Origin of the sequence: Shinella kummerowiae, assembly GCF_009827055.1 — a bacterium.
Taxonomy (GTDB): domain Bacteria; phylum Pseudomonadota; class Alphaproteobacteria; order Rhizobiales; family Rhizobiaceae; genus Shinella; species Shinella kummerowiae.
This window is the reverse complement of sequence record NZ_WUMK01000011.1, coordinates 165,498-221,688: the sequence shown is the minus strand read 5'-3', so window position 1 is coordinate 221,688 and position 56,191 is coordinate 165,498. Positions and strand designations below refer to the sequence as shown.

The window sequence follows — 56,191 nt, the reverse complement described above, 5'->3', positions numbered from 1 at the left end:
TCCGGAGGCAATCAATTGATACGAAAGAGCATCTTCGTTACGGCGCTCCTCGCTGGAGCCACCTCGACGGCCTTTGCGCTCGACATGCCGCGCGGCGCCTCGCAGGACAGCCGTGTCCGGTTCGTGAACTATCAGCCGTACAATATCACCAGGATCGTCGGCACTCTGCGCTCCTCCGTGCAGGTCGAATTCGCGGCCGACGAAGAAATCGCCCATGTGGCGCTTGGCAACAGCGTTGCCTGGGAGGTGGCGCCGGCCGGCAACATCCTGTTTCTGAAGCCGCGCGAGAACCAGCCGATCACGAACATCTCCGTCGTGACGACGCGCCGGGATGGATCGACGCGCAGCTACCAGATGGAACTGACCGTTCGCGACGGCTCCGTCGAGGTCGGGCAGAACACCTATTTCTATGTGAAATTCCGCTATCCCGGCGATGAGGCGGAGCTCCGCCGCCGTCAGGCCGCAGCTCGCGCGCTCGCCAGCCAGGCGAAGGAAGCCGACAACGTGCTTGCACTCCACGAAGCCTATGGGCCGCGCAACTGGCGCTATTCGGCCCAGGGCTCGCAGGCGCCGGAGCCGCAGAGCGTCTATGACAACGGCAAGATCACGACCTTTGCCTTCGTCGGCAATCAGGAGATGCCCGCCATCTACATGGAGAACTCCGACGGCTCCGAAAGCTTGGTGCCGAAGACGGTCGATGGCAATCTGGTCATGGTTCACGCGATCAGCCGCAAGTTCATCCTGCGCCGCGGCAAGGATGTCCTGTGCGTCTTCAATGAGGCCTACGATCGTGTCGGCATTAACCCGGAGACGAACACAACATCACCGTCGGTCGAGCGTGTCGTGAAAAACGACGGCGCGGATCAGTAGGGGAGGGAGGCAGTGGCTCAGGAAGACGAAACCCGCATTCCCGGCGAGCGCGCCGAAACAGTCTCCGGCCGGCGCATCGACAATAGCCCCGTTCTGAAGCGCGGCGCGGTGGTGTTCGCCGTCGTGGCGTTCATCGGGTTCGCCCTCTGGTCGACGACAGGCAGAAAGGCGAAAGATGAGAACGCGCAGCCCGAGCGCATCGTCATTAGCCAGACAAACGACTTTGAGGCGGCCAAGGAGAAGGTCGAGCCGCTCCGGGCGGTCCCGGAAGTGAAGCTGCCAACCCCGGTCGTGGAACCTGTCGCCGAGGAGAAGGACGAACTTCTTGATTCCGCCCGCCGCGCGCCGGTCATGGCATACAGCGCCGGGCAGAAAAATACGACGCAGCGTCGAGAGGCCGATAATTCTGAAACGGCTGCAACCAGCAATTTCCTGCCACTCGATAGCAATATGATGAGCCAGAACCAGCAAAACAGCGACGAGCAGCGGTTCGATGGCCTTCTGCGGCCCACCAAGCTCGAAGGCTCGCGTGCGGGTACCCTCGGCAATCGCGATTTCATCGTTGCCATTGGAACATCGATCCCCTGCGTGCTGGAAACAGCCTTGGCGTCCGACCTGCCCGGTTTTGCCAGCTGCGTGATCAACCGCGATGTCCTCTCGGACAATGGCAGGGTCGTCCTAATGGAGAAGGGAACCCAGGTCGTCGGCGAGTATCGTGGCGGGCTTCAACGGGGGCAAAAAAGACTGTTCGTTCTCTGGAATCGCGCCAAGACGCCGAAGGGGGTGATCGTCACGCTCGCATCTCCCGCGACCGACGCGCTTGGCGGCGCCGGCGTCGATGGCTACGTCGACACGCACTGGTGGGAGCGGTTTGGCAGCGCCCTGCTTCTCTCCATCGTTGGGGACGCGACCAGCTACGCCAACAGCCGTCTGCAGGACAGCGACGTCGATGCGCAAAACACCACGAGCGCCGGCCAGCGGGCCGCGGCGATCGCTGTGGAGCAATCGATCAACATCCCGCCGACGTTGAACAAGCACCAGGGCGAACTCGTCTCAATCTTCGTCGCGCGCGATCTGGATTTTTCCGGGATCTATCGCTTGCGCGTGACAGAACCGAGGATCCGAATTCTTGATCGTGCGGTGCTGGGAGATTTCGCGCCGCATTCGACGATCGTCACGAAATAGGGTAGGGGTATGACGGACGCACAGGATGCTGCAGTCGTTCGTGAACTGCTAAAGCCGTTTTCGACCTACTTGCAGGACGCATCGCTCTATGAAGTGATCGTCAATCGGCCCGAGCAAGTGCTGACGGAAGGACCCGGCGGGTGGCGGACCCATGATCTTCCGGGACTCACCTTCGATAAACTCATGCGCCTTGCCCGGGCCGTCGCCAGCTTCTCGCATCAATCCATCGATGAGACACGGCCGATCCTGTCGGCGACGCTCCCTGGGGACGAGCGCATCCAGATCGTCATCCCCCCTGCCACTTTGAAAGGGACGGTGAGCATCACGATCCGCAAACCGTCCTCAGTGGATTTTACGCTCGACGACCTGGAAGGGCGGGACTTTTTCGCGGATACGCGAGCGGCTGAAGCCGGACAGCCGAACGACGATGGGGGATTGCATGCCCTCTATCGCGCTGGGCGGTTCAAGGACTTCCTACGAAAGGCCGTGATTGCGCGGAAGAACATCATCATTTCGGGGGCAACCGGATCGGCCAAGACCACGCTTTCGAAAGCCCTCATCAAGCACATTCCCGAAGACGAACGAATTATTTCGATCGAAGACACTTCCGAACTCGTGATCCCGCAGCCGAACAACGTACGTCTTTTCTATTCGAAAGACCGACAAGGACTCTCCCATGCAGGACCCAAAGAGCTGCTGGAGTCCAGTCTCCGAATGCGACCCGATCGCATTCTGCTGCAGGAGCTACGCGATGGCACCGCCTTCTACTATGTCCGGAACGTCAACTCCGGTCATCCCGGTTCGATTACGACGGTCCATGCTGATTCCGTCGCTCTTGCATTCGAGCAGCTCGCTCTCTTGATCAAAGAATCCGAGGCTGGAGGAGATTTGGAGCGCACCGAAATTCTAAACCTGCTGAGAGCCTCAGTTGACGTCGTTGTTCAGTGCAAGCGGCTCGGAGGGACGTTTCGAGCCGTCGAGATCTATTTTAGTAACCTCGGTCACAAACTATAATGCAAACTTACTAGTCATGAGGGGCGCCGCAATAAGTATCAGCTCCGGCCGGGCAGGCCACATCCTGCAGTTTAGTTCATGAGGGTTGTCGCCAGCATCTGCCGGTAACGCGATGGTTTCGTCGCCAACCCTGAACGTCCGCTCGGAAACGTTTTGCGCAGTGGGGTAAGCTTGCCTGATGATGTCGGCGCCTCGAGTGCTACGCTCACTGCCCGCCGCTTGAACCATCGGTACGGTGGAGAGGATAATTCCCGCTGCAACAGCAAGTGCACGAAAGTGTCGGAGCTGACAAATGAAACGTGGCGGCATGCTGCTCCCCCTCAATGATCGGTTCTGCAGTCATAGTGGTCCAACGGGTTGAAAGAGGCCAGCGTGGCTCGTTGGCTGCGAGTTTCGAGCCGTTTTGCTCCGCTAACAAAAGATAGCTCAGGATCGAGTGCTTGCCGGTCAAAATCCGATCTCTTGCGTTGACACTTACCTCTTCAAATGAGAACGATTAGCGAACATTATGGAGGCATGCTGCCGATGATTCGCTATTTCCGCTATGTCGAGCCCGAAGTCCCGCAGGAGCGTGTAGCTCCAAAATCTCCGAGCAACGAGACATTGTTGGCGGGCGTTGGGCACCTCGAGCTGACAGCGCCCGACGGCCCGCTACGAAAAGCGAAGAAAGGTAAGGCCGCCCTGCGTAAACCGAAGGTGCCGACAACCGATGGCAGCACAGCGCCGGCATTGCCTTTGCTCACCGGGTTCGAAGTCTAGGGTAGACGCGCTAAGCGGCGTCTAAAGCACTGCCCGCTGTAGTAGAGCGGATCGTTTGCACGTACGCTCAGAATCCGCTGAATGCTGACGACGCCTTGTAATCGGGCTTTTTTGACACGACTTATTGTTATAGTGACCGCACGTCTTTAGGGCGCAGTCGCCGAGGGTGGCAACCTTGCCCCAACAAAGGAGGACACTATGTCTTCCACTTCAGAAACAACTGCACAACTCGATATTTTTGGTTTCAAGATGGTGAGGGAGGTCTTGAAGGCAGCGGGCCTTCGAGGGGTCGAGTCTGAGGCGAGTTCAGACACAAAACGTTCAGCATCAAACTTCCTCTCCGCTGCATACCGCGACGGCATAAGGACGAAGAGCGGCCTTACGGAGGCGCTCTTTCGGCACAAGCCGACCTCTCCTGCCAGCTCTCGCCTTGGTCCGTATTAGGTGGGTTACGCGTCCGCTGAGAGCTTTGAAAGCAGATGCATCTACCACTGAAAGGCCAGCACCAATGTCCATCTCATGGAAATTAACGACGTCCGCCTAGCGGGACGCCTCGTTGAAAGGATACGACTATGACGCATCCAGAAGTTCCGAAACCCGTTTCTAATGCTGCTGAAAAAACGGTTCTCGTCAGCGAGTTTGCAAGGCGGTATCGGCTCGATCAGGCTGAGGAGCAGAGATTGAAGCAACTCCTCGGCCCTTTTGCGAAGGAAAAAGATTTGCTCAGAAACGCCGGGAGATAAGCCTGGGAACAACGAAAGGGACTGGTTGTAAATCAAATGCCGCAATCCGCGGCAAGGAGTAAGAAAATGCCCAACACTACCCAAAATGGTCGCGACAACGACAAGAAAGACGACAAGCGGACGCCGCGCGACAGCGCAAACGACAAGTCTGCAAAAACTGCTAAGTCGGGCTCGGACGAACGCAAGGGTTCCGACCGTAGCTAGTTTATCTTTCGGCTGGGTAAGGCCCCAGCCGGCTGCCGTGGTCGTCAGGATTTCCGGGCTGGATTCGACATCCGCTGGGATCGGAGTAAGATAATTGCATGGACGGCATTTTCTAAGGGCGCCGTCTTTGAGAGCTAACCCGCTTCCGCCCCAACAAGAGAGGGGTCGGCTATGAATAGTCACTCCACCAAAGACGCCTACCAACCCCATGAACTCGGTTCGTTGCAGGCTATTTTCAACGAAATCACCATTCAGGACTGGTTCCCGCGCTCTAGCGAGATCCGCGAAAGCTTTGCGAGATACCTCTTTGTTTCGTTTCCGGACGGAAATTTTGATCCGACCGTGCACCGCACGGTCGTGGAGGAAGCTGCGCGCAGCATTTGCCAAGCGCGTAATGGTCTGGTGCGGATCGTTTCGGAGCATCCCTGCGAGGATACGTTCGACTGAGGTCTGCATTCATCTACCGCCCGAGATAAATCTCCAGCGCCAAACAAAAGCCCCGCCGAAGCGGGGCAAGGCATGCGGATCCAGAGACGCGCCCGTCTCCCGGCGGGCTGCACTGATTTTACCACGAGACGCGAACGCGTAAAGATGGATAACGAAAGGCCGCCCAGTGACAAGCGGCCTTCCGCGCGGCAGACAATAGAGATCCGCAACAATCCTCCCAGGACCGCACTTTCAAACCGAGCACGCCGAGATATGTTCCCGTGAGATGCCAGCCGGCTAGACCGAATAGATGGCGGCCGATCTCCGCGTGTTCCCTAGTGTAGACGGAGCACTGATTGGAAGGGCACAGTCGCGAGAACATCTCCTCCGGTATCGGCAATCTCGAACTGTTGCCCATCGACGACTTCACCGGCCATCAACAGTTCCGCGATCATTTCCCTCGCGGCTAGTTTTGCGTCGCCCACCGCGAGTTCGAGGCTCGCGAAATCCGTGCCAATGTCATCAACTTCAAGCTCGTCCCCATTGCGAATGTGAAAGTAGTATTTCGGCATTATGCACCTCCACGGAGCGGAATGTGATCCGTTTGTCATTGTTCCGGATACTGGCGCGCAAAGATAAGGCGGGACACCACTAAGGGGGCTCAGCAGCCTCCCTAATCCCGAACGTGACTTGAGGCGTCCGTGGATGCGATCCATGACAGCGCCGCTTCTGGGGACGGAAAGCGACTCCGGTGCGGTCTTTGGTTGGGGGGCCAATGCTCAGTCGAGACCGCGCAACCGCGCATCAACGACCGTGATCGCAGCCGCTTGTTCCCTTGGCCAGATTTTATTCCACCTGCGGTATCACGACGGCGTCAGCCGGCGCTGCTACCCCGCCACCCGGGCTTGGTGCGGCGTCAACGTGTTCCTTCTGCACGCTTTGTGTCCAACACGATCTTGATGGTCCTGATCATCTCTGCGGCATCAAGAAGCAATTCCTTAACTTCCTGATCCGATAGCCTCCCTACAAAACCTGTTGCGCTAATTAGGCTTAGACTGGACTGCCGATATTTTTCGACCTCTTCACCAATTTCCTCGCGGGCTTCGAGAATGGTGACGTAGGCACGACCAAGTAGGCGAACCCGCTCGGCGTCAGCCACATCCCCGACCTTATTGGCCGCACGAATTAATTCTGCAATAAATGCTGATAGGGGTGCCATGACCAGAGTATCAATTTCCGACCAAGCCAAGCACCGACAGCGTCACGTAGCCGATCGCGCATAACCACGCGATCTGTGTTGCGGCTACCGCCCCCAAAATTAGCTTCATCAAATTTGCGCCTCAACAAACTATCCCTCCTATCAAGCGTCAAGGACGGCTACTTGGCAAGACGTTGGCAATGACCTCGCGCACCACGCGCTCAGCCTCATTAACCAGGTGCGGTTCGAAGGCCCGAAATGCTGTGAAATCATGACCTCCACCAGAGGTGGAGATTTGAAACGCTGCGCTTGAACCGCTAGAAGCGGTTTTGCTATAGGTTAGTAGCTACGATTAAACAGGTCGGCAAAGTCGGAAGCTTTGTCGGCCTTTTCCTGATTACGGATGTAACGTCTGACGACGTGCTCATCATAGCCAGCCGTAGAAACGAAGTATCCACGCGCCCAAAAGTGATAGCCCTTGTAGCGCCACTTGCGGGCATATTTGTTGGCCACGTCTTGCCTTTCAAAAAACCTACAATCGAGGACACCGAGTATTTCAGCGGGACAGATATCAGCATGTGCACATGGTCGGGCATCAAGTGTCCTTCCCTGATCTCGCATCACTTTTGTCAAGCAAGATTATGTAGCAGATCACCCAACTCACGCCTTACGTCCCCGTAAAGCCGCTTCGTTCGGTACTTACTCGCGAAGACCACATGATATTTGCAGTCCCACGTCGCGTGTGATTGCGAGTGTTCTTCCATAAAACCTCCGTTCTATGTCTCGGCCAATCTAACGGTCCAAGCGCGGAGGTCTCTCAACTACGATGTAGAACACGTCCAGTCCTCCACCGAAGGTGGAGGTTTATTTATTCCATAAAAAAGCCCCGCGCGATGGCGGGGCGAGAAGGCGACACACATTGGCAGATGTGCCGCTGGGAAGTCTAGAGAGGCCTCGGCGGCAAAGTAGGGGTTTCGCCAACTGGCGGGAAGGTCTGATTCCGCCAATCCGGTACGCTCGACGACAAAAAGAAGGTCGCTCGGAGGGGACCCAAGCGACCTTCTATTGCGGCGGGTTGGGAACAACGTGAGCATGGGCGCACATTAGTAGCCGCCGAGATCAAACGGCGTTGCTTGCCGCTTGTTCCGCTCGTCCCGTGTTATTCCATCACCGGGATTTCGCCGGCCTGAAATAGGATCGTCGGCGGGCCGTAATCTCCTAGCGCCGGGTCGGCATCGCGGCTCCAGGCCAACACGCCGGCATACTAGCTCGCCATGAGCCTCGCCTCGCGAATCGCTCGCTCTTCCGTGTCGACCAGACGCGGCTCGAACGCCGGCACCAACTGCCCCTCATCCGTCTTTGAGAATGCTGCGAGCACTACCAGCTTGCCGGTTGCCATCTAAGATTTCTCCCGTGTTTGCCGCGCTTGGCACACGCGAAAGCATATATTTTTTGATCGCTTTGCCTAGTTGTATCTGCCATGTTCCCAAGGCGATCTCGGTTCGTTCATTGTGTCGGCTGTCCTGACCAGAACGGACCTCCGCTACCAACACAACAGCCCCCGGCCCCTCGGCTGTGATTCAGGCCGGTGTATATTGGCTGACGGACGAGAAAATGGCTCGTCTTCAGCCCCATTTCCCCAAGAGCCAGGGTCGCCAGCGCGTTGATGATCGACGCGTTCTGAGCGGCATCATCTTCGTTAACCGCAACGGGCTCAGGTGGTGCGATGCGCCGAAGGAGTAGGCCCGGCGAAGACGCTTTATAACCGCTGGAAACGCTGGGGCGAAAAGGGCATCTTTATCCAGATGATGGACGGCCGGGCTGCACCTGAAGCTGCAGAGCACAAGACCATCATGATCGTGCGACCTATCTCAAGGCTCACCGCACGGCTTCCAGCCTGCGGGTAAAAAGGGGTGCAGGCCGCCTGATTGGGCGCACGAAAGGCGGCATGAACACCAAACTTGATGCCGTAACGGATGCGAGTGGTCGCCCGATCAGTTTATTCATAACGGCCGATCAGGTCAGCGATTAAACCGGTGCTGCCGCCTTGCTGGATGAGCTTCCTAGCGCCAAATGGCTGCTGGCCGACCGTGGCTATGATGCCGACTGGTATCGTGACGCTTTACCGGCGAAGGGGATCACGCCCTGCATTCCGGGTCGGGAATCCCGCAACAGGACCATCAAATACGACAAACGCCGCTACAAACGACGCAACCGGATCGAGATCATGTTCGGGCGTCTCAAAGACTGGCGGCGTGTCGCGACGCGCTACGACAGATGCCCAATGGCCTTCCTCTCCGCCATCGCTCTCGCCGCAACCGTCATCTTCTGGCTCTGATCAACGGTTCTGAGCCTAGGTACGACTTGTCAGGACCCGTAGGCGGCTTTGTTTGGATGCTTCGGCGCTTGTGAATTTACCGCCGTCTGTCCCTCTTTCAGGTCGGGTTTGCTCGCGGTGCCCGAGACACGCTCGACGTCCCCGCTTCTCTTGGTGGGTTGCGGTTGCTTGTGCTCCCTCGCTGCGGGATGCGTCCCGTCAGAGATACTACCGGGGTGAGGATCTTCAACGACCGGAGTGGGCGTCACGGTTTTGCTGGTATCGGGCTTTGTCATGGCGTTTCTCCAATTTCGGGAAGAACGTCATACGGGGCGAGCAGTTCCTCGTCGGATGGCACTTAGGTCAAAACCACTGCCACGCCGCCCAAAAGCAGGCATAAGAAATCGCGGCGATCAGGATGATCGAGGCGATCTTTCTGGCCACGACGGCACCTCCTTTGGTTCGATCCTGCCAGGATGCAATGTCTGATCGAGGAAGTCTATCGAGTTCATCGCGAGGCAGTTGATAAAAGGCGGCGGAAATGCACGTATCGTGACGAAGGTCAAATTGGCCGTACCCGGAATGTTCAAATACCGATCGCAAAGGCGAGCACCACATAGGCGACCGCTGCCCCACCCACGATGAGGAACACAAGGATTTCCTCCCGGGCAAAGTGAATTCGGCGGCGACGGCGTTGATCCGGAGGGGTTGCGCTGTTTCTCATGAGATCCACCCTTGTGGTTGACCACGATGCGATGCAATGCGCGATTGCAGACGTTGTTAAAAGAGCATTTTCCTACCGATGCCGGTGAGGTTCAAGGGGTGTTGTCACTGAATAGCCCCGAGTTTCGTAGACACCTTCGGGTTAGATTTTCTGCTGCTTCTCGAACTCGACGGGCGACAGCATCCCGTTCCTGACGTGTTTGCGTTTCGGGTTGTAAAACATTTCGATGTAGTCAAACACGTCCTGGCGTGCTTCATCACGTGAACGGTAAACCCTGCGACATATCCGTTCTCGCTTCAGAAGATTGAAGAAGCTCTCGGCCACCGCATTGTCATGGCAGTTGCCGCGACGGCTCATCGAGTGAACCAGATTGTGGTGCTTGAGGAACGAGGCCCAGTCCATGCTGGTGAACTGCGAGCCCTGGTCCGAGTGTATCAGTACCTTTTCCTTCGGCTTGCGTCGCCACACGGCCATAAGCAGAGCCTGGAGAACGACATCAGTGGTTTGGCGGTTCTGCAGTGCCCAACCGATCACACGACGCGAATAGAGGTCGATGACAACGGCGAGATAGGCGAAGCCCTCGCAGGTTCGAATGTAGGTGATGTCCGTCACCCAGGCAGTGTCTGGAGCGGTCACGTCGAATTGCCGGTCGAGCGTATTATCAACGACGACAGACGGTCTGCCCCCATAGATGCCGGGACGGCGTTTGTAGCCGATCTGCGCCTTGATCCCGGCGAGACGGGCCAGGCGCGCAACCCGGTTCGGGCAGCACATCTCGCCCTGATCGAGAAGATCGTCGTGCAACTTGCGATAACCGTAGACCTTGCCGCTTTCTTCCCATGCCTTCAGAAGCAGCTCGGTCTGTCGCTTGTCCTCGTTGGCTCGCCTGCTCAGCGGGTTCTTCAGCCAGGTGTAAAATCCACTCGGGTGAACCCGCAGGAGACGGCACATCGTCCGCACCGAAAACTGCAAGCGATGCAAGGCAATGAACGCGTACTTCACTTTGCATCCCTGGCGAAATACGCGGCCGCTTTTTTTAGGATGTCTCGCTCCTCGGTGACGCGAGCCAATTCCTTCTTCAGCCGCCTGATCTCCTCGGCCTCGTCGTTGCCTTTGGCGTTCGACGCAGAAAACTTCTTCTTCCATTCATATAGAGAATGCTGGCTGACCCCGAGCCGCTGCGAGACCTCCGCAACCGGATAGCCTCGCTCCGTGATCTGACGCACAGCGTCACGCTTAAACTCTTCGCTGAAATTCGATTTGCCCATGATGCTCTTCCTGCCTCAAAATTAGGAAAGAAGGCGTCTACAAATCTAGGGGCTATTCACACATTGTTGGGCTGAGGACGCATGAAGCGCTCTCGTGAGGGCTCTTATGCCGCTGTGCCGGTCACGGCCTTCAAGTGTGCCATGGCTTGGATGCGATGAATGTGGTTTGCCATGGCTGAGCGTTTCTGATGCGGTGGTACGAAAAGATTTCTGACCGCTGAAAATACGGAAATGAATCGTTGTAGGCCGCCGACGGATCTGAAGCCGTGCATTATCCGTTCTCGCTTTCGCAGCGGCAGGTGCGAGTTTTCCGCGCGATTGTTCAGGCCTTTATGCGATCGATGTTCGACAGCAGGCATCACATCGCGCCTGGCCGCCCCGTATGAGCGCAGTAAAGCGATGGTTCTTGTAGCTGATCGTCGGGGTGTTCATGGCGCTCGATTAGACGCCAACCGTTAAGCCATCAACAACGTGACGACGCCGGTGAGGCACCTCGTCCCAGACCGGCACAAGCGTGATCTTATCGACGGACATTGTCTTGCGCAGATCGCGACTATGCATGTCGATGCAATGGGCGCAGCCGTTGATCTGCGACACGCGCAGGAAGACGAGATGAACCAGCTCTTCAGGCAGGTTCGTTTTCTTGGTGACGTAGTGATGGACGCCGAAGAGCGCTTTCGCACCCTCGGGGGCGACTTCGGACCAGTTCATGCGGGACATATTGTTTTCCTTTCTCGTGGACACGGTTCTCCGTTCGCCGGAGAAACCGTCGTTGCTTGTGCTGGGTGAGGGGGTCGGTCTGGTAGGTAGCGCTACAGCTTGCGCGGCGTCGTCAGGGCGGTGTCATCGGTATCGACGACGAAGACGGCGAGCAGCTTCGCCGGCTGGGTCTTGCTGGCGTTGGCGCTGACGTCGTGGCGGTCGCCCGGCAGCTCTGTGAAGTTCTGGCCGGCAGTGAAGGTCTTCGTCTCGCCACCGTTCACGGCGCTTAGGATCGCTCCTTCGAGAACCGTCGCATAGATCAAGGCGGATTTTGCATGCGTATGAGCGGAACTGTAGCCGCCGGGGCCGTACTCGACGAGAACGCCCTTCACGCTCTTACCGGGAACGTCCGGGAGGGGATGGTCGTAAACCAGCCTCACCTTCGCGTCCTTCGTGTCATATGCAAGTCCAGGATTGGCCACGTCATGAGCGGACGCTGTGGTCAGAGAGACCGCAAGTGCTGTAGCGGCATAGAGTATGGCTTTCATCATTCTTTCCCTCCTATGCTCTGAGCCACTCGGCGATCGTGATCGCGCCCTTGATGGAGTCTCCGCCGGGAACCAGTGAGCCGGTGACAACGGGAGCGCCGAAGTAGTCTACGGCCGCGTCGGCCTCGACCGGACGAGTGTCGCCCTTGGCATTGAGATAGGTCCGGATCCTCCAGGCGGAGGCCGAAGCCATCCTTCGCAAGTCGAACTGGGTTGATCCCGCTCAGCGGCGCGCGGTCTGCCAACGAGGGCTGGACCCGGTTCGATGACACCCTCGACCCCTACGGGCCGGCGGAAGTCGAACAGGAGCGCCTGCGCTACAAACGTTGAACCATCTCCAGAGTCGGAAAGGCCGGCATTCGCCGGCCTCATTTGCGTTCGGGAGGCGGAGACGTGCCGGTGAATTGTGACGGGTGGATCATCGATACTCGAAGAACGTAGCGCCCTCATCGAGCATTCCCGATTGTCAATCAATCTTGCGATCAGGAAAAGTCGCGCGGGGCATCATCCTGGCCAGTTCCATCGCTTTCCAACGCCGCGTCGATCTCTTGCTGGGAAACCTGAAGAAATTGGCGCCTATTGATCGCGACCGAGATCGCGGGAATCTCAAGATGGGTCGCCACCCTCCGATACGCCGTGAAGCTCAGGCCTTCTATCAACTCTTCGTCTACGACCAGGCGATATGTACCCGCTTCCAGAGGCTCCGAAAGGGACTCCAGATGAAATGGATGCGTGAATGTGATTTCGGTTTCTGTGGTTCTTTCGGTCATCTTGAGCACCACCTTTCCGCCGTCATTGCGCTGAAAACCATCAAAGCCATCCCTCGATCAGGATGTAGACGATTAATGCAAAGCTAGCCGCGGATAAGGCGTAACCGGCTAACGTCGCGAAATCGTGTTTCTTCGGTAGATGAAGTAGGGAAGACATGATGTCCTCCTCGCTTAGGGCCAGGGTAACAAACCCTCAAACAGCAGCGCCCGTAAAATGGCTGCTGGAATAATTACAGTGAACCCATTTCCCTTCTTTAGCAACAAATGGTTTCTGTGTTTTAGAGATTCAGCTCATTGTCCTTTTGTAATATTTAATAAGATATGCCGATTGCACTTGTTTTCGACATAATTATTATCTACACCTTGATCGTCAGCATTGCTTATGAGCGCTAGAAAAGCTCTGCCGCTCGCAATTGCTGCCATCGCTTCATGCTTTTGACCACGGATGTACTGGCACTGGTAGACAAGCGATGATGAGGAAGGTCGGTGCGGTTTCGCCCCGGCCTTTTTTGTTGGTTGCTTCTGCAAGTGCCAGGAGGATGGGAGGTTCAAATTGTTCCTGAGGGCCAACAGGTTCTGAATATTTAGAGGAGCGACGTGATCGTCTCAGTACGGCGCATTTTCAATTGCCGACAAGTCGTTTTGGAGCTGAAGTTTCGCGAGCGGTAACACGGCAAGGAGGACGAACCCTTCTTGCCGGTAGGAAACGGATGCCTCCCCAAAGGCTTGCAGGCTAGAAACGATGAGGCGCGAACCAAAACCCTTGCGGTCCGGTTCGAAATTGACAATGCGCGGGCCATTTATCTCCCGCCAGCACACGACGAGAGTCTCCATTCCATCGCGGTGCTCTAGGTCCCAAGAGATCTCGACATGCCCCTCTTCGTTTGACAGGGCTCCATACTTTGAAGCGTTCGTCAGAAGCTCGTGAAAAACCATTGCAAACGATAGAGCGGCCTGGGGGCCGAGCCGAACATCAGGCCCGTCCGCCCCGATACGGGCGCTCCCCTCCATCCCGATATTCATGCTGGCGGCAGTCACGAGATCTGCAAGCGTTGCGCTTACCCAGTCCCTCTGCAACAGGATTTCATGGGCTTTAGCATAGGCCGCAATGCGCAACTGAAGTTTGTCGCTCGCATCGTCGAGCGAAACGGCATTCCGCAGCGACTGCGTCACGATCGCCTGGACGACGGACAGCGTATTCTTCATACGGTGAGCAAGTTCATACATGAGGAGGCGTTCACGCTCCGCCCGTTCACGTTCCCCGGTCCTGTCGCGAAGGATCTTGATGAAGCCGATGATCTTGTCATCGGGCGCTCGCAACGCCATCATCTCGCCCGAGGCCCAGAACATCGTGCCATCGGCGCGCAGATGCCATCGCTCGTCATTGCCCCGGCCCCGATTGAGGGCAGCGGTCATCTCTTTCTGCGGAACACTGTTTTCCCTATCTTCCTGCGTGAAGAAGACCGTAGCCGGTTTCCCGATCATGTCCTCGGCTTCCCAGCCCAGTATCTTTACCGCGCCTTCGTTCCAGCTCGTTACGAGGCCGTCGAGATCCATGGATATGATGGCGTAATCGATCGCGCTTTGCACGATCGCCTCAAGGAAGCGCTCTCGTGATGAAATCGTTCCGGTATCGCTTGCGATCGTCATGAATGTATCTCGAACTCAGGCCAGCACGTTATGCCACGGACCATATCGCGTGCGCAGTCATATTTGTGCATTTTGAATGCGGCTGAAATCTAGGGGCGATTCATCCCTTTGAAGCACGCGATGATCTCGTCGAAGCCGAATGGTTTTGAAAAGAACTTTGCCGCAGGCGGTAAATCCGTGCTCATCGGCTGTATCCGGCCCGACGCCACAATAATCCCGGCATCGGGAAAACGCTCGAAAACTCTATGGGCGAGATCAAGGCCCGTTAGCTTGCCTGGCAACTGGATGTCTGTGAAAAGCAGATGGATCGTCTGCGCGTTTATGATCTCTATAGCGTGCTCTGCCGAGCCGGTATCTAGAACATCGAAGCCCGCCTCATGCAGTGCGTCAACCAATGTCAAGCGGATCAGCACTTCGTCTTCGACGACCAGAACTTTGCGCACGATATTCTCCTGCCAATGCTCACCAACCCCTGGAACCGCGCAACGTTCCGTCTTTGATTAAGCTCACCATGATTGGTGCCCTTGCCGAAAGTCATCGATGGAGAACAGTACTTCGCCTTCTCACCCGCAGACCGCCTACCTTGGCGCGCTACGGGCACGAAACGACCGCAATTGAAGACTTGCCAATGTGAGGTATCGGGCGCAAGGTTCGTATTCCAGCAGCCATTGACAAGGGCGCTGCTGTTTGAGGGGTGGTTACCCTGGCCCTGAAAATGAAGGAGGACTCGATGTCTTCCGCTTTCTTCCACAAACAGCAGCAATACGTATCGGACGCCGCGAGCGGCTATTTGTTTTTTGCAGTCAGCCTGGTGATAATCCTTGTCTTCCTCATGGAGGGTTGGCTGTGGTGATCCTCATCTTCAAAGGCCCCGATATTCCGGGAGCGCATCGCCGAACCGTCCTCCGACAGATTCTCAAAAACGCCGACTACGAGACACGTAGCCTTGCGCAAGAGCAGCGCGCCAGCGTCGAGATTTGGGAAAACGAAGGCGGTTCCACCGCTGGGTGGCCACGATGCCCGATCGCCTGACAGCGATGCTCGTCGTCTTGGTTTTGGCGATCGGCTTTGTTTGGGGCTACCGCCCTGACCAAAGCCGATATGATCGGCTTCACCCCTCTCAATCGCGTCAACCGGCATCGGTGCAGTAATATCCTTCATCAGGACAGATGCTCATGGAAGACGCAAGAGCTGATATAGCCGAGCGTGTAAGGAACATTATCACTGGGCAGTTGGCCGTCGAGATAACGAGGGTTGTCGATGATGCTTCGATTATCGATGACTTGGGGGCTGATTCCCTGGAAATGGTCCAGATCGTAATGCTCATCGAGGACGAGTTTGGAATCGCCATTCCCGACCAGCCAGCCGAAGAATTCCTGACGGTTAAGGATGCCATCGACTTCGTCGTTGCAGCACAGTCGTGACAGATAAGCGGACGCCCGGATGACGATCAGTCGTTGCGGGATGAAGGAGTTGACGGATGACAGCGAACAGCGAACGGTTTTTCAAGCCGACAAAGACTACTGCAGATAAAAAGGCGTCGGAGACCAACTCGGTCGCCTGGAGGATCATCGACCAGGAGGCAGCAACGCGGGAAAAGAAGACCGAGAAGTTGCGCGCGCTCCGCCTGGCGAAAGAGGTCATCAATCCTGCGCCCTTGCCGAAGTTGAAGCGAAAGTAGCAACGGAGGCAGGTGTGGTTGGAAGATGCATGACAGGAACGGCTGTCTGCTTGAAATTCACGAATTACTCCAACCGAAAGCCGAAGGCGAAAACGCCTTCGGCTTCGCATCTTGTGAATTCAGTGCTCGTCAGGACAATGTGCGCCCGCAATCGAAGGTGACCTTGCTGAGAAGATCTGCCGGCACCTGGATATCGGCCATGGCGGCGGCGACGAGTTCGTCCCGCTTTGCACGGTTTTCGTATCCCTTGACGGTTGCCAGATCGGTGCTCGCGGCCGTGGCTATGCGGCCGGCCGTCGCGGAGCATATGCCCGCAAGGGTCTCTACCCGCGCGGTTCTCACCGCCTCGGCGCGTGCGCTGGTGGTCGAAACCCATCCCGCATTGAAGGCGATGAGCGGCGCAGCCACGAGGCCGAGAACGAAACCCACCATGTAGGGTTTTGCTTTTTCCATGTTCAGACTGAATGACATGACTCTACTCCCTATAATCGATGATTATCGGGATCGATAAGGGCCCGCGCTCGGACCTGGAGCCAATGGCAATCCGGACAGTTTCAGTGTGCGCTTTAACGGGCACAAAGCAAATGAAATTAAAGGTTTTTCTTTGGTGCTTCGTGATGTTTTCTCTTCGTAAAATAAAAAATCAGGATTTCGATTTTTGTGATATGGTGAATTCGATCGAAAAACGCATGAACTCATGGGTTTTCGATGGGTATTTACAGTCATAAGTTTCATTTTTTATTTGAGTGGCCGGGATTTGATGCGGTCTGCATCAGGTTTTTTGATGACATTCTTTCTTTAAAGAGCGCCGGCGCGACTGTTTCCGGTGCTCATGGCAGCTTTTCGTAGCGAAGAGGCAGCCGTCCACCGCGAGGAACGTTCCATGAGTCTCAGTTTCCCAAACCAAAGCCGCAGCTATGAAGAGGCCGGCAAGCGTATCCGCTTCATTGGTCATGACGGCATGTTCGAGATCCCGTTCTTTGCGGGGTCGGACCTGTTCCCGGGAGTGACATCCGAAGCCGGTTATCTCAGGGCTTTCGACGATGCCCGCGTCTCTGTCTACAAGGCGGCGCGGCGCGCCTATTCCGCTGGCCGAAAGCCGGTTTACGTCCTGACGCGTGTCGATTTCGGCTGAGAGCGCCACTCCTGAGCGTAGCTTCGGCGCCCCACATCCCCAACACGATTGCCGGGTTTCGCCCGGCCGGCTGCCTGGCCGCATCTGGGCAAAGGAATGATTATGGCCAGAGGCCAAGAGCGTGGCGTGCAAGACATCGGCAATTCGAAAACCGCCGTTGCCGAAAGGACCCACCATCCTGAGATGGGCTCCAAGTCGGCGCCGGAGCCGCAAGTAGTTACGGACGGGAAAGGCGAGGGCAACAGTCCGTCGTCCGGATTCGGTTTCCGCTGGGCACCGGGCATGCCATGGAACGATCCCATGCCCGTGCGGGAGGAACTGTTCGGCATCGAACGGCTCGAGCAGCACGCCGCGACCCTTGCGCTTGCCCAACCGGTAACGAAGCGGCCGCCATCCGTCCAGTCGCTGCACAAGCGCCTGAAGAGCAACGCGGCGGTCCTGCTCGCCGCCTACCGCGCCAGCGCCCTGGAGGTGGAGAACGAGCGCGGCGTCGTGCCGGCGGCCGAATGGCTGCTGGACAACTATCATCTGGTCGAGGAGCAGATCCGCGAGATTCATGATGATCTGCCGCCCAACTATTACAGGCAGCTGCCAAAACTCGCCGAGGGGCCTTTCGCCGGATATCCGCGCGTCTTCGGCATTGCCTGGGCCTTCGTCGCGCACACCGACAGCCATTTCGATCCAGAGACGCTCGTCCGCTTCATCGCTGCCTATCAAAAGGTTCAGCCGCTGACGATCGGCGAGTTGTGGGCCGTGGCGATCACCTTACGCATCGTGCTCGTCGAGAACCTGCGGAGGCTTGCCGACCAGATCACCGCCGGGCGCCGCATGCGTGCCGAGGCGGATGCGCTGGCGGACCGGCTGTTGGCGGACGAGGGTCGCGGCAGCGCGCTTGAAAAGGTCTCCGCCGACCCCCTACCCGAGCTCTTCGCGGCCCAGCTTGCCAAACGGCTGCGCGACCAGGACCCTAGCACGACGCCGGCGCATGGCTGGCTGGAGGCGCGGCTGGCAAGGCAGGACAGTTCGGTTGACGCTGTGGTCGGGCATGCCCAGCAGCGCCAGGGCGCGTCGAATGTCACGATCAGGAATATCATCACCAGCATGCGGCTGATCAGCGATGTCGACTGGGCCGATCTCTTTGAGAAGGTCAGCCTCGTCGATGCGCGCCTTTCGGCCGACGACAGCTTCGCGCGCATGGATTTCGCCACGCGCAACCTCTATCGCAGCGCCATCGAAGACCTCGCCCGCGGCTCGGACCTGTCGGAACTCGACATTGCTGGGCAGGCGGTGAAAGCGGCAAAGGCCGCAGCGGTCACAGACGATACCGCCTCGCAGGCCGAACGTGTCGGGGATCCGGGCTACCATCTGATCGCGGAAGGGCGGCCGGCCTTCGAGCGCACGATCGGGTTCCGCCCGCCCCGGCATCTGATCGCCGGGCGGCTGGCGGCGCGCACGGGCATTGCCGGCTATGCCGGGGCGATCGGGCTCGTGATGGCGATTCTTCTGGCGCTTGCGCTATGGCTGCTGTCCATCGCCGGTCTCTCGGCGCCCGGCTTGATCGTCTTTGCGGTGCTGGCGCTGCTGCCGACAAGCGATATCGCGACGGCGCTCGTCAACCGCTTCGTGAGCTGGAGCCACGGCGCGACCGGTCTGCCGGGACTGGAACTCGCACAGGGCGTCCCATCGTCGTCACGCACGCTGGTCGTCGTGCCGACGCTCCTGAGCAATCGTGCCGACCTGCTGGAGCAGATCGAGCGGCTGGAGGTCCATCATCTCTCGGGCGCTGGCGGCGACCTGAGTTTTGCTCTGCTGACCGACGGGAAGGATGCCTCGCAGGAGACCGTCGAGGGCGATGGTGCGCTTCTCGCGCTCGCTGTCGAGGCCATGGCCGACCTCAATCACCGGCACGGGCCGGGTCCTTCTGGCGACCGCTTCCTGCTTTTGCACCGCAAGCGCCGGTTCAATGCCGGCGAGACCCTCTGGATGGGCTGGGAGCGCAAGCGCGGCAAGCTGCACGAGCTCAACCGCCTGCTGCGCGGCGCCACTGACACCAGCTTCATGGCGCTTGGCGGAAAGCCGCCATCCGTCCCGCCGGACGTGCGCTATGTCATCACTCTCGACGCGGATACGAAACTGCCGCGCGACACGGTCCTGCGGCTGATCGGCAAGATGGCGCATCCCCTCAACCGGCCGCGCTTCGATACCGTGCAGCAGCGGGTCGTCGACGGCTATGCGATCATCCAGCCGCGCGTCACCCCGTCGCTTCCCATCGGTCGCGAAGGCTCGCTCTACCAGCGGGTCTTTTCCGCGCCCGGCGGCATGGATCCCTATGCGGCGGCCGTTTCCGACGTCTATCAGGACCTGTTCGGCGAGGGTTCCTATACCGGCAAGGGCATTTATGACGTCGATGCCTTCGAGGCGGCGCTAGCCGGCCGCATTCCGGAGAATACCCTTCTCAGCCACGACCTTTTCGAGGGCACGTTCGCGCGGGCGGGGCTTGCCTCCGATGTCGAGGTGGTCGACGATTTTCCGTCGCGCTACGACGTCGCCGCCCGGCGCCAGCACCGCTGGACGCGCGGTGACTGGCAGCTGCTGCCGTGGATATTCGGGCGGCGGGCACTTCCCGCACTCGGCCGCTGGAAGATGCTGGACAATCTGCGCCGCACCCTCATCACGCCGTCGACATTCGCGGCGCTCGTGGCCTGTTGCGCGATGCCGTTGCAGGCGGGCGTGACCGCGGCGTTGCTGGTCGCGTCCTCAATTGTCGTTCCCGCGTTCCTGCCGGTAGTTTTCGCCATCCTGCCACGCCGCAGCGGCCTGCAACTGAGCAGCCATGCCGTCAGGCTTGCCGGCGACATCAAGCTCGCCGTGATGCAGGCGGCGCTTGGCCTCTTCTTCCTGCCCGATCAGGCATGGCGCAGTTGCGATGCGGTGCTCAGGACCGCCGGCCGGCTGCTGGTGACGCGCAGGAAACTCTTGGAATGGACGACCGCCGCGACATCCGGAAACCGGACGCGGCTGACGCTTGCCGGCTTCTACCGCGACATGGCGGGCGGCACGGCGACCGCGCTGATCCTTCTCACTGCTGCCGTCGCGTTTTCGCCGGCCGCCTGGCCTCTGGCGCTTCTGCTGGCGCTCCTCTGGTCGGCAGCACCCGCCATCGCGCTCTGGGTCAGCCGGTCGCCGACAGCACGGCCGGGCCGGGCGCTTTCGGATGGCGATGCGGCGGAACTCCGGCTCGTCGCGCGACGCACATGGCGGTTTTTCGAAACCTTCGTTACCCCGCTGGAAAACATGCTGCCGCCGGACAATTTCCAGGAAACCCCGCTGCCCGTCATCGCTCACCGGACTTCGCCGACCAATATCGGCCTCTATCTTCTCTCGACGGTCGCCGCGCGCGACTTCGGCTGGGTGGGAACCCTTGAAGCGCTTGAACGGCTGGAGGCGACTTTTTCGACGCTCAAGCGGCTCGACCGGTTCAACGGGCATTTCTTTAACTGGTACGATACGCGCGATCTCAGAACCCTCGCTCCCCCCTATGTCTCCTCCGTCGATAGCGGCAATCTCGCCGGCCACCTGATCGCGCTGGCGAATGCCTGCGAGGAGTGGGCCGGGGCGCCGCCGGCGGAAGACGGGGCGGGTTCCGGCGATACGCTGGCGCTCGCCCGCATGGCTCTTGGCGAGACGGCCGGCAATCCCGGTGCCAACCTGACAGCCATTCTCGACGAGGCGGAACCCCTCCTGCACGGCCCGCAATCCATCGAGGCCGCAACACCCGCATTGACGCGACTTCTGGACAAGGCCTTGAAACTGGCCGAGCAGGCAGCACCTGCCGATGACGGCACGGCCGCCGATCTTACGTTCTGGATCGGCGCGCTCGCCCGATCCGTCACACAGGCCGCGCGCGACCGGCAGGCCTTCCGCGACGATGCCGCCTCCGTGAAAGCCCGGCTTCAGGCGCTTGCGGACACGGCCCGCACCATGGCGCTCGACATGGATTTCGCCTTTCTGTTCGATCCCGACAGGAAGCTCCTGTCCATCGGCTATTCGCTCGCCGACAACGGGCTCGACCCGAACTGCTACGATCTTCTCGCTTCGGAAGCCCGGCTTGCGAGCTTCTTCGCCATTGCCAAGGGTGATATCGGCACTCGGCACTGGTTACGCCTCGGCCGGGCGGCGACGCCGCTCGGCAGCGGCTCGGCGCTGATCTCCTGGTCGGGCTCGATGTTCGAATATCTCATGCCCTCGCTGGTGATGCGCGCGCCGGCGGGAAGCCTGCTCGACGACACGAACCGGCTGATCGTGGCGCGGCAGGAGGCCTATGGCCGGTCGCGGCATGTGCCGTGGGGCATATCGGAATCCGCCTTCAATGCGCGTGACATCGAGTTCACCTATCAATATTCCAATTTCGGCGTACCGGGACTGGGGCTCAAGCGCGGGCTGTCGGGCAACATGGTCGTCGCGCCCTATGCCACGGGCCTCGCCGCCATGGTCGACCCACACGCCGCGCTCGACAACTACCGGCATCTCGAATCCCTCGGCGCAAGCGGCGTTCACGGCTTCTACGAGGCGCTGGACTTCACCCGCGCCCGCCTGCCCGAAGACGCGCGCGTCGAGATCATCCGCAGCTATATGGCCCACCACCAGGGCATGACCATCGTCGCCATCGCCGTCCTATTGCAGGACGGGCGCATGCGGGCGCGGTTCCACCGCGAACCGATGATCATGGCCAGTGAACTCCTGCTGTCGGAGCGCATGCCGCGCGATGTGGCGATCGCCCGGCCGCGCGCCGAGGAGGTCAAGGCTTCCGCCGGCATCTCGCTGAACCCCGCGCCGTCGGTGCGCCGGCTTTCGCTGCCCGTTGCCGGCGCGCCGGTGACCCATCTCCTGTCCAACGGGCGCTATGCGGTGATGCTGACGGCCTCGGGCGGCGGCTATAGCCGCTGGCGCGACATCGCCGTCACGCGCTGGCGCGAGGATGCGACCCGCGACGATTGCGGCGCCTTCGTCTTCCTCAGGGACATGCAGACCGACACGGTCTTCTCGCCCACGCTCCCGGCGGCGGGCGACAGGGCCGAGGCCTCGGTGGTCTTCGGCGAGGACCATGCACAATATATCCGCCACGACGAGACGCTGACGACGGAGATGGATGTTATCGTCTCCGGCGAGGACGACGGCGAGGTGCGCCGCATCTGCCTCACCAACAGCGGACGACGGGCGCGCGAGATCGAGCTGACGTCCTATGCCGAACTGGTGCTAGCTACCCCAGCAACCGACAACGCGCATCCCGCCTTCGCCAAGATGTTCATCGAGACCGAGCATCTGGCCGAATACGGCGCGCTTATCGCCACACGGCGGCGACGGGCACCTGCGGAGACGGAGATCTGGGCCGCCCATTTCGCGGTGGTCGAGGGCGATGCGGTTGCCGATCCGCAATACGAATCCGATCGCGCCCGTTTCCTCGGGCGCGGCCGTTCCATCGCCATCGCCGCCGCCATCCACGACGGGCAGGCGCTGTCCAACACCGCGGGAACCGTGCTCGATCCGATCTTCGCGCTGCGCCGCAGCGTGCGGGTGCTTCCCGGCAAGGTGGCGCGCGTCGCCTTCTGGACGGTCGTCGCCAGCTCGCGGGAAGAGCTCCTCGAACGCATCGACAAGCACCACGACAGGAGCGCTTTCGAGCGGGCGAAGACGCTCGCCTGGACCCAGGCGCAGGTGCAGCTTCACCATCTCGACATGGATATGGAGGAGGCGGCGGATTTCCAGCGCCTTGCTGCGCCCGTCCTCTATGCCGACGCGCGCTTCCGCCCCGCCTCCGATGCCATTCTTGCCGGTGCCGGGCCGCAATCGGGCCTGTGGCCCTACGGCATTTCCGGAGACCTGCCGATCGTGCTCCTGCGCATCGAGGATGCCGAAGACCTTCCACAGCTGCGCCAAATGCTGCGTGCGCATGAATACTGGCGCATCAAGCGGCTGGCCGTCGATCTGGTGATCGTCAATGAGCGCGCCGCCTCCTATGTGCAGGATCTGCAGAACGCCGTCGAAGCCGCCGTGCGCTCCAGCCAGTCCCGCCCGCGTTTTGGCGATATGCCGGCGCAGGGCGCGGTCCATGTGCTGCGCGCCGATTTCCTGAACCAGGAGACGAAAAACCTCCTGAACGCCACCGCGCGCGTCGTGCTGTCCGCCCATCGCGGCCTCATCGCCGATCAGTTGGCACGTCTTTCCGCCGGTATCGAGCGCCTCGCTCCGCTGCCGCCGCGCTTTCCTTCGAAGCCTTCGGCAGAGACGGTCGCGCAGCCGGACAATCTTGAGTTCTTCAATGGACTGGGAGGCTTCGGCAGGAACGGCACGGAATATGTGACCGTGCTGGAAAACGGTGCGGCGACCCCGATGCCCTGGATCAACGTCATCGCCAATCCAGCCTTCGGCTTTCAGGTGTCGGCGGACGGCAGCGCCTATAGCTGGGCTGAAAACAGCCGTGAGAACCAGCTCACGCAATGGTCGAACGACCCGGTCTGCGACCCCTCCGGCGAGGCGCTGTATATCCGTGACGAGGAAACGTTCGACCTCTGGAGCCCGACAGCCCAGCCGATCCGCGACAACGGGCGGTATGTGGCGCGCCACGGCTTCGGCTACAGCCGTTTCAGCCATCGGGCGCACGGGATCGAAAGCGACCTGCTCTCCTATGTGCCGCTCGCCGATCCGATCCGCATTTCGCGGTTGACGCTGACCAACCATTCGTCGCGACCGCGCCGCCTGTCGGTCACGAGCTATGCCGAGTGGGTGCTCGGCACCCTGCGCGGTGCAAACGCGCCGTTCATTGCAACATCCCTCGATGCCGGGACGGGGGCGGTCTTCGCCCGTAATCGATCGGCCATGGGTTTCCCCGGCCGTGTCGCCTTTGCCGATCTCGGCGGCCGGCAGACCGCATGGACCGCCGACCGCACGGAATTCCTCGGGCGGGGCGGCAGCTCCGGACGACCGGCGGCGCTCGCAAGGAGAGTGCCGCTCGGCACCAAGGTCGGCGCGGGCCTCGATCCGTGTGCCGCATTGCAATGCACGATCGAGCTCGACCCGGGCGAAAGCATCGAGCTCGTCTCCTTCCTCGGCGAGGCCGCTTCGGCCGAGGAAGCCTGCGCGCTGATCACCCGCTACCGCGCCGCCGATCTCGATACGGTTCTTGCCGACGTGACCGAGCATTGGCGGACGCTGTTGCAGACCGTGCAGGTCAGGACGCCGGACCGAGCGATGGATATCATGCTGAACGGCTGGCTGCTCTACCAGACGCTCGCCTGCCGCATCTGGGCGCGCTCGGCCTTCTACCAGGCCAGCGGCGCCTATGGCTTCCGCGATCAGTTGCAGGACGGCATGGCTTTGGCCTTCGCCCGGCCGGAGGAGACGCGGGCGCATATCCTGCGCGCCGCCGGTCGGCAGTTTGCCGAAGGCGACATGCAGCATTGGTGGCTGCCCCATTCGGGCGCGGGTGTTCGCACGCGGATTTCCGACGACCGCATCTGGCTCGCCTTCGCCACCGCGACCTATATCGGAACAGCCGGCGACGCGCCGATCCTCGATGAAGCCATCCCTTTCCTGGATGGGCCGGTCCTCGCCGAGGGAGAACACGATGCCTTCTTCCAGCCGACGCCCTCCGATGAGACGGCCTCTCTCTTCGAGCATTGCGCCCGCGGCCTTGACCAGGCTGTCGCGCTCACCGGCCGGCATGGCCTGCCCTTGATGGGAACCGGCGACTGGAACGACGGCATGAACCGGGTCGGCGAGGGCGGCGAGGGCGAAAGCGTCTGGCTTGGTTGGTTGCTTACCCGCGCGATCGACCTGTTTGCGCCGCTTGCGGAGCGCCGCGACCCCGCGCGCGCCGCGCGCTGGAAGGCGCATGCGGAGAAGCTCAAGGCTTCCATTGAACAGGAAACCTGGGACGGGGCCTGGTACCGGCGCGCCACCTTCGATGACGGCTCATGGCTGGGATCGAAGGACAATGACGAATGCCGGATCGATAGCATCGCCCAATCCTGGGCGGTTCTATCCGGCGCCGCCGATCCCGCCCGTGCCGCCGCCGCCATGGCGTCGCTGGAGCGCCACCTGATCCGCAGGGAGGACAGGCTTGCGCTTCTCTTCACGCCGCCTTTCGACGCAACCCCGCGTGATCCGGGCTATGTCAAGGGCTATCCGCCGGGCCTGCGCGAGAACGGCGGCCAGTACAGCCACGCCGCCATGTGGGCGATCCTCGCCTTCGCCCGGCTGGGGGAGGGCGACAAGGCGCACGGTCTCTTCGCGCTCCTCAACCCGATCAACCATGCGGGCACGCCGGAGGCGGCGCTGCGCTACAAGGTCGAGCCCTATGTGGTGGCCGCCGACGTCTATTCGGTCGCGCCGCATATCGGGCGCGGCGGCTGGACATGGTACACCGGCTCCGCCGCCTGGATGTACCGTGCCGGCATCGAGGGCATCCTCGGCCTGCGCCGGCAAGGCGGAGTGCTCGTGATGGAACCCTGCCTGCCGGCATCATGGCCGCACGTCGAGGTGACGGTCAAATTGGGAGACACTTGCTACAATATCGAGGTCAGACGGGCTTCCGATCGACCACCCTCTGCGACGTTGGACGGCTCTTCATTGCCCCACGCCGGCGGCCCGATACGTTTGCCCGTGGATGGTGACAGGCATGTTCTGGTGCTGGTTGAATGAGCTGTCGATGAAGCTCGAAAGTCGCGTCCACCTAGAATTTATCACGGTACAAACGGCGAACTTGGTGTTCGAGGCTGGATTGTCCGGCTCGCTAGCGCAGGCCGGGCATAGGGAACGATGTGGCTCAATACCAGCGCCCACGGCCATAAAAGCCGCCGCCCAAGAGAACGACGACAAGGAGGATGATAACAAGGGTGGTGATGTCCATGACAGGCTCCGGTGAGTGCTCGTGATCGTCTTGCCGTAGGTGGCATGTGCGGACGGCACTTCACTTCACCTCAACGCTCCATGACCGCCCTTGTTCCAGAGCAAACCCGCCGTGTTGCCGCTGTTTGCCACAGCGCCTGAAAAGGCGCAAAATCGATTGCAGGCGGCGGGCGTCCATCGCCGTGCTTTCCATGGCAGCCATGCCGGGAGGTCGGAATGATTTTGCGGGATATGACAAGGGCCGAATGCGAGGCCGCGCTATCGACGAACTTCATCGGCCATCTGGGATGTATCTCCGGCAACCGGCCCTATGTCGTGCCGAATACGCGCCGTGTTGCCGTCGTCGAGAATCTGCGCATTGACGATCAACTGTCACGTTTTGCGGTTCGGCCACTGGAGATCGATTTCGTAGGCCTCTATCCGCGCGCTTCCGGACGCGGTCGCCTGCAGGAGGGAGGCGAGCTTGGGCATTGCCCATTCGCCGTTTCCAAGTGAAGCGAGCGGTCTGCCGGGAATTGTCGCCGGATCGATTTCGAACGTCCGGCAGAACGATGTGCTCGCTGCTATGACCTTCTGGTCCTTGGAGAGGAAAAGCAGCGGCTGGCTCGATGAAACCACCACGGCAAGGGAACTCGCCGCTTCGAAATGGATGATCGGTGCGTTCGACATGGAAATGGCCCTCGAGGGCCGAAAACTCGCGGGGGTACGAGCCCTAGCTTCGGCAGAAACGTCGCTGGACGCAAATCCTCAAGCTGACGTTCTGGGACAAGGGATCATACCGGGCTTAAACAGGCACTACACTTAATGGGCATGCTCGTTGATAGCTCGAATGGAACGGCGGGACTTCCGGTTCGAATTCCTCAAGAAAATAACGAGGCGTTCAGCTCCGTCAACAATTGCAAACCTACTTACAAGTTCAATATTTTATGAGGAACCCAGCGATTTTGATATGGTTACCGCACCCATGTCTTTTTCACGAATTTAATGCGGCGTTTAATCGGCGCAACCTATAGGAGAGGAGGCGCCCATCGAAAACTAATCGTTGACGTGGTGATCTCAATAGCCTATAGATGCGGCATCGATCTTTTGCTTGCCGAGCTTTGTCTACCGCGCGAGTGGCACCGCGCTCTATTCGAACCTTCTCTCTCAAAAATAGTCGTATCACCGTCCGCGAAGCATCGCTTCCGCGGACCCTCACTCTATGCTTTGAAAGGGTTCATCATGACCACTGGCACAGTAAAATGGTTTAATTCCACCAAAGGCTTCGGCTTCATCCAGCCCGACAACGGCGGCGCTGACGCGTTCGTTCACATCTCGGCCGTCGAACGCGCCGGAATGCGCGAACTCGTCGAAGGCCAGAAGATCGGCTTCGAGCTCGAGCGCGACAACAAGTCGGGCAAGATGTCAGCGACCAATCTGCAGTCGGCATAACTTGAGATCCGCTTCGCGTTGACCACGGATGTACTGGCACTGCCGGAAGCTATTTCATCGAGGCCAGGCGTTTCGCCTGGCCTTTTTCGTTTTGGTTGTATCCGAATTCATTGAGGTTCCATGACAGAAGCACACGGCAAATCCCGCCAGCAGGCGGAGATCGCCTTCAGCAACGAGCAGACGCAGTTCTATGCCAAAAACAACGCGGTGGAAGAGCTGGATTCCGTTGCTCAGGCGCGGGATGCCAAAACCCTCAGGCTGCGAGAGGCGCGCCTTTCCAAGGAGTTGGCCGACCGTAGGTCAGCGACATCCAATCTCATCGCTAAACGCGTCAAGTCGCGCTGATCGCTACGCCACTCACTATCGGGATAAGAATGAAGAACGCCAGAAACAACGAAGTCGCCGACCGCCGCTCCTCATCCGCTGAGGCCAAAGCCGCTCTGCTCAATGCCTACCGTGCGGCAAAGACCGCGGCAGAGCCCGCTAAGATCGCAAGACAGGCGGAACGCACAGTCATTTCTAACGCTCATGAAGAACGACGTGTTGAACGGGAGCGCGTGAAGCTTGAGGAGCAGACGCGTATCGTGACCGAGGCGGCGGAGCGGCAGGCAGCCGCTGAGGCCGTGATAGCCGCTGAAACTGAAGCGCGGGAGCGCGCCGAAAAAGCCCGGATAGCGAGGGTGGTCGACGATGAGGCGCTGCGAAAGGCCGAGCGCGACAGGCGTTACGCCAACCGCAAGGCAAGGCAAGCCTAGCTCTTGGTTCGTACCGACCTAAACCATGACGCCGTCATGTAGGGGTCTAATCACAGGAAGGAGCCCTAAATGGCACCGAATATGAACGAGCTGCAGGCGATCAATACGGCATGGCAAATCGCAATCCAGGAAATCCTGCGCATGGTCATTCGTGACATGTACCACGCTGGCGGCGAGACAAAGTTTAAAGCACATATCAAACGCATCGAAGAGGCCGCCGTCGACAGCATCTATACCGATCTGAGACTTCGAGGGACCAACGAGTGGACCGAGGTGCTCGTCAAGGAGAGGGCGAGCAATTTCGTGACGACTTTGCTGACTTCTTTCACCTACGATCGAGCCTGAATGCCAGTTTGCAACTAGAGTTGGCTGGGGATTACACCGTGAAGCGGCTCTGATGCACATGTTCTGACGTGTAAATCCGCCGATCGGCTTTGTTCCACGACGGATTGGTGAGGTTGCCTTGCCGAAGCGGTCGGTAGGCGAGGATGGAGCTGTTCGTTTCTTCCTTGCGTCTTTCGTCTTTGGCTTCTTCGCGATGGTCAGTCTTCTTCACCAGGATACGCTTGCGCCTTGAAGAGGCGGGCAGCATGCGCCGTGTTGCGCGCGACGAGATCGAGCGTGGACCGCACGACCTCGGGGATTTCCGTCAGATCGACGAAATTGACCGAACCCATCGCTTCGCCGACCCAATAGGTCACGGCGTTGGCGGGATTGGTAAAGCCGACATCGTTCAGCGCCTGAAAGAGTTCCGCCGAGACGTGATTTGCACCGTCCTCGTTGCCGACGACGGCAATGGCGGCGACCCGGCCGTACGAAACCATCCGGCCTTCATCGTCCTTTTCCTCCAGAAAGGCGTCCATGCGTTCCAGCGCCCGCTTGCAGACGCTGGAGGGCTGGCCCATCCAAATCGGCGTGCCCATAACGAGGATATCGGCCTTCAGAATCCTGCGGTGGATGTCGGGCCAAGCGTCGCCGTCGCCCTCGTCCGAGGTAACCCCGGGCTGATGCCGTAATCGGCAAGCTGCAGGAACTCCGGTGTCACATCCAGCGGTTCCATCGCGACGGCGAGCAGCTTCAGCATGCGATCGGTGGAGGATGGGTCTTCGGCCCGCTTTGTCTTAAGGGTGCAGTTGATCGCCAGCGCAGTCAGGGTCATGGTTGTCTCACGAGGTTGGAGTCGAATGCCCAACCGCTTCCCCTCCCGATTGTCCCGCGTCCTCCAGTCTGCGGGCGCGTGCCGACGCTTATTCGGCAGCTTCCGGGTCATGTATGTCATCGCGGAGCTTCTCGATCTTTGCAAAGTCGATCCTCCGCTGCCCGTACTCCCACTGCGAGATGAAGCGCGCGATCGCGTCAGCCAGGCAAAGCAATCGGTCCAACAGCTGATCCGATGAGGGATGCGTAGCTCAACTAAAGCTCGCCAAATTCGAGAACGATGGCGCAAGTTCCATAAATTGCCTTATGTGATTTATGTTTGTAACCGCAAAGTTAGAATGTCCTGTTTCTGCAAAGTTGGAATGTCACACTCTCCGGTCTGAATGAGGCTTGGGAGATTGCAGATGGGATTGATAGCGATGAGCGAGCGCGATCTGCAGCGGATCGAGATTTTGTCGAAGGTGGCCGCCGGCCGGATGACGATGGTGTCAGCGGCGCATATGCTTGATCTGAGCGAGCGCCAGGTGCGTCGGCTGTTGGAGCGGATACGAACTGGCGCCACAGCGAGGGTTTCCGCAATGCGGCGCTGGATCTGATCCGCGAGCGCTATCTGGATTTCGGTCCGACACTGGCGCGTGAGAAGCTGGTCGAACTGCACCGGATCTCGGTGGCCAAGGAGACGCTGCAGCAGATCGTTCCTTCGGGACATTACACCCGCGGAAAGCGGGTCGCCCGTTTCACGGTGCCGTAGGCGAAGCTGGTGTCGATGGAGGCGATGCCCTCGATCATGTGCAGGCGTGTGCGCACGAAGGATTCGTAGTCCTGCAGGCTTTCCACGAGAACCCGCAGCAGATAGTCGGCGTCGCCGGTCATGACGTAGCAGTCGATAATGGCGTCGATGTCGCGCACCTTGCGCTCGAAGGCCGCCACGGCGGCCTGGGTGTGGCGCTCCAGCCGGATCCGCACGAAGGCGGTGATCGGCAATCCGTATGTAGCCTCGTCGACGACGGCCGTATAACCCTTGATGACGCCGCTCTCCTCAAGAAGCCGAACGCGCCTCAGGCAGGGGGACGGCGACAGATTCACGCGCTCGGAAAGCTCCTGGTTGGTCAGCCGGCCGTTGTCCTGCAGCGCCGCGACGATCTGCTGGTCCTTTTCGTCCATCTTCGCTCCGATTGATAGATCCTGCCAATTTATGAGATTGCTGTGGCAATCTTCGCAAGAAACTGCCCTTCTGGCTGTGTCATCTTGCTTACAGCAGAGGATGTCACCATGTCTATCATCACCAGCCCGCAAACCGATGCCGGCCTTTTCCGGCCGTCCGCCTCCGGCAACCTTGCCGGTTATGCCGCCATCGCGGTCGCCGTCGCGATCTGGGCGGGTTTCGCGCTGTCGATCCGCGCTATGGGCGCCTCCGGCCTGACCACGGCGGATGTCGCCCTCATTCGCTACGGCATGCCGGCGCTGCTGCTCTGTCCCTTCATCCCGTCGCGCTGGGCGATGCTGCGTAAAGTGCGTCTCAGTGATGCGCTGATGGTGTTCGCCGGCGCGGGACTGCCGTTCTTCTGGATCGCGGCGGCCGGTGGTGCGGCCACGTCCACGGCCCATGTCAGCGCGCTGATCGCCGGCACGGTTCCGGTTTCCGTCGCACTGGTGACCTTCTTGCTCACCGGTGCGCGGGTGCCGGTGCGGCGCATGGGCGGCCTTGCTGGCATCGTCCTTGGCGTTGTCGCGCTCGCCTTCGCCCAGCCGCAGACCGGCCACGGCGATATCGGCCGGGGCGTGGCAATGCTGCTGGCGGCAAGCTTGCTCTGGGGCGCCTATACGGTCGGCCTGCGCCGCACCGGGCTGGACGCCATCGGCTGTACCCTGCTCGTCACCCTGCCCTCTTTCGTCATCCTTGCCGGGCTCTTCGCCTTCGGTCTGGTCACGACGCACTTCGGCAGATTCAGCCTCGGTGAGGCCATGCCCTTCGTTCTCGTGCAGGGCCTTGGCGTCGGCATCGTTTCGACGCTGAGCTATGCGATGGCCATTACCCGGCTCGGTCCGGCCAGGAGCGCCGTGATCGGCTCCCTCGCCCCTGTCCTTGCCACGCTCGGTGCCGTTCCTCTGCTGGGCGAGGCCCTGACGCCGGTCGTCACCGCGGGCGTCTGCGCGATCACTCTCGGCGTCGTTCTCGCCAATCGCGCCTGACAAGCGCGTTGCCCGTTACGACGGGCGGCGCATGGGAACCGGAATGTCCACAGCCTTTTCGTCCGCCAGGTGCTGATGGCGCGGACCTGCCCTGGAATCGGGTCGCCGAGATAGGTTTCGTGGCCGGGCAGTCCCATCTGATAGAGCGCGTCGCGCGCTGCCTCATAGGCCGCGCTCTTGTCGGTGCACAGCTTCACGCGCATATCCACCGGCGCCATTTCGGTCCGGTTTTGCACAGCTTCCACGGCGCCGGCCGTGGGCGGCAGGCGGTCGTCGAAGGCCAGCGTGAGGTAAAGGGCGGAGCGCTCGTTGCGCTCCCGCTCCGTGGTTGCTCCCATGATGACGACCATCACGCGCTTGCCGTTGCGCGTCGCAAGCCCAACGAAGTTGCGGCCGGAGGCGCAAAGAAAACCCGTCTTCATGCCGATCGTGCCGATGAAGCGGGTCAGAAGCAGATTGTTGGACTTGATCTCCTTGCCGTCGATCGTGACGGCGGCGGCCTGGAAGAAGCGGCGATATTCCGGGAATTTCCGGTCCGTCTCCAGGCCGAGGATCGCGAGATCGCGCGCGGTCGTGCTGCGGCAATGGATGACCGAGGCTGGCATCTGGCTTTCTCGCCGGGAAGGCAAGAAACGGGTTTTCCAGCCACGCGGCCGACGTGACCGCTTTGGCGAGCTGGTGCAGATCGACGGTTCGCATCACTGGTGGTTTGAGAAACGCGGCCCCAAATGCGCCCTGCTCGTCTATATCGACGACGCCACCGGCAGGCTCTTGCATCTTCGCTTTGCCGGATCTGAGAACACGTTCGACTACCTTCATGCGACGAAGGCCAAACTGCAGCAATGGGGCAAGGTCAATCCCTTGACCAAAGCCTGATCAGAAAACCATACTTAGAGGTGGCTCACTTCTCGGTGGAAAAACCGGCTCAGTTCTGCGCGGAAACCAACACATAGTGGCGCCGAGAATTGCATTTCCACGAATTGCTTTGATAGCCGTGGTCGAGAGGCCCTAAGCGCGTAGGTTGAAGGGTCACTGGTTCCGCAAGGTGCGCCAGTACTTAGTATCTTATGGGGACAAATTGTTGCCCCAAGCGCGAGACGCGGCTACTCACGCCAACGTCTCGCGAAACTCGAGCCCAGGCTATCGCGTGACCAAGTCCGCGCCGAACCATTTCAGACTGATCGCCTTCAGCGTGCCATCTTCCGAAATGGCCTGAATGGCGCCGTTGAACTTTTCTGTCAGAACCGCGTCATCTTTCCTCAGACCTATCCCGACGCCGGGTCCGAACACTCCGCCCGAGATGCGCGGCCCGTAGAGTTGGGCCGAGTCTCCATCATTGGATTCCAAGAACGCCTTCCAGACGGAAAAGTCCGCCAAACCGCCATCGATCCGACCAGCTACGAGATCAAGATTGAGGCTGTCCTGCTTGTCGTAGCTGCGAACCTCGACAGCGTCGCCAAAGTAATCCCTGACAAATACCTCAGCGTTTGTAGAGCCCTGCACACCGATTGACCGCCCTTTCAGGTTTTCCTTCAGGTCCGCCAAGACGCGCTTGCTGGCGTCCGTTTCTGTTGTCAGATCGAGCTTCGAGGCGCTCTCCATCGTCGGAAGGTCGACCGCTTTTGAAACAACGAAATAGTTGGAGGTCAGTGCATAGGGCTCCGAGAAGGAAATGACCTGTTTGCGCTTCTCGGTTATCGACATTCCGGCCATGATGGCATCGTATTTTCCGACCGTCAGCGCGGGAATGATCCCATCCCAGGCTTGGGTGACAAATTCGCATTTGAGGTTCGCCCGCGCACACAGCGCTACGCCGACATCGATATCGAAGCCAACTGACTCCCCGGACGCATCCACCGAGTTCCAGGGAGGGAAAGCCCCCTCCGTGGCAATTCTGATCGTCTTGGCATCCTGGGCCTGGGCCATTCCGGCCAAGATACTCAGAACGACGGTAAAGACAGTGATTTTCAGGATGTTCATCTGGTTCCCCTTTCTGGGTTTTCGATGTGGTTTCAGGTGTAGATTCTCGGAATGTGATCGCGCAGGCCCGCATAGATGCCGACGACATCGGTTCCCCAAACCGCCGCAATTTCCTCATGTGTGATGACTTCGTCTCCCTGCCTGCCGAGCAGCACGACCTTGTCACCGAGGCGGGCATCGGGAGCGTTCGAGAGATCAATTCGCACGTGTTCGAGATGAGCCGGCGGCAAGAGACGGGCTCGCGTACCGCCTACGAGCGCTTCAGTACCAGGCGGAACCTGCCGGGGGAGGCCGTCACCCCATCCCATGCCAAGAACACCGAGCTTCATCCCCGACCGAAAGCCTGGGAGGTCGGGGACCGGACCAAGAGAGGCATCGACGTGTTTAACAGCGACGACCGTAGTGCAAATCGTTTTCAATGCCTGTTGCAAGACAACACGGCGGACAGGTGCATGACTTTCCGGTAACCCAACAAATAGCGCACCCGGATCGACAGCGTCCATGTCCATTTCCGGATAGGTGAGAACGCCCTCCGTGCTCGACATCATGGCGACCACGGGTCGGTCTCCACGCACCTCGGCCTCGGCGAGGATCGCCCGCATCCGGTGGAATTGGATCCCCGCATCGGATGATTTTGAGGTTGGAAGCTCGCTCATGTGTGCATAGATTCCATCGACCTGCACGTCGGAGTATGCGTTCGCCGCCGCCAGCAATGGACCTGCATCCTGTGGCGATGCCCCCGCACGAAAGAAGCCCAAGTCGACCTTGATGAAGACGCGGGTCTTTGTCATCGCCGCGCGCCAACGCTCCAGTTCATCGACGCTGGAGACGCTCACCGTGAGGTCGAGCGCTTCGATCATCAGCCCCGCCGCTGGCAGGGCCCCGGGGTATAGAAGGATGTGCTGTCCAGCCCCCATCCTTCGGATCGCCATGGCGTCGAGAAGCGACGCTACCGCGAACCCAGCAACCCCCTCCACCGCCAGCGCGCGCGCCACCGGGCCGGCACCACAACCATAAGCGTTCCGCTTCAGACACGCATAAATGCTGACATTCTGGGGAAGCAAAGATCGCAGTTCGCGATAATTGTGCCTGATTGCCCCCAGGTCGATTTCGTACCAGCTTCCTCGCAGTAGGGCCGCCTCTGCACAACCGAGGTCATAACTTTCAATGAAAGGCGCCAGGAGAGCGGTCATCGCGATACCTTTCCGATTGCGTAACCCTCCGAAGGTGGGATGTTCTTGCGGTTGTCGTTCTCTGCACGAGCGCGACCTTGGTGGCTGGTGATACCTCGCTCCAACCGACCGAAGAGATGGACGACCACGAATGTGATACCCAGATAGATCAGCGCCGCCGAAATAAAGACCTCATAGGGTGAGAAGGTTTGCGCGACGATCTTTCGCGCTGTGCCCGTCAGCTCCATCATCGTGATGGTGCTGGCAAGCGAACTTGCCTTCAGCATCAACACCACTTCGTTCGCATAGGCTGGCAACGAGAGACGAAAGGCGACAGGCAGAACAATCCGTCTGGTCCGCAACGCGTAAGACATGCCCAGCGCCTTAGCCGCCTCGATCTCACCTCGTGGCACCGCACGTATGCCACCCCGCAAGATTTCGGTCGTATATGCTGCATGGTTGAGAGAAAACGCGATCAGCGCGCACCACCAAGGCTCTCGCAAGACCGACCAGACAAAACTCGTGCGTATCCACTCGATTTGGCTCGCGCCGTAGTAAATCAGAAAAATCTGGACCAGGAGCGGCGTTCCGCGAAATGCAAACGTATAGAGTAGGACGGGGCGCGATAGCCCAGTAGACCCTGACGCACGCATCAGCGAAAGTGGAAGTGCTATGATGAGCCCAAGCAGGACGGAAGCTGCTGTTAGTTGGATCGTCAGGAGCGCTCCATCGAGCAGAAGGGGCAGAACGTCGAAAATAAGGTGCCATTCCATGTCGATTTCTCAATCTGCAACGCGGACGCCGCGATTTGCGCGCCGCTCGAGCAAAGTCAGCCCAGCCAGCGATACGGAGGTGAAGAAGAGGTAGAGACCTGCAGCGACTGTGTAGAAGGTAAGTGGATCGTGGGTTGCACCCGCTGCAACACCGGTCTTGCGCATCAAGTCTTCAAGCCCGACCACGGAGATGAGGGCGGTGTCTTTCAGCAGCGTGAGCCATAGGTTTCCGATGCCTGGCAATGCGTACCGCCACATCTGGGGGAAGATCACCAATCGCCAAGTATGCACCTTCGACAAGCCGAGCGCATGCGCCGCCTCGATCTGGCCGGCCGGGACGGCACGGATTGCGGCCCTGAAAACTTCTGTCGCGTAGGCGCCGAAGACGATGGTCAGTGCAAAGACGCCGGCAGCGAAAGCATCGATCTCGACGTAGCGGCCGAACGCCGCGGTCATCGCAACAGTACCGCCGAAATAGAGGATAAGGATGATGAGGAGTTCGGGGACACCGCGAATGATCGTGGTATAGACGTCCGCCAGTCGCCTGAGGGCATGGAAGCGGCTGAGTTTTGCCATCGCTCCGCAAAGACCGACACCAATCCCGAGAACCAGACTGGTTGCCGCTACGCGCAAAGTCGTTATCGCCCCGGCGGCGATCTGATCGCCGAAACCTTGCAGCTCAATCATTGGTGCAGCTCCGTTGCTTGGGCCGAGAGGAACTGCTTCAGTCGGAATGACGCAGGATTGCGAAACACCGCTTCTGGTGCGCCCTCCTCTTCGACCCGGCCCTGATGGAGAAAGACAATGCGGTTCGAGACCTGCCGCGCGAAGCCGAGCTCGTGCGTAACAATGAGCATTGTCCGGCCTTCATCTGCGAGCGAGCGGATTACCTTCAGCACCTCCCCAACGAGTTCAGGATCCAGTGCCGATGTCGGTTCGTCGAAAAGGAGGATTTCAGGTTCCATCGCCAGAGCGCGTGCGATTGCGACGCGTTGCTGCTGGCCGCCAGAGAGATGAGCTGGATAGGCGTGCCGCTTGTCGGCAAGGCCAACTTTCGAGAGAAGCTCCTCCGCGCGTTTCCACGCTTCGGCTTTAGCTATGCCCCGAACATGGATCGGTGCTTCAACCATATTCTCCAGGACTGTCATGTGAGACCACAGATTGAAGCCCTGGAAGACCATCCCGAGCTTGCAACGCAGCGCATTGATTTCCCGTTGTGCTACGATGCCTGAGCGTGCGTTGATATGGCGTCCACCGACCCAGATCTCACCTTCGCTCGGTTCTTCCAGAAAGTTCAGGCACCGAAGGAGCGTGCTCTTCCCGGATCCGCTACTTCCGAGGATCGAGATGACGTCGCCGCGTTTCGCTGTGAAGGACACCCCTTTGATGACTTCGAGCGGGCCGAAGCGCTTCTTCAGCTCCACGACGCGCAGAGCAGTTCGTTGCTCCGCGGCATTGTCACGAGCGTGATCGTCATTTGATGGCAGGTTCACTAGCAATCCCTCGGCTTGTCTTTTGCCGAGGATGCGACATCGGCCCGGTCAGGGCTTGCAGCGAATTGACGTGCATGCGAAATCTTATCGGAAAATCATTCGACTGATTTATCCAGCGACGAGCCGCGAAAATCTTGGGGCGTCGTACCCGTCTCACGCCGGAATGTATTGGCCAAATGGCTCGAGCTGGAGAAGCCGCAAAGGAGCGCCACTTCGGTGATCGGCATCGTGGAAAAGCGAAGATACTCCTTCGCCCGCTCGACCCGCCGTCGGACGATGAAGGCGTGGGGCGGGCATCCGAGTGTTTGCTTGAATGCCCGGCAAAAATGCGGGATGCTCAACCCTGCGATAGCAGCAAGCTGACCCAACGACAGGTCGGAGGTCAGATCATCATCGATTTTCTCGATGACACGGTTCAGGTTTGTCGCTGCCAACCCGCCTTTTCGGGTCGTTGCGACATATTTCTGGCGGCGGAACAGTTGCGCAAACATCGTGGCCACGTAGCTTTCCACGACCATGGTGCTGAGCGGATTTTGATCACCGATTTCCTCGCCGATACCGCGCGCGGCGTTCATAATGATCGTATCCTCGCAACCAAGGTCAGGTGAAAGGGTCGGTAGCATGCTCGTCGCCATTCGAGAAAAGACGTCCACCACAAACACTGGGTCGATCGTGATCGAAAGGTAAGCCGCCGTGGAGGCCCCAACCTCCCACCCTTTCCAGTGACACCCGGCGGGAACGAAGAGGACGGCTCCGGGCCTGCGGGAGACGAAGCCCGTCCGCCTTTCGTCAAGGAAGTGTTCGCCGCGTTCGGTGTTCCCTTTCAGGTTCAGGAGGATGAGGTGGCGGTCCGACTTGACCGCGATCTCTTCCGCTTCAAGGCCAGTGCGGCGGACAAGATCGGCCTGGACGTGGCGCCAAGTCCTTTGCTCATGGACAATCGTCCGGCAGTTGCCGGCCTTGAATCTGGGGGGTGGGGATGTCGCCTGGACCTTCATCGGTCACCTCCCCCCGTTATGCGCGGTGACGTATCAATCGACCAGCCAGATTTGGGAAACACGGCGGCGCCACAAGCATGGTGGCCCAGACTGCTCGAGGTGGAGAAATAGACCTTCTCAAGGTGGCCGCACACCGATCCGATCGGCATTGTAAGCCACACGCCTTGTTGCTGTTCTGGGTGCTGCATCGATATCCCCGGGAAGAGAGTTTACCGCGGTGCGTCCCCGCGAAACTCGCTAAACCTCCGAATGATCGGGGAGTTAGTAACTGTCCGTGACAGCCCCATGGCCTTTAGCTCCGAGGAACCTGGACATACGCCACAGGCTCCCCGACCCAAAAGGTCGCAGAGTTCGGTGCTGACACAACCAGCACCAGTTGCACGGAGGGGTTACTAAGCCCCGAGGCAGCACGTACTGCCTCACATCCGAAAATAGAGGAAGCGGTATCACTTCGCTAGAGACATGCGATGAAAAATTGCGTGCAGGACTGGGATCGCGGCACGATTGTTGAATTCTGGCACTACTCAGCAGACTGCCGGCCTAGGCGGACACGACGAGTTCGTCGCGTTTAATCAACCCGGTAGCGTCGACGAACCTGGTGTACGCGGAACAACTTCATTGGGATGTTCGCCGGAATCCCGCTCAAAACCGACATTCGTCCCTTTTCCGGAGAGAAGCATGAGGACGACCGTGCCGATGGCAAGGATCACTCCGTAGGCGAGAAACAGCGACGATGGCGGGACGTCGTCGGCGACCACCGACACGACCGCGAAGAGAACAACGCCCAGGAGAACACCGACGCTGTGGAGCACGCCCTTTGCCCGGCCGAGCGTTGCGCTCGAAACGCTCGATTGGATCATGACTTCAAGCGCCACTCTCCCGAGATTGTAAAGGGTGCCCAATGTCGCAAACGCGATGAGGGTAAAGGGCGGATCGAGTGCCTTGAGCAGTGCAAAGGACATCGCGCTTAGTCCAAGGATAGCGAACTGCAAGGCGGGAACTCTCGCTGCATGTACCAGAGGAATTAGAAGCAAGGCACCGAGGACCGATCCAGCCGACCAGGAGCTCTCGAGTTGCCCGAAGTCGATCGCATTTCCACCGTGTTCATCAAAAACAAAACTCGGGCCGATCACGCTGACCAGCATACCGCCGGTGTAGAGGAGAGCATAGATAGCGCCCAGACAGAGGAACTGGAAATCGATGACGAGTGAGCTCGGCCGCGCATCCTCAGCCCCTTCCGCAGGATTTTTCCCGTGTCGGACAACACGCATAATGATGGCTGAAAGAGCGAACCCGATGGAAATAGCGCCGAATGTGACCATGGCAGTTGACGCGTGCAAGAGGACGCCAACGATCCCCGCTGCAACGAGGCTTCCAGACTGCATCAGAAAAAATGTCATTGAATTCGCTGTTGCCAGCGAGAATTTCGCGCTGATCGACGGAATCATGGATTGCGACGCGGTAAGCGCGACCCGATCACACGTTGCGAAAAGCACCGCAGATAACCATATAGCCCACACCACATCCGTCGCCATCAGGACCGTACCCAAGGCAGCCGCGGCCACGACACGCATGGTCTCTGCAATGACATAGAGGTTGCGCCGATCGAAACGGTCGGCAAGCCAACCGGCGGCCGGACTGGTGACGAGTTCCACCAAGCTAATGATTGCGAAGAAACCCGCGACTGCGCCGCTGCCGTGTCCGGATGCGATCAGGACCCAAGCACATGCGATGTGGTAGCCATTGCGTCCCACGGCGGATGCAAACGTGCTCGCCAGGAACCAATTGAACGAGCGCGTATTGCGAACGCTGGGGTCTGGCGTTGCCACTGAGCATGGTCGGGGCATTTTTCTTCTTCACGATTGGAGACCCGGTTGAAATAGCCAGTTGCGAGCACCGTCGCTTCCGAATTCATGCCGGGTTATCACAATCGTGCCAAAAAATTTGCGGAGCTTCAGCTCCGCCACCTTCGACGGAACTCCAGCGGCCCCGTCCCATATGCCCTCTTAAAGGCATAGGTAAAATGGCTAGAACTCGCGAACCCGCACTCGAATGCGATGTCCGTGGCGGAAAGCTCGGTCGTGCGAAGACGATCGACGGCTCGCTCCAACCGACGCGCAGCGACAAACGAGCGCGGCGACTTTCCTGTCGACTGTTTGAAAGCGCGGAAAAAATGGCGGCGGCTTACGCCGATTTCTGCGGCCATCTCGTCCAGGCTCGGTGGATCACCCAGCCGAGCCTCGATGATGGCGACAACGCGCTTAAGGTCGAAGGACGAAAGTCCGCCCTTTGCCGGCTCTGGTCCAAGACCGTTGAGCCGCACCATTTGGATGAAGAGCTGGATAGCCTGACTTTCCACCATGATCACGCTAATCGGGTCGGGGTTCTTGAGTTCAGCCGCGATCCGCTGCAGACATGCCTCGACAACAGTGTCGCGAAATCCTATTGCAGGCCGCAAACACGCAATATGCTCGGCTCCGATTGCGCGATCGATAAAAGCGGCATCTATGGAAACGAAGAGATAGGAGCCCGTTTCGTCGCCCTCGTCCCATCCGCGCCACTCACTGTGTGCTGGCAGGAAGACCACCGAACCGGGCCGGCGCGGCGTGAAGGCAACACGCCGTCCTTCGACAAAATCCTCACCCGCTCGCGCCTCGCCCTGGAGGTTTATCAGAAAGGAGTGCTGCTTTGCGGAAACATGTGTCTCCTGGCGGGCCAGACCAGTTCGTTTCACGATATCCGCTCGCACGACACCCCAATTGAGATGCTGACGCACAATTGAACTGTGGTCCGAGCGACGCGCTTCGCCGGGGTCAAAATCACGTGTTTCCGTCAATAGAGGTCATATCCCACGTCATTTAGGTTCGACGGTTATAAAATGATCTTGGGTTGCCGAACAATGAGGCGCGAACCCATGGTTGGCCGATGATGGCACTCCGATGAAAAAACGGCATGCCGATGAAAGCGCGCCGGAACACACAAGCCTACCACTAAGCTACGGCATCGCTCGAAGCTGATCCTTACTAAGTCAGCAGAACTACTGAGGAATTTCATTCGCTTGGTTTGCGAAGCCGTACCCTTGTGTTCATCGGCGTAGGTGTATTTCGATGCAGGATTTTGACGACTTCTTCAGTGAATGCGACCGTGGCCCGCGGCTAAATCAGTTGGCTGGCTTCTTTACAGAAACCGCTGCCGGGAAAAACGGTATGCCAATTCGCAAACCAATCGTTGACACGCGGTTATTCCCCAACGACACGCTGCTTCACCGCTTTGTCGACCTCCACGCGCGTCGCCAGGGGTTCTTCGACCAGCACTACCATAGCAGCATCCCGTACCGTCTTGAGGAGGAATGCCGTATGGCGCACGCCCTCTTCCGATACGCACAGCTCAGCCCCGCCGATGTGCTGCTCTATAGCCTCGGAACGGCCGAAGGTACGATGGCTCGCACCCTGTCGGAATTGAGCAATGGAAAAATTCGATCGCTGTCCTGCAGCCCGAACGAGGAGAACTTCAAGTGCTTCATGGCATTCGGCGAACCATCCAATGCAAACTTCTTCCTCGGGCCATTCCACCGGCTTTCAAAGGATCACCTTCGGTCCGACGAGAGGCTTAGACACTTTGCAGACGGGTTCGATTTCATTCTGGAAGACACGACCTTCCAGATGTACTCGCCGAACCGCAACAAACAGATCGAATTCGTTGCCCATCACTTGAAGAGCGATGGAATCCTTCTCCTTCTCGAGAAATTCCGCACGTCAAATCCGCGCGACTACCAGACGCGTGAGTCGCAAAAGGATTTCGGGTTCAAAACACGCTTTTTCCCGGCCGAGGAGATCGAGAGAAAGACCAAAGATGTGCTGACCACAATGCACAACAGCGAGGTGACCCTGGCCGAAATGGCGAACGCGGTCTACGCCCAGTTCAAACATTGCGTCATCACCTGGAACAGCGGCAATTTCTACGGCCTTGCAGCCAGCAACAGCCAGGAAAACCTGTGGCGCTATCTGTCGTTGATGGTCGAACCCGCAATCCCGGCGGAATACGTCTACGAGCCGCAACCCTATACGGAACTTTCAAAGGCGGCGGGCGGCTGACGACAACCACCACCGTCAGAACGCAATCTCTTCCTGTGCGCTTGTCGGGCGGGGTCACCCCTCGTCCGGCGCTACTCTGAAAGCGGAGGCTCCCGTGAAAAATCCTGCGAACCAATACATAGCCGAGACATTCGTCTCTGTCGCGGACGCAAAATGCGTTGTCGACCAACTCTGCGCGCGATGCTGCTCTTACTGCTCGTCGATCGACGCAGTCGGCGTTGATCGGCTTCTCGCCTTCGAGGACGTCCGCGCAACACTAAGCCCCGCCGACGGTGGCCTCCAGATGCGCGTTGAAGGCAGGAATCTGATTTCGTTCTACGGCGTCCGCATGCTGTTGCAAGGTCAGCTCGACACTGTCGCAATCATTGCGGGCACGGCTGTCGAATGGGAGGCCGTCGAACCTAGCCAGCGGCGGGAGGAAGTGCCCCCTCACCAAGCCGGCTATGCCCGACGACGAAGCCCGAGTTGACCTTCTCACGCACCGAGCAGCCCGTTCGTCATTACCTGCAGCGAGGGAGTCGATGATTGCTCGTCAAGCCGCTTGCCGCCTATCGCTCAGGGCATCAAGAGAATGCTGCCGCTCGAGCGGCCGGTTTCCATTCTGGCATGAGCCGCCGCGACCTCCTCCAATCGATATTCTGAATCGACCTGTGCAACGATACCGGCTTCGATATCGCGTAGGGCTGCGGTTGCCGTCTCCCGGTAGCGGTCGACATCCGCGCACCAGGCCATGATGCTCGGATGCGCGAGAAACTTTCCAGGCCGCAGATTCTCGACAGCGACGGGCGGGATCGGCCCGGCGGCCTGGCCGATTGTCACCGCTATCCCGAAGGGCCGGACGGAATGGAGGCTCTTAAGCAGCGTATTGCCGCCGATACCATCATAGGCGACATCAACACCGTTCCCATCCGTCAGTGCCTTCACCTCCGAGATGAGATCGGCATCCCGACCGACGAGGAGATGATCGGCGCCGGCGGCCCGCGCGAGAACCGCTTTCTCCTCGGACCCGACGGTCCCGATCACGACAGCGCCCCGCGCCTTGGCGCCGCGGGTCAGGATCGTTCCGAGTCCGCCGGCGGCGGCGTGCACCAGCACCACATCACCGGCGCCGACCTTGTAGGTTTTCTCCAAAAGCATCTGCGCAGTCATGCCCTTGAGCAGAGAACTGGCGGCGGTTTTCTTGGAGATGCTATCGGGAAGCTTGACAACCCTCTCGGCCGCGATCAGCCGTAGCGAGGCGTAGGCGCCGACCGGCGGCCCGGCATAGGCAACCCGATCGCCCTCTCTAAAATCCCAAACACCGGAACCGACCGCCTCGACAACGCCCGCCGCTTCAGCCCCGATTACCGCAGGATTGGTCGGTAAGGGGTAGATACCCTTGCGGTGATAGACATCGAGGAAATTCGTGCCGATGGCCTGGTGACGGATCAGGATTTGGCCCTCTCCCGGTTCGGAAACGGTTTGCTCCTGGATTGCGAAGCGCCCATGCTCACCGGGTGAAACGAGCAATACGATTTTATCTGACATGAAACTGTCTCCTTCTTGGAAACAATCTGCCCTGTAGCCCGCTGATCATAAATTCCCTATTCTCGCCCAATGACTGGGAAAGAATTCACACGTTTGGATTGGGACGATCTGCGTCATTTCCTAGCGGTGGCGCAGGTAGGAACATTTCTCGGCGCAGCAAAACGTCTCGGCATCGAGCACGCAACCGTCAGGCGGCGTATTGTGGCGCTCGAAACGAGGCTCGGGCGAAAGCTTATTGATCGTCGTGGCCGAAAGATCGTCCTGACACCCGATGGTGATAAGGTTGCCGAACTCGCTGCCCCGATTGCTCTGCAGGCAGCGAGTATCGAGCAGCTGGGGCGGACCAGCTCGAACGAACTCCAGGGCGATATCCGTATCAGCGCGCCGCCGGCGCTTTCCAACACGCTGCTTGCCAGGCCCATCGTCGACCTTCGCCACCAACATCCGGGCATTCAGATCACTCTCGTCGGCGAAAAGCGCTTTGCCTCGCTGAACCGGCGCGAAGCGGATGTCGCCGTCCGCCTATCCCGTCCCGAGGAGGGCGAATACGCGATCACCAAAGTCGGCGCGATCAGCTTCGAGTTTTATGCCGCGGACGAATACCTGGCCTCGACGCCCCCTGAAGACTGGTCGTTCATCGGCTATGACGAGTCGATGAAGGCTGCACCGCAGCAGACCCGTCTGATGGAATTTGCAGCGGGCCGCCCAATCGCCCTTCGCTCGTCCGTACTGGAATTCCAAACCGCGGCGGCGCGAGCCGGCGGGGGTGTCGTCATGTTGCCGGATTTCGCGGTGGAACGCATGGAGGGTCTTCAGCGTATTGACAGCGGGGCGCCATTGACGCGGGAGATCTGGCTTGTCGTGCACTCCGAGATCAAGGATGTCCCCGCGGTGCGCGCTGTTGTGGAGACGCTGAAGCAGGCATTCCGCCGCTAGACGATATCGTGCACGGTGCGGGCAAAAAAAATCGGCCATCGGAAGCCGTGGCCCATGAAGTGTGGAGATCTGAACCTCCAGAGGGGAACAGCTGATGCGGCGGCACTGGGAGGAAAAAACCGCGATGTGCATCAACTGCGAGCATAATGCCCGTTTCCTGGGCGGATGAACATCATCCATGGTGCAATGCAGCTATGCAATTCCCCGGGTGCGACCAGACTTAGCGCCGCATCGCCAACTGACTTGTGCGCGAAACCTCCCGGTTTTGTCTGACGGTCTTCTCCTGCAGCACGCGCGCCTGCTCATGGACTTGTTGCAATGATGCCGCCTGTTCGCGCGTTGCGCCGAGCGATAAGGCGAGCCGCGCGACATTTCCCTCCTTCAGGTCCGCCTTGTCTGCTGGCGATAGCCGCCTGCTGATCGCAAGCGTCATCGTCTCCAGCTCGCGACGAAGGGACGGTTCGCTGTTCAAGCGACGGATCTGATCGTGACCGTCGCTCCTCAAGACTTCGGTGAGGTTCGCCGATGGCGCCGGGATTTCGACCCGCTGCCGCGCCTGCGCCTCACCGTGCTGGGTCACGATCTGATGGCGCTCGAAATCCACGGTATGTCCGTAATCCGCGAGCGCCACCGCAAGCTGAGGCGCATGGGCTTCGGCTGACTGCCGCGCGGGACTTGGCCCCCGCAACCAGCCTTTCCCTTCCCCGGCCAATTCGCCCAGGCGGCCCTCGCGGACATCGTCACCTGCGGCCGCGCCGCTTCGCGCATCGTGGATGCTCACCACCGACGACGCCACCGCGTGGCTATTGCCGAAGACCAGCCGGGAAAGGTTCTCGATCTCGGCGCGCTTGTCGGCGAGGCGCGCGGAACCGTGCAGCCTGTCGGCGATCTCCTTCTCGGTCAGATCGGGAAGATCCCGACCAGCCACTAGCACGTCGGGGCGACCGGCGCTGCGCCCCAATGCCTGGCCCACGCCAAGACTGCGCTCGTTATCGGCGATGCCACGAGCAAATTCCTCGGCCGCGCGCCGCCGCTCGGCGTCCAGCCGTTCATGCCGCGCGGTCTCATCGAGGATTGCCTCCATCAGGGCCTTCGCCCGCGCCCGGTTTTCGAGATCGCCCGCCCGCAGCCGCAGGTCGTCCAGCACCGCGCGGAACGGTTCACCGCGTTGATCGACGATCGAGGTGGCAATCGCGGTCCTCTCGGCAAGCGCCATGTTCCGATCCAGGCGCTGGCGGGTGCGGGCCACCGTCGCGGCGTATCCCGGCTCCACGATATCGGACATCGCGGCGCTGGCGGACATGCGTCCGGACGCGACAGCGTTTGCTGCTCGCGCCAACGTCTTGCGCATGCCGGCGACCTCCAGCCAGGAATCGACCACATTGGCCATGCGGGACAGGCGGCCCGTTCGAGCGAAGACATCGCGATCGACGGCAACCTGGTTAAGCCCCACATCGAAATGCTCGGTCAGCCGCTTGCGCTCGCCATTCGGCATTTCGACAGCGAGATCGGCCGGCAGGCGATGGGCGGCGGGAAACTCTTGGGCGCCGCGCTTATCCTGAACCATGGCGCGTGTTGCGACGATCGTGCTGTCATCGGGCAAAAGGCCAAGGTCGCGGGCGGTTTCGACGAGTTTCAATGCCATGTAACTTTGCGACAACCGCCCGAGTGCATGCGCCTCGATGTTGCCGATCGGGCGGCGCTCTGCATCGCGCAGCGCATTGTCGTAGAGCTCGACGAACATGCCAAGTGCGTCAGCGCGTGTCTGGAAAATCGATCTTCCGCGCCGTGATCCATCGTCGCCATCCGCCTCGTGCCGTTGCGCAAGCAGATGGTTCACATCCTCGGCGGCTCGTGTTCTGACGGTCGCTATGCGGTCCTCGGGCGCGCGCCGCTCTTCCATGCGGGCGAGAACGTGGTTCCAGTCGTCGGAGAAGCGCTGCAGCTCGCCCCGCGTCATTGGCCGCGTTTGCTCGCGCTCGAGTGCGGTCCACGCCTCGGGAGGACGCGTCCAACCGGCCGGGCCTCGCTTATTATCATAGAGGATCGTCCCGCCGCGGGTACGCAGTTGGACACGGTCGACGAGGTTTTCCGTTTCGACCTTCTCGAGGCTGACGTGCAATCCCGCGACAGCCGCATCGTGAACATGCTGCGGCGGAATACGCGCCGCGTCGCCAGCGTGCAGCATTTCCTCAAAACGAAAATGGTTTCCCTGCCAACTGACCCGTGGATTGACGGCGATCGCTCGAGCCTCTACCTCGTAACCGGCGGCGCGGGCCATGCCGATAACGCGCGCGACATTCTCCGGTGTCCGCATCGTGGTTTCGAAAACGATGTTCACATGGCGCTCGGCGGCCGCCGCCAGCAGTTTCTCCGTCCACCGCCCGGCGTCGGCCTGGGTAAACTGCGATGCAGTTTCCGCATCCTGTTTCTGAAACGCACGAAACTGCGGGTGATAGGAGCGCAGATCGTCGCCGACGATGCGGATCGTCGGCCCCGATTGGTCGAGCTCCGCATGGCTTGCGATGAGAACCGCCGTCTTGCCAGCCCCCGGCTGGCCGCCGAGCAGGATCATCCGCGGCCACGCCGCCGCTTTCATAGTTTCCGGCAGATAGTCTGGAAGGATGTCGCTGCGGAAAATGCTCTCATTCCGCGCCAGTGAGAGCGGGCCGGATATCTGATCCTCCGCCATGATCAGAACTCCGCCCAGAACCGGGCGTCGTCCCTCACGCGTGGCCCCCAGAGCGCGATGACGCTCTCGACAGAAGCGCGATCGGCGACGGTGAGGCTTTGCTGGAGGGCGATCAGTTCTCGGCGGCGCGATCGCAATGCTTCGGCAGCGTCGGGATCGGAGGCTTCGAGCTCATAGACGCGCGCCGTGACGATGGCGCGCGCCTGGTTGAGGATTTCGATGGCGATCTCGGCGCGGACGATCGCGTCGTAAGAGACTTCCTGTTCCGTCATGCTCTTCTCCTTTTCTATATCGTCGGAATACTCACCGGATGACGCCCCGGCCGCGGTCGATCGCGCGGCGCTGGCATTCCGCTACTATCTGCTGGCTGCTGCCCATGCGGACGGTCTGCTGCAAGATCTTCAGGCGCGCCTGCATCGCCTCGAATGGGCGGCGCTGCGCCGGCGACATGCGGTTGATCACGTCCTTCTCACCGCGCAGGATCGCATCGCGGCCGAACCGGAGATCGAGCGATCGGCTGACGCCGGCAAACTCCTCCCATATGCGGGGGTCGAGCGATCCGGCTGCAATGTTGAGCTTGGCGTCCTTCTTTTTCATGGCCGCCGCCAACCCGCGCAATGCCTCGTCGGCCGCCGGCGACAATCCTGGAATAGCGACGCCCATTCGTTGGCGTTCTTCGGTGATTGCCTGGGTCGCGTTGGCAAGTGCTGTGGCATAGGACGCGTCCAGCGACCGGACGCGGCTCTCCGCCTCGGGCACAGCCTGAAGCGCCTCTTTTCGCTCGCGGCCGACAGCGAGCAATCTGTCCATGATGCGATCGGAACCGCGAAGCGCACCATAGGCCGCGGGATCGTTGGCAACGGCTGCCGCGATCCGCTCGCCCGAAAAACCTTTCACGATCAGGGTCTCGATCTTGTCGACGGCGCCGGCGGGATCGCGCCAGATGCGCCCTGCCGTTCCGGCAAGGGCGGCGCGATTGTGACCGTAGTGGGCAACCTCGCGTGCCCTCGCCCGCGCCTCGTCTTCCACCGCGGTCTTGAACTCCGTCACCGCGGCAAGCATCGGCAGCACGGCACTCGTCTCCTTCCCCGGCTCGACGCTGGCGCCGGCGACAACCTTTGAGCGGTCCTTCTTTTCCGCAAGATGCTGTTCCTCGGCAAAGCGGCGCACAACCTTGAAGAGCCGCGCCAGTTTTTCGCGTCGATCGGACGCAAGATGGTCCGGCATGCGCTCGACCATGTTGCGCTCGGCAATGGCATCGGCCTTCTCCGTGAAGGCGGACCATCCGAAGCGCGCCGTCAGCGCCTCATTGACCGCCTTGACCTCCTGGACCAGCAAACGGTCCTCGACAGCATAGGCGAAGGCGGTCTTGTAAGCGTCGGGTCCGCCGCGCTCGCGGACCGCCTCGATTTCGACAAGACGCGCCATGGCCGGTTTCGAGAGCGCGGGAACCGACAGGGACATATGCGCCCGGCGTTGCTCCTCCCGGATGCCGAAGCGTTCGGCCTGACGGCGGAATTCCGTCGCATGCGACCGGGCGAGCGGCAGCAGATCCGACAGGGCCGCCATCACGGCGTTCCGCTCGTCCCGCGCGGCGCGACCATCGATCAGATGCTCTGATCCATGCAGGCGGCCGAGACGCTGAGGCGTCGCGGCAATATCCTCCGCAAGACGGCGCGGCTCAATTCCCGCATCCGACGCCAGTGCATTTAGCCTGGCCAGCGCACCGTCAGGATCGCGATAGATTTTCTCCAGGACCGGGCGAAGAATAACCTCCCGCTCCCGCCAGCGATCGGACGCCAGTTGCGCCCGGCGGGCTTTCTCCTCGATGCTGCGGACAAATCGCGTGGTCGGCGAGATGAGATATGGTCGATCATCGGGAATCTGCGCCGTGGCGGTTTCGGAACGCGCCTCATTGTAAGAGACGCTCTTCTCGCGCTCGATGGCGAAGCCGAGCGCCACGCTGGCGCGCTCCCACAGCTTCGCCACCTGCCCCCGCTTCTCCGCAAGCCAAGCCAGCCGCTGGCCGACTCCCTCCTCCATCCCGGCCCCGACCTCGGCAGCCAAGTCGATGCCGCGGCGACGGGCAAAGTCGCGCGCATGCGCCTGGTAGCCAGCCTCGCTCTCGAAATCGAGCGTCGTCGTCTTCGCGCCCGACCGGCCGAGACGTTCGACCATCTGCTTGAACAGTTCGGGACGATGGCTTTCGCGCTCGATCCGCTCCTGGCGGGCGCCAGCCGGTTCGACCAGCTTCGCCGTCCAGATGTTGCGTTCAACTTCGCGTTTCTCTGTACGCTTTTCGCCAGTCTCTGGATCTGTGACGACGACATCCACATTGACCGTCTCAACGCCATCCTTGCGGAGCGTGACCGTGTCGCCTTCCGAAACGCCGCCCTTCTCCAGCGCCTTCGGCAGGCTCACACCCCAAAGACGATGGACCATCCCGTCGTCGATCTTCACATCAGCATAGGAGCTTTCGTCGGTATCCTCATCCTGCGGCCGGAACTTCGCCTCACCCGCCTTGACTAGTTCACCAGTTACGCCGGCAGCGTGATCGGCGCGCGGCCTGCGCCCCCATTCCGGCTTTGCCTCGAAATCCTCGCGCGCCGCATAGAGCGTTGCCTGATCGCGATGACGGGTCATCGACACATAGGTCAGATGCTGGTCCATCATGCCGGTGGCGAGCACGAAGGTCCGGTCGACGGTGGCACCTTGGGATTTGTGGATCGTCGCGGCATAGCCGTGATCGACATTGCGATAGCTGTCCTCGCTGATGACGACGTCGCGCCCATTGGCGAGACGGACCGAGAGCAACGGACCACCCCGCATGTCGCCGGTCGCAACGACCGTTCCGAGCATGCCGTTCTTCACATATTGCGGTCCGCGGCGGCGCGCCCGCGGTTCGAGGAAGCGGGCGTTTTCGAGAAAGATGATGCGATCGCCGGCAGCAAATTCCCGCACGCCGCGCTCGGTCTGGAATTCGCGTGCGGCGGTCAGCGCGCCGGCCGCGTTCATCACGTCGCGCAACTCTCCATTGAGACGCTTCACATCCTCATTGGTATGGGCGAGCACCAGCATCTCGTCGCCGCGCAGCCTGCCGTCATGACCTTCCGCCTGTGATCGCGCGATTGCTTCCTCGCGCGCCACGCTCCAATCCGCAACGATCCGCTCGATGACATCGACGCGCTGCTCGGTCTCGACGATCTGTCCTCGCTGCGCATAGGCGTCCAATCCCTCCTCGACCTTCCCGCGGGCGAAGAGACGCGAAGCGTCGCGTGCCCAGGCCTCCCGCTGGCGGCGCACACCAGCAAGCTCGGCGGAGCCGACCCGTTCCGATATGGCGCGGAATGCTGCACCGGCCTGGATCGGCTGAAGCTGCATGGCGTCTCCGACCAGAACGGCCTTTGCGCCGGCATTCTCGACCGCCATCAACACACGCGCCATCTGCTGTGACGACACCATGCCGGCCTCGTCGATGACAAAGACATTGCCGCGCTCCAGGAGATCTCGGCCGTTCTCCCAGGCCAATTCCCATGAGGCGAGCGTGCGCGACTTGATGCCGGAACTGTCTTCCAGCCCCTCGGCCGCCTTGCCCGAAAGGGCAGCGCCGAAGACGCGATGATGTTCACCCTCCCAGGCAACGCGCGCGGCGGCGAGCAAGGTCGACTTACCCGCGCCGGCAAGACCCACGACGGCCGCGATCGCACTATCGCCGGTGACGTGGCGGACGGCGGCGACCTGTTCCATGTCTAGCTTGAACGGCCTTTCCGGATCGGCCGTTTCGACCTGACGCACGGCCGCGGCAACCTCCGTATTGGCGATACCAAAGCCGTTCCGCTGAGACAGGACCTCCGCAGACTGCGCCATGTCGTATTCGATGCGCAGGATCTCGCGCGTGGTGAAGACGGCGGGCTCCGCCACCTTGCCGGTCTGCCGATCCACCTGCTGCGGCTTCAACAGAACCAGATCGTCGGACGCCATCAGGCGCGCGCGAATGTTCGCGAAGTCCTCGGGATCGTCGACATAGCGATGCAGCGCCTTGGCGATATCCTTCTCATCGAAGGTGGATCGTTCGTTGGCGAGCTGCTTTAGCAGAAGCTCGGGCTCGGCAAGCAGCCGGTCGGCCATATCCTGCCGCCGTGCCAGATTGGCGGGCGCGAAATATATCTCGATGCCCTTGCGGGCAAGCGCCGCCTTTTCCGGGCCGAGGTGCTTCTGGGCAATGCCATCGAGGCCCTGTTCGGCATAGGAGCGACCGTCGAGGCGGATGTCATGACCGGCGAGCGCAAGGTGTCGATTGGCCGTTTCCGCCCAGCCGATCTTCCACCCCTTCATGGTTTCCTTGTCGCCAGCCCAGAGCTTGTAGACGATCTTGCCTTTCGGCCGGTCCGGTGTGACGACGCGTAGCGGCTCGCCGTCGGCATCGAGCACCGGTACCTTCTTCGGCCCGAATCCCTCCTCCGTCAGCGGCCGCAGCGCCGTCATCAGATGGATATGCGGATTGCCGTCCTTGTCGTGATAGACCCAGTCGGCGATCATGCCCTTCGAGGTCAGATTGTCCCGGACGAATTCCTGGACCAGGGCGATGTTCTCCGCCCGCGTCAGCTCCTCCGGCAGCGCGATGATCAGTTCGCGGGCAAGCTGGGCGTCCGCCCGCGTCTCGAAGGCTTCCACCGCATTCCATAGGGCCTCGCTCGCGGCCGCAACGCTCTTGCCTTCGATAGCGATGCGCAGCCAGGCCGGAACCTGATCAGGCAGCGCCAGCTCCTCATGCTTCAGCTCGGCTGCACCGCCGCGATAGCTGAAGGAGGTTCCGACCTGCTCGTCCATCATCCGGGCGCGGTGACGGTAGGCGGCGGCCGAGACGATACTGCGTCCCGCTCCCCTGCTGATCACCTGCGCTCTGATGAACATAATCGCCACGTCTGTCTCCCGATCATCCAGGCACGTCGCGCCAGCGACGTATATTGCGCCCTCAAATCGATCGGACCGCAGGTCCGATGCCGCCTTTCCGGAAGACGGCCCAGCTAAGAATTCCGGCATCGACGTTTTGGGGACTTGCGCAAGGTAGCGCATTTTACTATCGTTTTCTAGTCAGTATAAGCGCGCCAAGGCAACATTCGCTTGAAGAGAGGAAACGTACAGATGGCCGCAAAGTCTTCAATTCTGGACATCGACGCGCAAATCGAGAAGCTGCGTGAACGTCGCAAAATGTTGATAGTAAAATCCGCCGAGCGTTTTGCGCGGGCCGCCACGAAGGCTGGGCTGGCGGAGATGGAGATCACTGATGAGGAGGTCGATCGCATCTTCGAAGAGATCGCCGCGCGATTTCGCAAAGCGGAGAAGAAGGGGGATGGTGGCGCAGCTGCTTCGCCGCGTGGACAGCCAGGTGGTGGGACTGGAGCGACGACGGAGGTTCCTCATGACAGCTGATCGCAAGAAGGAAGCCCGCGAGAAATTCCTGCTCGGCGGGATCGTCGTGCGCGCCGGACTGTCGAAGGCCGACCGAGCGTTTCTCCTCGGCGGGCTCATCGAACTTGCACGCGTCGTGCCCGGTTCGCCGGAATACCGGCGGCTGCGTGAAGTCGGCGAAGAAGCCTTTAAGGCTCCTGCCCTTGATGGCGGCCGTCCGATGCTGGAGGCAGCCGAATGACAGCGACGGGCAAACCACATCCAAGCCTCTTGCTCGTCATGGTGCCGTTCGTCGTCACGGCCTTCGCTGTCTATGTCGCCGGCTGGCGCTGGCCAGCGCTCGCCGTCGGCATGTCGGAGAAAACGGCATATTGGTTCCTCCGCGCCGAGCCGCTGCCGGCGCTTTTGCTCGGGCCGCTCGCCGGTCTATTGACCGTCTGGGCATTGCCGCTTCATCTGCGGAGGCCGATTGCCGTGGCAAGCCTCCTCAGCTTTCTGATCGTTGCCGGCTTCTACGGCCTGCGGGAATTCGCGCGGCTTTCGCCGTTCGTGGAGAGTGGCGCGGTGTCCTGGGACAGCGCGCTGTCTTATCTCGACCGGATAGCCATCGGCGCGGCTGTCGCCGGCTTCACCGCCGTAGCGGTCGCTGCGCGCATTTCTACTGTCGTGCCCGAACCGGTGAAGCGTGCCAAGCGTGGAATCTTCGGGGATGCGAACTGGCTGCCAATGACGGCCGCCGGAAAGGTGTTTCCTTCCGATGGCGAGATCGTGATCGGCGAGCGATACCGGGTCGACAAGGACCTTGTCCGTGACGTGCCGTTCGATCCCTACAATCGCTCGACATGGGGCAAGGGTGGATCTGCGCCGCTCCTCACCTACAAGCTGAACTTCGACTCCACCCATATGCTGTTTTTCTCGGGCTCGGGCGGGTTCAAGACCGTGAGCAACGTCGTCCCGACCACCCTGCTCTACACCGGTCCACTGATCTGCCTCGATCCTTCCACCGAGATCGCGCCGATGGTGGTGGAGCATCGCACCCGTGCACTCGGCCGGAAGGTAATGGTGCTCGACCCTATGAACCCGGTCATGGGGTTCAACGTGCTCGAGTTCATCGAAACGTCGCGCAAGAAGGAAGAGGACATCGTCGGCGTTGCGCATATGCTGCTGTCGGAGAGCGTGCGCATCGACACATCCACCGGCTCCTATTTCCAGAACCAGGCGCACAATCTGCTGACGGGCCTGCTCGCCCATGTCATGCTGTCGCCTGAATACGAGGGACGACGCAATCTGCGCAGTCTGCGGCAGATCGTTTCCGAGCCGGAGCCCTCCGTGCTCGCCATGTTGCGCGACATTCAGGAGCATTCCGGCTCTGTCTTCATTCGCGAGACGTTGGGCGTTTTCACCAACATGTCCGAGCAGACCTTCTCCGGCGTCTATTCGACCGCATCAAAGGATACGCAGTGGCTATCCCTCGACGGTTATGCCGCGCTCGTCTGCGGCAACGCGTTCAAATCGAGCGACCTTGTCAGTGGCGAGAAGGACATTTTCCTGAACCTGCCCTCGGATATCCTGCGATCCTATCCGGGCATCGGCCGTGTGATCATCGGGGCGATGCTCACGGCAATGGTGCAGGCCGACGGCGGGTTTACCCGCCGCGCACTCTTCGTGCTCGACGAGGTGGACCTGCTCGGCTACATGCGCGCGCTCGAAGAAGCGCGCGATCGCGGCCGCAAGCATGGCGTCACCATGATGCTGTTCTACCAATCGGTCGGTCAATTGGAACATCACTTCGGTAAGAACGGCGCGACATCATGGATCGAGGGATGTGCTTTCGCGAGCTATGCAGCCATCAAATCGATCGAGACGGCCACGAACATTTCGAAGCTGTGCGGCGTGATGACCGTAGAGGTCAAGGGAGACTCGCGTGATGTCAGCTTCAGTACAAAGAACGGCTCGCCACGAAAGTCGGAAAACATCTCCTATCAGGCGCGACCGTTGATCCTGCCGCATGAGGTCACGCAGACCATGCGCCAGGATGAGCAGATCATCATCGTTCAGGGCCATAGGCCGATCCGGTGCGGGCGCGCGATGTATTTCCGTCGGAAAGACATGAACAAGGCGGCGAAGCCCAATCGGTTTGCCAAGCGTCATCGCTGATCGGAACAATGCATCGCCGCGCCGGTTCGGACCCGCGTTATCGATCGCGAGGGCGATAGCGCGCGGCCGGGTCTGGCTCGCCCGGCGGCGTAATCCAGTCGACGAATTTCGAATAGCCCCTGGCGAAGCCGACGAAGCCGGCGGCCATGACGAGGAAAACCCAGAAGGGCATTCCATTGGCGGCCTCGGGTTTGACGAAGGCGATGAATGCGACCAACGGCATGATGAGACCGCCGAGCATCATCACGTTGACGACCGGCCGCAGCAGGCAAAGGAAGGAATAGGCGAGATACCAGGCGCAGAAGACGATTCCGCGGACGATCGCGACTGGCAGCGCAGCCGTAACCCGGACGACGTAACGCAGCAGACGAACCAGCGGCTTGCATGTCGTAGCCTGTACGTTCGCTTTGACGATAGGTTGCTCTTCAATCATTGCGCCGACATCCTAACGGTGGAAGTTCACGCCATCGTTCGCCGGACGATGCTTACTATCGGATTTCAGTGAGTCTAGCCGCGGAGAATGGACGGGGCAAGCGAAGATCGACGGCGCGTATCCGGCGGGGAGCATGAGGGGAAACCCCTTGCGGCGAGGCGGCCGGTCGATCCGGCCGTTTCGCCCCGCGAGAGTGAGCGTCACCGACGGACGAGACGGCAACGCCGGCTCGGGGAGCGCCGGAACGGCGCGAGTAGGGAGCGGTCGGCCGCAGGCCGGCTCGCCCAAAGCACCCCCTATCCCAAGCCGTCAACCATCACCGAGATGAATCGGATCATCGAGATTGATTCAAAACTGTCATTGGACGCCAGAATCGAGACGAGCGATTCTCCGACAATGCTCACCCAGCCCTATCACCTCTATGTCGAGCGGGTCGATCCTGACCGAAACATGGCCCGCTTCTATACGCTCGCGATCGAGCCGACGCTGTTCGGCACGCCGCGTCTCCTTCGTCGCTGGGGAAGGATCGGGACATCAGGTCGAACGATGGTGCATCATTTCGAACGGGAGGAGGACGCTGTCGCACTGTTTCTCGACCTGCTGCGGGAGAGGCGTGCCCATGGATACGGGGTGAAACGCATCGAGGCACCGGCGCGTGGGGAATAAACGACAAGGATTGGGAATGGGGACGCGGGCGTGGAGCGCAGACTCGGGCCGGGGCGCCGGTCGATCCGGCGCATCGGCCCCTTCCCGCAAGGCAAAAAGCCTCCCTCAGTGGGGAGGCTCGGCGTCTTCGGCGGCGATGAGCGCGACCAGTTCGGCGCGGGCCTGTTCCAGCTCGGCCTCGATCTGGGCGCGTTCGGCCGGGTCGGCGTTGCGGAGCTCG

Annotated in this window: 51 protein-coding genes and 9 pseudogenes (2 of these 60 only partly in view); 28 read left to right on the top strand and 32 right to left on the bottom strand. The window is 60.4% G+C overall.

Going from position 1 to position 56,191, the window contains the following annotated elements; all coding sequences use genetic code 11:
- From GR138_RS26165 to GR138_RS26135, 8 genes are all read left to right on the top strand, one after another.
- Positions 1-19: the final stretch of a VirB8 family type IV secretion system protein gene (locus GR138_RS26165; RefSeq protein ID WP_160862194.1), read on the top strand. 653 nt of this gene lie to the left of the window's left edge; 19 of the gene's 672 nt are visible here — the last part of the coding sequence; its start codon lies beyond the left edge, outside the window; its stop codon occupies positions 17-19.
- The gene (gene virB9 / locus GR138_RS26160) at positions 19-870 is read left to right on the top strand and encodes a P-type conjugative transfer protein VirB9 (RefSeq protein WP_160862231.1); all 852 of its coding nucleotides are present in this window, start codon (positions 19-21) and stop codon (positions 868-870) included. The genes GR138_RS26165 and virB9 overlap by 1 nt, the downstream gene beginning before the upstream one ends.
- A 12-nt stretch (positions 871-882) precedes the next feature.
- A complete protein-coding gene (gene virB10 / locus GR138_RS26155; protein WP_160862193.1) occupies positions 883-2,055 on the top strand; it encodes a type IV secretion system protein VirB10 in 1,173 nt (390 codons plus the stop codon).
- 9 nt (positions 2,056-2,064) lie between these two features.
- Complete coding sequence (gene virB11, locus GR138_RS26150) at positions 2,065-3,069, top strand: P-type DNA transfer ATPase VirB11 (protein ID WP_160862192.1); 1,005 nt, start codon at positions 2,065-2,067, stop codon at positions 3,067-3,069.
- A 516-nt stretch (positions 3,070-3,585) separates the two neighbouring features.
- A complete protein-coding gene (locus GR138_RS26145) occupies positions 3,586-3,828 on the top strand; it encodes a hypothetical protein (RefSeq protein WP_160862191.1) in 243 nt (80 codons plus the stop codon).
- A 572-nt stretch (positions 3,829-4,400) separates the two neighbouring features.
- On the top strand, positions 4,401-4,571 hold the full coding sequence (locus tag GR138_RS30360; RefSeq protein WP_202402854.1) for a hypothetical protein: 171 nt from the start codon (positions 4,401-4,403) through the stop codon (positions 4,569-4,571).
- Between the two features lie 66 nt (positions 4,572-4,637).
- On the top strand, positions 4,638-4,775 hold the full coding sequence (locus GR138_RS26140) for a hypothetical protein (RefSeq protein WP_160862190.1): 138 nt from the start codon (positions 4,638-4,640) through the stop codon (positions 4,773-4,775).
- A 171-nt stretch (positions 4,776-4,946) separates the two neighbouring features.
- The gene (locus GR138_RS26135; protein WP_160862189.1) at positions 4,947-5,222 is read left to right on the top strand and encodes a hypothetical protein; all 276 of its coding nucleotides are present in this window, start codon (positions 4,947-4,949) and stop codon (positions 5,220-5,222) included.
- A gap of 314 nt (positions 5,223-5,536) precedes the next feature.
- Here the strand turns inward: GR138_RS26135 and GR138_RS26130 are convergent, their stop codons facing one another.
- From GR138_RS26130 to GR138_RS30905, 4 genes and pseudogenes are all read right to left on the bottom strand, one after another.
- Positions 5,537-5,773: a DUF6894 family protein gene (locus tag GR138_RS26130; RefSeq protein WP_160862188.1), complete on the bottom strand. Its 237-nt coding sequence runs from the start codon at positions 5,771-5,773 to the stop codon at positions 5,537-5,539.
- Between the two features lie 344 nt (positions 5,774-6,117).
- Complete coding sequence (locus tag GR138_RS26125) at positions 6,118-6,420, bottom strand: hypothetical protein (RefSeq protein ID WP_160862187.1); 303 nt, start codon at positions 6,418-6,420, stop codon at positions 6,118-6,120.
- A gap of 318 nt (positions 6,421-6,738) precedes the next feature.
- Positions 6,739-7,163: pseudogene (gene tnpA, locus GR138_RS26120) on the bottom strand (IS200/IS605 family transposase).
- A gap of 500 nt (positions 7,164-7,663) precedes the next feature.
- Positions 7,664-7,798 (bottom strand): hypothetical protein, encoded by a 135-nt coding sequence (locus tag GR138_RS30905; protein ID WP_338091170.1) that lies wholly within the window; start codon positions 7,796-7,798, stop codon positions 7,664-7,666.
- A gap of 215 nt (positions 7,799-8,013) precedes the next feature.
- On the opposite strand from GR138_RS30905, the pseudogene GR138_RS26110 reads away from it, so the two are divergent.
- A pseudogene (locus tag GR138_RS26110) lies at positions 8,014-8,737 on the top strand (IS5 family transposase).
- Between the two features lie 844 nt (positions 8,738-9,581).
- On the opposite strand, the gene GR138_RS26105 reads toward GR138_RS26110, so the two are convergent.
- The 8 genes and pseudogenes from GR138_RS26105 to GR138_RS26070 form a co-directional block, all read right to left on the bottom strand.
- Positions 9,582-10,708, bottom strand: a protein-coding gene (locus tag GR138_RS26105; RefSeq protein ID WP_160862186.1) for an IS3 family transposase whose coding sequence is annotated in 2 segments (ribosomal slippage) — positions 9,582-10,480 and positions 10,480-10,708 — 1,128 coding nt in all. Because the reading frame shifts where the segments join, the coding sequence is not laid out codon by codon here.
- A gap of 104 nt (positions 10,709-10,812) precedes the next feature.
- A pseudogene (locus GR138_RS26100) lies at positions 10,813-11,136 on the bottom strand (DDE-type integrase/transposase/recombinase); the annotation flags it as partial.
- A 55-nt stretch (positions 11,137-11,191) separates the two neighbouring features.
- Positions 11,192-11,428 (bottom strand): annotated as a pseudogene (locus GR138_RS26095) (carboxymuconolactone decarboxylase family protein); the annotation flags it as partial.
- A gap of 92 nt (positions 11,429-11,520) precedes the next feature.
- Entirely contained in the window at positions 11,521-11,961 is a 441-nt protein-coding gene (locus tag GR138_RS26090; RefSeq protein ID WP_420853722.1) for a cupin domain-containing protein, read from the bottom strand.
- 479 nt (positions 11,962-12,440) lie between these two features.
- On the bottom strand, positions 12,441-12,728 hold the full coding sequence (locus tag GR138_RS26085; protein ID WP_160862185.1) for a hypothetical protein: 288 nt from the start codon (positions 12,726-12,728) through the stop codon (positions 12,441-12,443).
- Positions 12,729-13,334: 606 nt separating this feature from the next.
- A complete protein-coding gene (locus tag GR138_RS26080; protein ID WP_160862184.1) occupies positions 13,335-14,378 on the bottom strand; it encodes a sensor histidine kinase in 1,044 nt (347 codons plus the stop codon).
- Between the two features lie 89 nt (positions 14,379-14,467).
- On the bottom strand, positions 14,468-14,821 hold the full coding sequence (locus GR138_RS26075) for a response regulator (protein ID WP_160862183.1): 354 nt from the start codon (positions 14,819-14,821) through the stop codon (positions 14,468-14,470).
- A 343-nt stretch (positions 14,822-15,164) separates the two neighbouring features.
- Positions 15,165-15,539: a hypothetical protein gene (locus GR138_RS26070; RefSeq protein WP_160862182.1), complete on the bottom strand. Its 375-nt coding sequence runs from the start codon at positions 15,537-15,539 to the stop codon at positions 15,165-15,167.
- 14 nt (positions 15,540-15,553) lie between these two features.
- On the opposite strand from GR138_RS26070, the gene acpP reads away from it, so the two are divergent.
- Entirely contained in the window at positions 15,554-15,802 is a 249-nt protein-coding gene (gene acpP / locus GR138_RS26065) for an acyl carrier protein (RefSeq protein ID WP_119258566.1), read from the top strand.
- A gap of 56 nt (positions 15,803-15,858) precedes the next feature.
- Complete coding sequence (locus GR138_RS26060; protein ID WP_119258565.1) at positions 15,859-16,059, top strand: hypothetical protein; 201 nt, start codon at positions 15,859-15,861, stop codon at positions 16,057-16,059.
- A 129-nt stretch (positions 16,060-16,188) separates the two neighbouring features.
- Here GR138_RS26060 and GR138_RS26055 read toward each other — a convergent pair whose 3' ends face one another.
- Entirely contained in the window at positions 16,189-16,530 is a 342-nt protein-coding gene (locus GR138_RS26055; protein ID WP_119258564.1) for a hypothetical protein, read from the bottom strand.
- Between the two features lie 412 nt (positions 16,531-16,942).
- Between GR138_RS26055 and GR138_RS26050 the strand changes: the two genes are divergently transcribed.
- From GR138_RS26050 to GR138_RS26040, 3 genes are all read left to right on the top strand, one after another.
- Positions 16,943-17,194, top strand: a complete 252-nt coding sequence (locus tag GR138_RS26050) for a DUF1488 family protein (RefSeq protein WP_160862181.1) — start codon at positions 16,943-16,945, stop codon at positions 17,192-17,194.
- Between the two features lie 102 nt (positions 17,195-17,296).
- Complete coding sequence (locus tag GR138_RS26045) at positions 17,297-25,894, top strand: GH36-type glycosyl hydrolase domain-containing protein (RefSeq protein ID WP_246200717.1); 8,598 nt, start codon at positions 17,297-17,299, stop codon at positions 25,892-25,894.
- Between the two features lie 423 nt (positions 25,895-26,317).
- Entirely contained in the window at positions 26,318-26,596 is a 279-nt protein-coding gene (locus GR138_RS26040) for a hypothetical protein (RefSeq protein WP_160862180.1), read from the top strand.
- Here GR138_RS26040 and GR138_RS30690 read toward each other — a convergent pair.
- Positions 26,477-26,770: pseudogene (locus GR138_RS30690) on the bottom strand (histidine kinase); the annotation flags it as partial. The gene GR138_RS26040 and the pseudogene GR138_RS30690 sit on opposite strands and share 120 nt — an antisense overlap.
- A gap of 552 nt (positions 26,771-27,322) precedes the next feature.
- Here GR138_RS30690 and GR138_RS26030 point away from each other — a divergent pair.
- From GR138_RS26030 to GR138_RS26015, 4 genes are all read left to right on the top strand, one after another.
- Entirely contained in the window at positions 27,323-27,532 is a 210-nt protein-coding gene (locus GR138_RS26030; protein WP_034806062.1) for a cold-shock protein, read from the top strand.
- Between the two features lie 120 nt (positions 27,533-27,652).
- On the top strand, positions 27,653-27,877 hold the full coding sequence (locus GR138_RS26025; RefSeq protein ID WP_160862178.1) for a hypothetical protein: 225 nt from the start codon (positions 27,653-27,655) through the stop codon (positions 27,875-27,877).
- A 29-nt stretch (positions 27,878-27,906) separates the two neighbouring features.
- Positions 27,907-28,287, top strand: a complete 381-nt coding sequence (locus GR138_RS26020; RefSeq protein WP_160862177.1) for a DUF6481 family protein — start codon at positions 27,907-27,909, stop codon at positions 28,285-28,287.
- 69 nt (positions 28,288-28,356) lie between these two features.
- Positions 28,357-28,632, top strand: a complete 276-nt coding sequence (locus GR138_RS26015) for a hypothetical protein (protein WP_160862176.1) — start codon at positions 28,357-28,359, stop codon at positions 28,630-28,632.
- 31 nt (positions 28,633-28,663) lie between these two features.
- Here GR138_RS26015 and GR138_RS26010 read toward each other — a convergent pair whose 3' ends face one another.
- The gene (locus tag GR138_RS26010) at positions 28,664-28,843 is read right to left on the bottom strand and encodes a hypothetical protein (protein ID WP_160862175.1); all 180 of its coding nucleotides are present in this window, start codon (positions 28,841-28,843) and stop codon (positions 28,664-28,666) included.
- A pseudogene (locus GR138_RS26005) lies at positions 28,830-29,446 on the bottom strand (flavodoxin family protein). The gene GR138_RS26010 and the pseudogene GR138_RS26005 overlap by 14 nt, the downstream one beginning before the upstream one ends.
- A 403-nt stretch (positions 29,447-29,849) precedes the next feature.
- Between GR138_RS26005 and GR138_RS26000 the strand changes: the two are divergent.
- A pseudogene (locus GR138_RS26000) lies at positions 29,850-30,136 on the top strand (helix-turn-helix domain-containing protein); the annotation flags it as partial.
- Between the two features lie 17 nt (positions 30,137-30,153).
- On the opposite strand, the gene GR138_RS25995 reads toward GR138_RS26000, so the two are convergent.
- Positions 30,154-30,609, bottom strand: a complete 456-nt coding sequence (locus tag GR138_RS25995) for an Lrp/AsnC family transcriptional regulator (RefSeq protein ID WP_160862174.1) — start codon at positions 30,607-30,609, stop codon at positions 30,154-30,156.
- 108 nt (positions 30,610-30,717) lie between these two features.
- Between GR138_RS25995 and GR138_RS25990 the strand changes: the two genes are divergently transcribed.
- Positions 30,718-31,638: a DMT family transporter gene (locus tag GR138_RS25990; protein ID WP_160862173.1), complete on the top strand. Its 921-nt coding sequence runs from the start codon at positions 30,718-30,720 to the stop codon at positions 31,636-31,638.
- A 383-nt stretch (positions 31,639-32,021) separates the two neighbouring features.
- On the opposite strand, the pseudogene GR138_RS30685 reads toward GR138_RS25990, so the two are convergent.
- Positions 32,022-32,243, bottom strand: a pseudogene (locus GR138_RS30685) (hypothetical protein); the annotation flags it as partial.
- On the opposite strand from GR138_RS30685, the pseudogene GR138_RS25980 reads away from it, so the two are divergent.
- Positions 32,212-32,490, top strand: a pseudogene (locus tag GR138_RS25980) (ISNCY family transposase); the annotation flags it as partial. The pseudogenes GR138_RS30685 and GR138_RS25980 overlap by 32 nt on opposite strands.
- 288 nt (positions 32,491-32,778) lie before the next feature.
- Here the strand turns inward: GR138_RS25980 and GR138_RS25975 are convergent.
- From GR138_RS25975 to GR138_RS30680, 8 genes are all read right to left on the bottom strand, one after another.
- Complete coding sequence (locus GR138_RS25975) at positions 32,779-33,618, bottom strand: transporter substrate-binding domain-containing protein (RefSeq protein ID WP_160862171.1); 840 nt, start codon at positions 33,616-33,618, stop codon at positions 32,779-32,781.
- A gap of 32 nt (positions 33,619-33,650) precedes the next feature.
- On the bottom strand, positions 33,651-34,811 hold the full coding sequence (locus GR138_RS25970; RefSeq protein WP_160862170.1) for an alanine racemase: 1,161 nt from the start codon (positions 34,809-34,811) through the stop codon (positions 33,651-33,653).
- A complete protein-coding gene (locus tag GR138_RS25965) occupies positions 34,808-35,563 on the bottom strand; it encodes an ABC transporter permease (protein WP_160862169.1) in 756 nt (251 codons plus the stop codon). Before GR138_RS25965 ends, GR138_RS25970 begins: the two co-directional genes overlap by 4 nt.
- A gap of 9 nt (positions 35,564-35,572) precedes the next feature.
- Positions 35,573-36,250 (bottom strand): ABC transporter permease, encoded by a 678-nt coding sequence (locus GR138_RS25960; RefSeq protein ID WP_160862168.1) that lies wholly within the window; start codon positions 36,248-36,250, stop codon positions 35,573-35,575.
- Positions 36,247-36,996, bottom strand: coding sequence for an ABC transporter ATP-binding protein (locus tag GR138_RS25955; RefSeq protein WP_202402866.1), 750 nt, complete (start codon positions 36,994-36,996; stop codon positions 36,247-36,249). The genes GR138_RS25960 and GR138_RS25955 overlap by 4 nt, the downstream gene beginning before the upstream one ends.
- Before the next feature lie 155 nt (positions 36,997-37,151).
- The gene (locus GR138_RS25950; RefSeq protein ID WP_160862167.1) at positions 37,152-38,054 is read right to left on the bottom strand and encodes a helix-turn-helix domain-containing protein; all 903 of its coding nucleotides are present in this window, start codon (positions 38,052-38,054) and stop codon (positions 37,152-37,154) included.
- 572 nt (positions 38,055-38,626) lie between these two features.
- Positions 38,627-39,883: an MFS transporter gene (locus GR138_RS25945; RefSeq protein ID WP_160862166.1), complete on the bottom strand. Its 1,257-nt coding sequence runs from the start codon at positions 39,881-39,883 to the stop codon at positions 38,627-38,629.
- A 125-nt stretch (positions 39,884-40,008) separates the two neighbouring features.
- Positions 40,009-40,260, bottom strand: a complete 252-nt coding sequence (locus GR138_RS30680) for a helix-turn-helix domain-containing protein (protein ID WP_246200734.1) — start codon at positions 40,258-40,260, stop codon at positions 40,009-40,011.
- 901 nt (positions 40,261-41,161) lie between these two features.
- On the opposite strand from GR138_RS30680, the gene GR138_RS25935 reads away from it, so the two are divergent.
- Together GR138_RS25935 and rctB are read left to right on the top strand one after the other, a co-directional pair.
- Entirely contained in the window at positions 41,162-42,148 is a 987-nt protein-coding gene (locus GR138_RS25935; RefSeq protein ID WP_160862164.1) for a class I SAM-dependent methyltransferase, read from the top strand.
- A 94-nt stretch (positions 42,149-42,242) separates the two neighbouring features.
- A complete protein-coding gene (gene rctB / locus GR138_RS25930; protein WP_160862163.1) occupies positions 42,243-42,617 on the top strand; it encodes an SMa0974 family conjugal transfer regulator in 375 nt (124 codons plus the stop codon).
- An 86-nt stretch (positions 42,618-42,703) separates the two neighbouring features.
- Here the strand turns inward: rctB and GR138_RS25925 are convergent, their stop codons facing one another.
- Positions 42,704-43,675 carry a quinone oxidoreductase family protein gene (locus GR138_RS25925; protein WP_160862162.1) on the bottom strand — a complete coding sequence of 324 codons (972 nt, stop codon included), beginning with the start codon at positions 43,673-43,675 and terminating at the stop codon, positions 42,704-42,706.
- A gap of 69 nt (positions 43,676-43,744) precedes the next feature.
- On the opposite strand from GR138_RS25925, the gene GR138_RS25920 reads away from it, so the two are divergent.
- Positions 43,745-44,611: a LysR family transcriptional regulator gene (locus GR138_RS25920; protein WP_160862161.1), complete on the top strand. Its 867-nt coding sequence runs from the start codon at positions 43,745-43,747 to the stop codon at positions 44,609-44,611.
- Positions 44,612-44,831: 220 nt separating this feature from the next.
- Here the strand turns inward: GR138_RS25920 and GR138_RS25915 are convergent, their stop codons facing one another.
- The 3 genes from GR138_RS25915 to traA are packed head-to-tail and all read right to left on the bottom strand — an operon-like array spanning position 44,832 to position 52,226.
- The gene (locus tag GR138_RS25915; protein ID WP_160862160.1) at positions 44,832-47,303 is read right to left on the bottom strand and encodes a BID domain-containing T4SS effector; all 2,472 of its coding nucleotides are present in this window, start codon (positions 47,301-47,303) and stop codon (positions 44,832-44,834) included.
- Between the two features lie 2 nt (positions 47,304-47,305).
- Positions 47,306-47,575 carry a hypothetical protein gene (locus GR138_RS25910; protein ID WP_160862159.1) on the bottom strand — a complete coding sequence of 90 codons (270 nt, stop codon included), beginning with the start codon at positions 47,573-47,575 and terminating at the stop codon, positions 47,306-47,308.
- 31 nt (positions 47,576-47,606) lie between these two features.
- On the bottom strand, positions 47,607-52,226 hold the full coding sequence (traA, locus tag GR138_RS25905; RefSeq protein ID WP_160862158.1) for a Ti-type conjugative transfer relaxase TraA: 4,620 nt from the start codon (positions 52,224-52,226) through the stop codon (positions 47,607-47,609).
- A gap of 222 nt (positions 52,227-52,448) precedes the next feature.
- Here traA and GR138_RS25900 point away from each other — a divergent pair, with 222 nt between their 5' ends.
- The 3 genes from GR138_RS25900 to traG are packed head-to-tail and all read left to right on the top strand — an operon-like array spanning position 52,449 to position 54,872.
- Positions 52,449-52,736 carry a TraC family protein gene (locus GR138_RS25900; RefSeq protein ID WP_160862157.1) on the top strand — a complete coding sequence of 96 codons (288 nt, stop codon included), beginning with the start codon at positions 52,449-52,451 and terminating at the stop codon, positions 52,734-52,736.
- Entirely contained in the window at positions 52,726-52,956 is a 231-nt protein-coding gene (locus GR138_RS25895) for a conjugal transfer protein TraD (protein WP_160862156.1), read from the top strand. The genes GR138_RS25900 and GR138_RS25895 overlap by 11 nt, the downstream gene beginning before the upstream one ends.
- Complete coding sequence (traG, locus tag GR138_RS25890) at positions 52,953-54,872, top strand: Ti-type conjugative transfer system protein TraG (RefSeq protein WP_160862155.1); 1,920 nt, start codon at positions 52,953-52,955, stop codon at positions 54,870-54,872. Before GR138_RS25895 ends, traG begins: the two co-directional genes overlap by 4 nt.
- A gap of 37 nt (positions 54,873-54,909) precedes the next feature.
- Here the strand turns inward: traG and GR138_RS25885 are convergent, their stop codons facing one another.
- Positions 54,910-55,305: a hypothetical protein gene (locus GR138_RS25885; protein WP_160862154.1), complete on the bottom strand. Its 396-nt coding sequence runs from the start codon at positions 55,303-55,305 to the stop codon at positions 54,910-54,912.
- Positions 55,306-55,701: 396 nt separating this feature from the next.
- On the opposite strand from GR138_RS25885, the gene GR138_RS25880 reads away from it, so the two are divergent.
- On the top strand, positions 55,702-55,971 hold the full coding sequence (locus tag GR138_RS25880) for a WGR domain-containing protein (RefSeq protein WP_160862153.1): 270 nt from the start codon (positions 55,702-55,704) through the stop codon (positions 55,969-55,971).
- A 105-nt stretch (positions 55,972-56,076) separates the two neighbouring features.
- On the opposite strand, the gene GR138_RS30355 is transcribed toward GR138_RS25880, so the two are convergent.
- On the bottom strand, positions 56,077-56,191 hold the 3' portion of the coding sequence (locus GR138_RS30355) for a hypothetical protein (RefSeq protein ID WP_202402868.1). 35 nt of this gene lie beyond the right edge of the window; the window shows 115 of its 150 coding nt (coding positions 36-150); its start codon lies off the right edge, out of view — the gene reads right to left on this strand; it ends in the stop codon at positions 56,077-56,079.

Bases quoted from the DNA above. Each gene is read 5' to 3' on its own strand.
- GR138_RS26040 (WP_160862180.1), top strand. From the start codon at position 26,318: ATGATTTTGCGGGATATGACAAGGGCCGAATGCGAGGCCGCGCTATCG.
- GR138_RS26130 (WP_160862188.1), bottom strand. From the start codon at position 5,773: ATGCCGAAATACTACTTTCACATTCGCAATGGGGACGAGCTTGAAGTT.
- GR138_RS26055 (WP_119258564.1), bottom strand. From the start codon at position 16,530: ATGTCATTCAGTCTGAACATGGAAAAAGCAAAACCCTACATGGTGGGT.
- GR138_RS25915 (WP_160862160.1), bottom strand. From the start codon at position 47,303: ATGGCGGAGGATCAGATATCCGGCCCGCTCTCACTGGCGCGGAATGAG.
- GR138_RS30360 (WP_202402854.1), top strand. From the start codon at position 4,401: ATGACGCATCCAGAAGTTCCGAAACCCGTTTCTAATGCTGCTGAAAAA.
- GR138_RS25925 (WP_160862162.1), bottom strand. From the start codon at position 43,675: ATGTCAGATAAAATCGTATTGCTCGTTTCACCCGGTGAGCATGGGCGC.
- GR138_RS25970 (WP_160862170.1), bottom strand. From the start codon at position 34,811: ATGACCGCTCTCCTGGCGCCTTTCATTGAAAGTTATGACCTCGGTTGT.
- GR138_RS26045 (WP_246200717.1), top strand. From the start codon at position 17,297: ATGGCCAGAGGCCAAGAGCGTGGCGTGCAAGACATCGGCAATTCGAAA.
- GR138_RS25895 (WP_160862156.1), top strand. From the start codon at position 52,726: ATGACAGCTGATCGCAAGAAGGAAGCCCGCGAGAAATTCCTGCTCGGC.
- GR138_RS26020 (WP_160862177.1), top strand. From the start codon at position 27,907: ATGAAGAACGCCAGAAACAACGAAGTCGCCGACCGCCGCTCCTCATCC.
- virB11 (WP_160862192.1), top strand. From the start codon at position 2,065: ATGACGGACGCACAGGATGCTGCAGTCGTTCGTGAACTGCTAAAGCCG.
- GR138_RS25950 (WP_160862167.1), bottom strand. From the start codon at position 38,054: ATGAAGGTCCAGGCGACATCCCCACCCCCCAGATTCAAGGCCGGCAAC.
- GR138_RS25900 (WP_160862157.1), top strand. From the start codon at position 52,449: ATGGCCGCAAAGTCTTCAATTCTGGACATCGACGCGCAAATCGAGAAG.
- GR138_RS26090 (WP_420853722.1), bottom strand. From the start codon at position 11,961: ATGATGAAAGCCATACTCTATGCCGCTACAGCACTTGCGGTCTCTCTG.
- GR138_RS26030 (WP_034806062.1), top strand. From the start codon at position 27,323: ATGACCACTGGCACAGTAAAATGGTTTAATTCCACCAAAGGCTTCGGC.
- acpP (WP_119258566.1), top strand. From the start codon at position 15,554: ATGGAAGACGCAAGAGCTGATATAGCCGAGCGTGTAAGGAACATTATC.
- GR138_RS25975 (WP_160862171.1), bottom strand. From the start codon at position 33,618: ATGAACATCCTGAAAATCACTGTCTTTACCGTCGTTCTGAGTATCTTG.
- GR138_RS26070 (WP_160862182.1), bottom strand. From the start codon at position 15,539: ATGAAGGATATTACTGCACCGATGCCGGTTGACGCGATTGAGAGGGGT.
- GR138_RS26015 (WP_160862176.1), top strand. From the start codon at position 28,357: ATGGCACCGAATATGAACGAGCTGCAGGCGATCAATACGGCATGGCAA.
- GR138_RS26025 (WP_160862178.1), top strand. From the start codon at position 27,653: ATGACAGAAGCACACGGCAAATCCCGCCAGCAGGCGGAGATCGCCTTC.
- GR138_RS25990 (WP_160862173.1), top strand. From the start codon at position 30,718: ATGTCTATCATCACCAGCCCGCAAACCGATGCCGGCCTTTTCCGGCCG.
- traG (WP_160862155.1), top strand. From the start codon at position 52,953: ATGACAGCGACGGGCAAACCACATCCAAGCCTCTTGCTCGTCATGGTG.
- GR138_RS26135 (WP_160862189.1), top strand. From the start codon at position 4,947: ATGAATAGTCACTCCACCAAAGACGCCTACCAACCCCATGAACTCGGT.
- GR138_RS26140 (WP_160862190.1), top strand. From the start codon at position 4,638: ATGCCCAACACTACCCAAAATGGTCGCGACAACGACAAGAAAGACGAC.
- GR138_RS25965 (WP_160862169.1), bottom strand. From the start codon at position 35,563: ATGGAATGGCACCTTATTTTCGACGTTCTGCCCCTTCTGCTCGATGGA.
- GR138_RS25995 (WP_160862174.1), bottom strand. From the start codon at position 30,609: ATGGACGAAAAGGACCAGCAGATCGTCGCGGCGCTGCAGGACAACGGC.
- GR138_RS25880 (WP_160862153.1), top strand. From the start codon at position 55,702: ATGCTCACCCAGCCCTATCACCTCTATGTCGAGCGGGTCGATCCTGAC.
- GR138_RS26125 (WP_160862187.1), bottom strand. From the start codon at position 6,420: ATGGCACCCCTATCAGCATTTATTGCAGAATTAATTCGTGCGGCCAAT.
- GR138_RS30680 (WP_246200734.1), bottom strand. From the start codon at position 40,260: ATGGCCGCAGAAATCGGCGTAAGCCGCCGCCATTTTTTCCGCGCTTTC.
- GR138_RS25920 (WP_160862161.1), top strand. From the start codon at position 43,745: ATGACTGGGAAAGAATTCACACGTTTGGATTGGGACGATCTGCGTCAT.
- GR138_RS26060 (WP_119258565.1), top strand. From the start codon at position 15,859: ATGACAGCGAACAGCGAACGGTTTTTCAAGCCGACAAAGACTACTGCA.
- GR138_RS26050 (WP_160862181.1), top strand. From the start codon at position 16,943: ATGAGTCTCAGTTTCCCAAACCAAAGCCGCAGCTATGAAGAGGCCGGC.
- GR138_RS25935 (WP_160862164.1), top strand. From the start codon at position 41,162: ATGCAGGATTTTGACGACTTCTTCAGTGAATGCGACCGTGGCCCGCGG.
- GR138_RS25960 (WP_160862168.1), bottom strand. From the start codon at position 36,250: ATGATTGAGCTGCAAGGTTTCGGCGATCAGATCGCCGCCGGGGCGATA.
- GR138_RS26085 (WP_160862185.1), bottom strand. From the start codon at position 12,728: ATGACCGAAAGAACCACAGAAACCGAAATCACATTCACGCATCCATTT.
- GR138_RS25910 (WP_160862159.1), bottom strand. From the start codon at position 47,575: ATGACGGAACAGGAAGTCTCTTACGACGCGATCGTCCGCGCCGAGATC.
- GR138_RS25885 (WP_160862154.1), bottom strand. From the start codon at position 55,305: ATGATTGAAGAGCAACCTATCGTCAAAGCGAACGTACAGGCTACGACA.
- GR138_RS30905 (WP_338091170.1), bottom strand. From the start codon at position 7,798: ATGGCAACCGGCAAGCTGGTAGTGCTCGCAGCATTCTCAAAGACGGAT.
- GR138_RS26145 (WP_160862191.1), top strand. From the start codon at position 3,586: ATGCTGCCGATGATTCGCTATTTCCGCTATGTCGAGCCCGAAGTCCCG.
- GR138_RS26080 (WP_160862184.1), bottom strand. From the start codon at position 14,378: ATGACGATCGCAAGCGATACCGGAACGATTTCATCACGAGAGCGCTTC.